Below are 56723 nucleotides of genomic sequence, written 5' to 3' on the forward strand. Positions count from 1 at the left end.
TGAACAGGGCGATCAGGGTGCCGGTGAGTACGAGCGCGAGCAGGCCGATCAGGCCGATCAGCGGCCAGGTCCACGGGCTGCGCTTCTTTTCCTCGGGTTCCGCCGTCGCGGAGGCACGCGTCGCGGGCGCTCCGGTGGGCAGCACGGTCGTGGCCTGCATTCCGCCGGCGCCGGGCATCAACATGGTCGCGGAGGTGGGCGTGACGCCGTTCATGATGGCAGGCACGGATGCCGCAGCGGCCGCGATGTCGCCGCGGCGGAGGGCTGCGGCGGCACGGGACAGGTGCGCGGCCGAGGCCGGACGGTCCGCGGGGTTCTTGGCCAGGCAGGAGATCACCAAGTTGCGCACCGGCTCCGACACCGTGTCGGGCAGGTCGGGGGCGGTCTCATTGATCTGCGCCATGGCGATCGCGACCTGGGACTCGCCCGTGAACGGCCTGCGGCCGGCGAGGCTTTCGTAAGCGACGATGCCGAGCGAGTAGATGTCGGTGGTCGGCGAGGCGGAGCGGCCGCTGGCCTGCTCGGGTGAGAGGTACTGCACGGTGCCCATGACCTGGCCAGTCGCGGTAAGCGGCACCTGGTCGGCGATGCGGGCAATGCCGAAGTCGGTGATCTTGACGCGGCCTTCGGGCGTGATCAACAGGTTGCCCGGCTTGATGTCGCGGTGCACGAGTCCGGCGGCGTGCGCGGCGTGAAGTGCGGCGGCCGTCTGGGAGACGATGTCCAGCACCTTGTCCGCGGGGAGGACATGCTCGCGCTCGAGGATGGTGGACAGTGCTTCACCGGGTACGAGTTCCATCACGAGGAAGGCGCTGCCGTCTTCTTCGCCGTAGTCGAACACGTTGGCGATGCCTTCGTGGTTGACGAGCGCGGCGTGACGGGCCTCGGCGCGGAACCGCTCGAGGAACCCAGGGTCACCGAGGTACTCGTCCTTGAGAATCTTGATGGCGACCGTGCGACCGATTACGAGGTCGATCGACTTCCAAACCTCGCCCATCCCGCCAATGGCGATCCGGGACTGCAGCTCGTATCGTCCCCCGAAGGTGAGCCCTGATGTGGGTCTCATTTGTTCAGCACCGCCTCTAGTACTTCCTTTGCAATAGGTGCGGCAAGCAGATTGCCGTACCCTGTCTGGCCAAGTCCCCCGCCATTTTCAACGAGAACGGTGATCGCATATTTCGGATCCTCCGCAGGAGCGAATCCGGTGAACCACAGGGTGTAAGGCTCGTCCTCGGCGTTCTCCGCCGTGCCCGTTTTACCTGCCACCTTGACCCCGTCTATTCTTGCATTGCTGGCGGCGCCATCCTGGACTCCGTTGACCATCATTTGGTTCAGTGTTGCCGCCGTTTCGGCGCTCATCACCCGTTTCATTGCTTCCGGCTCGAAGACCTGAATCGGACTCAGGTCCGGTGCGGTCACCTTGTCGACGAGGTTGGGCGTCATCAGCTGGCCGCCGTTGGCGATCGCGGCTGAAACCATCGCCATCTGCAGGGCCGTCGCACGGACATCCGTCTGGCCGAAGGCCGAGAGTGCGGTCTGGGCGTCGTCGAGAACCGTGGGGTACACGCTTTGAGACACGTCGAGGGGGATCGAATAGTCGCTGTTGAAGCCGAACTTCTCGGCCGTGTCGCGAATGGCCTTGTTGCCCAGCTGCAGACCTAGTTCGGCCAGTGGAATGTTGCAGGAGAGACGCAGGGCGGTGGCGAGAGTGACGGTGTCCCCTCCGCCGCAGGTGCCGCCGCCGGAGTTGATGACGACCGCCGACGAGCCGGGCAGCTGGTACGTGGGCGGGTTCGGGAAGGTGCTCTCCGGGGTGAACTTGCCCGATTCCAAGGCGGCCGTCATCACGACCAGCTTGAACACCGAGCCGGGTGGGTTGAGGGTTTTGGTGGCGCGGCTGAGCAGCGGGTTACCGTCGTCGTTCAGCAGCGACTGATAGTTGTCGGTGACCTGCTGGTTGTCGTGCACGGTGAGCAGGTTCGGGTCGTAGCTGGGCTTGGAGACCAGGGCGAGGATGCGACCGGTCGCCGGCTCGGAGACGACGACGGAGCCGGTGAGGTCGCCGAGGGCATCCCAGGCGGCCTGCTGCGCGACCGGGTCGATCGTGACCTCCACAGAAGCCCCCTTGGGGTTCTGACCGGTGATCAGGGCGTTCATCTTGTCGAAGAACTGGGCGTCGGACGTTCCGCTGAGTTCGCCGTTAAGGGAATGCTCCAGCCCGGTGGGCGCACCGTTGAGCGGAATGAACCCGGTGATCGGGGCGTAGAGCGGCCCGTTGCTGTAGGTGCGCTGAAACTTGTATTCATCGTCGGCGGGCATCGACTGGGCGATCGGCTCGCCCGCGACGAGGATCGGACCGCGTTCGACGGAGTAGCTGTCGTAGAGCGTGCGGGTGTTGCGGGCATCCGCGGACAGGCTGTCTGCCTGGAAGACCTGCACGATTGTCGTGGAGACGAGCAGGGCCACGAACATGAGCATGACCACGATGCTCACTCGTTTGAGTTCACGATTCATCAGACCACCAGCCTGGGTTGGTTGCGCACCGTGTCGGACAGGCGCAGGAGCAGGGCCACGATGATCCAGTTCGCGACGAGGGAGGACCCGCCGGCGGCGAGGAAGGGTGTGGTCAGACCGGTGAGGGGAATCACACGGGTGACGCCGCCGATCACGATGAAGCACTGCAGGGCGATGACGAAGGAGAGACCCACGCCGAGCAGCTTGCCGAAGTCGTCATTGCCGGCGAAGCCGATGCGGAAGCCGCGCGCGACGAGGAGCAGGTAGAGCGCGAGGATCGCAAAGATGCCGGCCAGGCCGAGTTCCTCGCCGAGGCTGGCGATGATGTAGTCGCTTTGGGGGACGGGGGTGATCTCTGGACGCCCCTGGCCCAGGCCCGTGCCGATGAGCCCGCCTTTGGCGAGACCGAAGAGCCCCTGCACCAGCTGGTAGCTGCCGCCGTCGGCCCCGTAGACATCCGGGTTGAGGGCGTCGAGCCAGTTCTGGAACCGGCCGTTGACGTAGTCCAGGGTCTGGCTGGCGATGAGGGCACCGCCGAGGAAGAGGGACATGCCCAGCAGCACCCAGCTGAGGCGGCCGGTGGCCAGGTAGAGCATGACCAGGAATAGACCGAAGTAGAGCAGGGCGGTTCCGAGGTCGCGCTGGAAGATGATCACGGACATGGACAGCGCCCAGACGACAAGGATCGGGCCGAGGTCGCGCAGGCGCGGGAAACGCATGCCAAGAAATTTCTTGCCCACCATGGAGAGGCTGTCGCGGTTGCGCACGAGGTAGCCGGCGAAGAAGACGGCCAGGGCGATCTTCGCGATCTCGCCCGGCTGGAAGGTGGCGAAGGATCCGACGCCGATCCAGACGCGCGCCCCGCTGACCTCGCGGCCGAGGCCGGGAACGAGCGGGAGCAGCAACAGTGCCACACCGACGAACCCGGCGATGTAGGTGTAGCGGAACAGCACCCGGTGGTTGCGGATGATCAGGATGACCGCGATCGCGCAGCCGATGGCCAGGGCGCTCCACACGGTCTGGCGTACGGAGGCGCTGGCCCAGCCGGACTCTTCGTTGGCCAGGTCGATGCGGTAGATCATGGCGATGCCGAGGCCGTTGAGCAGGGTGGCGATGGGCAGGATGAACGGGTCGGCCTCGCGGGCCACGACGCGCAGCACCACGTGCATGGCCAGAACCAGCACCGACAGGCCGGCGCCGAGCAGCACCAGTGTCGTGTCGATTCGGCCGAGCGCGCCGAGCTGCACGAGCACAACGGTGGCCGCGTTGATGCCGCAGGCGATGAGCAGCAGGACCAACTCGAGGTTGCGCAGCTTCTGGGGCAGGTGCAGTCGGCGCACGCGACCTGTGCGGGGCGGGCGCGCAGGCGCATCCGTCGTCGTGGACCGGTTACTGGACGCTGGCATCTTGGAGCCGTTCGACGATGAGCAACGCATCCGCGAGGGAGGTTGCGCTAATGGTTTTTTCGACCTGCTGCCGGTCGTAGACCCGCAGTTCGGACAGCTCCAGGTCGGTGTCCTCGAAGACGGAGGACAGGGAGAGGGGGCCGAGGTCCTGCTGCACGCCCTGGAAGATGGCGACCGTGCTGCCTTCCACCCCCACGTAGTAACGGGACTGGGTCCACCGGTAGCCGAGGAAGCCGGCGCCGACGATGGCCAGAATCAGCAGGATGATGCCGACCAGCCAGGTGATCTTGCGGCGGCGGGCCCGGCGATTGTCTTCCTCGATCAGCTCCGAGAGATAGTCCTGGGAGTCAGGCTCGAAGTGCGTTTCACGCACGGGGTGCAGGCGCAAGCTCGACATGCGCAGCGCCCGGCCGCGGGTGGGCTCCTCGCCGAAGGCGAGGGGAGCGGATGCCGACCCGACCACGGTGGGCATGTCGATGCGTTCGGCGGGTGAGCCGATGTCGACGACGACGATGGTGACGTTGTCAGGGGCTCCGCCGTCGAGGCTTTCCTTGACCAGGCGATCGGCCACGCCCTGGGCGTCAAGTGGGCTGAGCAGGGCCGCGGCGATGCCCGAATTAGAGACCACGCCGCTGAGCCCGTCGGAGCAGATCAGCCAGCGGTCACCGGGGAAGGTCGCAAGGATGGAGGTGTCGATCTCCGGCGCCGATTCGACGTCGCCCAGCACGCGCATGAGCACCGAGCGGCGCGGATGCACCATGGCTTCCGCCTCGGTGATGCGGCCACTGTCGACGAGCCGCTGTACGAAGGTGTGGTCGATGGTGATCTGGGAGAGTTCGCCCTCGCGGAGCAGGTAGATGCGCGAGTCACCGATGTGCGCGATCGCCACCTCGTCTTCCAGCACGATCAGCGCGCTGACGGTGGTGCCCATGCCGGTGAGTTCGGCGTGCTCGAACACGGTCTCGGCGAGCTGCGAATTCGCGGCGATCAGCGCCGCCTGCAGGGCGAACTCGGCGTCTTGCGGGGACTGGAAGTCCCGGTCAGCATCCATGATGCGTTTGGTGGCGATCGCCGAAGCGACGTCGCCGCCGGCGTGCCCGCCCATGCCGTCGGCAACCAGGAAGAGATGGCGCCCGGAATAGCCGGAGTCCTGGTTGTTGGACCGAATCTTTCCAACGTGGGACGCGGCCGCGCTGTGACTGACTGTCGCCATGCAGCTACCGCCGAAGCTCGAAGCTGGTTGCGCCGATCTTGACGGTGGTGTTCAGGGGGACCGGGGTCGGCACGGCCAAACGGTTGCCATCCAGGAAGGTGCCGTTGGTCGAATCGAGATCCTGGATCATCCACTTGTCATGCCAGAGCATCAGACGCGCGTGGTGGGTGGACGTGTAGTCGTCACGGATGACGAGGCTCGAGTCGCCCGACCGCCCGATCGTGATCGAGTCGCCGGTGAGCGGGAACTCAGTGCCGGACTTCGGGCCGGAGGTGATCACGAGGCGGGTCGCGTTCTGGCTGGTGGCCTTGTCGTCCACGGCGGTGAACGCCGGGCCAGGCCGAGCCGTGAACTGCTCCGTCGGCGCGGAGGCCGCGGCGGCGGGAGGCTGGGTGGCGCTCGGCACGGGCGTGGCGCTCGGGAACGCGGCGGGCGCGCCGGCCGAGCCAGCGACATCCGCCTGCATCTTGCGGGCGCGCTGGCCGAACAGGTCGCTGCGCAGGGCATAGACGATGCCGAAGATGAAGAGCCAGAGCACCAGCAGGAAGCCGAGGCGCAGCACCAGCAGGGTGAGCTCACTGACGCTCATGCGGTGGGTCCCCAGAATCCGTCCATGTCGTGACGTTCGCGGCCGCCGTCGCGGTGACGCTCGGTCACCGGCTCGGAAGAGGATGCCTGCGCGATGACCCGGAAGACGATGCGGGTGCGGCCGATGGTGACGACTGAATCGGGCTCGAGGATGGCCTGCGTGACCGGTGAACCGTTGAGCTGGGAGCCGTTTGTCGAGCCGAGGTCGCGCACCTGGGCACGGGAGCCGTCCCAGAGGATCTCGACATGCCGGCGAGAGGTGCCGGAGTCGTCGATGGTGATGTCGGCGTCGCTCCCGCGGCCGATGACGGTGTGCGACTGCGTCAGGGGATAGCGCTTGCCGTTGACCTCGACCACGGGGATCCAGGCGACGCTGCCCTTGATCGTGCTGGAGTCGATCTGGACCATGCCCTCACTGAGGCCGCGATCCGCGGACAGGGTGATCGAGACGCCGCCGGCGAACTGGTAACGCTGCTCGCGGCCGTGCAGCTGCACGAGTTCGGTGAGTTCGTCGAGGAGGGTCTGGCCAAGGGCGGACATGCGCTGGAAGTCGGCATGGCTCATTCGCACCGTGAAGCGATTGGGCGCGAGAATGCGATCGCGGGACACGACCGCTGCTTTTGTGTCGAGTTCGCGACGCAGTGCTGAGGTGATTTCAACCGGTTGCAGCCCCGACCTGAAGGTCTTGGCGAACGCACCGTTGACGGCGCGTTCGAGACCCTTTTCAAAACTATCCAGAATGCCCACAGGTCTCCCGATCCGATCCTTTCGGCTATGAGCATGTTACTTGTCTCAAGTGTTAACTCACCCGCCGGGCAATACCCGGTGAGGGTTGTCATCCTACGGGAGCCAGTCCGGGTCACCATGTCGGGCGCATATCGGGCGCGTGTTCAGGATGTTCGGCACGCCGCGCAGACCTGTGTTCGCGCGGCCTGCCTGTCTCGAATGGCGTTGTGCCCTCGGAAAGTGCTAATCTGCCTAAGTTCGCGCGAGTGGCGGAATTGGCAGACGCGCTGGCTTCAGGTGCCAGTGTTCGAAAGGACGTGGGGGTTCAAGTCCCCCCTCGCGCACAGTGGGTGTTTCAGGAAATCCAGGAATGGTTGTCATGAAATCCAAGTGGACCGGTCGGTTGAGCAGAAATGCTCGGCCGGCCTTCTTCTTTTAACGACTCAGTGCGCGTTCGGTGGCCGTTTTAACGCTCGCCGCTCGGGGGTTTGCGCTTTAAACGCCAATCAGCCTGCTGGTGGGCAAGCTGAAGCGTTCGGTGCGCGGGGTGACGTTCGGAATTGGCGTTGGTTTCCGTTACTGCGGCGGTGCCAGGGCGGGAAGTGCGCTGTGTTTGTTCAGCGGTGTTCCGGTGGCTTCTTTGCGTCGGCGTCCTCGGGAGAGACTCTCGCCGCTGTCACGTTCGGCGGTCTTCACGAAGAAGTCGAATATCTTCCGCAGGTTCGATGACACGGCGGCGATGGTCGCCGCGAGGTAATTGAAGGCGAACTTCTGGAGGTGCTTCACGGCCAACCGGGGGTCCTGATTCCGTTCGGCTGGGGCTCCGGCATCCATCGGGATGGTGACGGTCACTGGTGTGACGGGTCTGGTGACGCGCTTGCCACTGGCACGGTCGATTGCCATGTAGGTGCCGGGAGTGGGAGTGAACACTCATCGCCGGGCCGGAGGCATGGGTTCGATATCCTAGGAACATTGAGATGTCTTAAGAAAAGACGAATAGCCCCTGTCTGCGAAATGGGGTTGCCTATGGCCAGCATCAAGGAATCGAAGGTGGCGGCACTGAGAGAACTAACGAAGACCAATCTGGATAAGCAGGGATTCGGAGGCCTCGATGATGAAGCCAAGTCTTGTTACGCATGGCCCCTACGATTCACACCGGCAGTGGGCACTGTCTTGATCGTTCTCGGATTGATTTTGCAGTCGCCTATCATTCTTGGATTGGGTGCAATCGTTCCTCTCACAGGTGCACTATTTCCCCGTGGCATGATTCTCGATCTGGTCTATAACTTGGTCGTTCGCCATATGTTTCGAGCTCCGGCGCTTCCCCCCACGCCGAGTCCACGACGGTTTTCCTACCTGCTGTCCACCGTGCTACTTGCAGGTGCGGCCTTGTCCTTCTATTTCGGATTATCAGCGCTGGGAATCGTGCTGGGAGGAATGGTAGCTCTCGGCGGCACAATTCTCACCACGACCCATTGGTGTCTCGGATCGTGGTTGTACAGACTAATTCTTCCTCACGCAGCAGCAAGGTGAAAAGGTCGGGTCCACGCCGCAGAACCACAGCTCGGTCGGGTTGCCTCATCAGGAACTGTCAACGGCGTTATGGGAAGCTATCCGTTCGTGAGGCACCCGGCCGTCCCGTGACAACTCATGGTCGAACTAGCCAGCAACCGAGCTCACCGCATCAGCGGTCGCTTTCTCTTCGGCAAGAACTTGGCGATCGCGGCCGCACGGGATGTTCACGCCACGCCGACTGTCGCCCACGGCGACAATCGCCGTTAGCTCGCGCGCTCCGGAGGTTCGTGCTGATCCCAGCGCGACGAGCTCAGCGCAGGAGCCACCCGTGAAATGATAAACGTTGACGCCGACGTGGATATGTCCCGTGGCATCACAAACGGCAGCCCTGACTGTGTGTACGCCGCCTTCAACGTCCGTGTTGGCGCCAATTGCCTCTTCCGCTTTCGCAATGAGTTCCAGGTCGTCACCGGTGAGTTGGCGCACATCCATTCCAGCATACGCTGTTGGGACGCCCATCGCCGACGTATGTGCTGGATCTATATCTATCGGGTGCCCGATAGCCGGACGTTCACCGATCAAGGGTCACCGGCACGAACCGGGCGCGGCCAGGACTACGAGAAGCGCTGGCTGCATGCCGGGCCGGGGACACGCTTGTGGTCACCAAGCTCGACCGCCTCGCCCGGTCACTGCGCGACGCGAAAGACTTCGTCGATGACCAGAAACTGCACCACACCACACACGGGTGTAGGCGGTTCAGGAAGGCGTTCCAGCTTTCGTGGCGCTCGCGGGCGCTACAGCGCGGTGGAGCCAGCGGAGGCGTGTCCCTCGATTCCATGAATTTTCAGAAGATTTTCGTCGAACGCCAGAGGATCGGCAAGATCATTCAGAAGAATCGCGAGGAACTACGCAACCAGCACACGGGGTCAGGCCGAAGTTTTGAGTTTTGCAATCAACCCACAGCGAACACGATGGGTTGATTGCCGTCCACCCAGTCGAACAGAAAGGCCCCCGAGAGATTGGGGGCCTTGTGTCGTTCCGGTAGTTTCAGCCCCGGTGGTCGAGCCCGTCGAGACCCGGCGACCCGTCCCGCCCTACAGGTTCGCCCGCTTGCTCGGCAGAGCGATCAGTGTCCGCTTCGGGTCAACCTCCACCGGTGGCCGCAACCAATGCTGAGTTCCGGTGCGGCTGATCGTCCAATGCTGGTTGTGCAGCAGCAGATGGTGGGGATGACAGAGGAGTACCCCGTCGGCGAGGTCGGTGTAGCCGTTGCCTTTCAACCACTCGTTGGTGTGGTGGGCTTCGCTCCAGGCCGGTGATCTGTCGCAGTCGATCCAGAGGCATCCGCCGTCACGCACGGCCATCGCGGCGCGCTGTTTCTCGGTGAAGAGTCGTTCGTCGCGGCCGACGTTGATGATCTGGCCGTTGTCGTCGAATTTGATGCCGCGGGTGCCGGCGTCGCAGAGCAGCCGGTCGATGGTTTCCTGGGAGATGGGGAAAGGGTTGCCCTCGATCTGCCCGTGAGCGGCCGGTTCGGCCGGCCCGTGTTCGTTGACCTGCTCAGTCGAAGGTGGAGAGCACGAACTCGCCGTCTTGGGGCGCGAACAGCCCGTTCAGGCGTACGTTGCCGTTGCCCAGCCGGTAGACCCGCAGGTAGCGGTCGTCGTGGGCCTGCTTCTCGCGGGCGGCGATGCCGGCCTCATCGAGCCGGTCGCGCATCCGTCTCGCCTGCTTGAACACCTGATCGGCATTCAGTGACGAGGCCTCGGTGAGCAGCGCCGCCAGGGCCACCCGGAGCTTCTCCGCGCTAACTGCCGCGTCGATCTGGCCGAGCCCTGAGCGGATCGACTCGGCCGCGTCGACGGAGAGGGTTCCGGCGGTGACGGCCCGGGCGATCGGAGCCTGCCACGGCACCTTCGACTCGAACTCGGCGACCTCGGCGGCATCCCTGTCGGGCGAGGAGAGCGCCGCCTCGACCTGCTTCTCGGCTGCTTCGGCATCAGCCATCATGGTGCCGACGGCGACCATTTTGTAGGCGTCGCCCTTCGAGGAGCCGGTCCACTTCTGGATGAGGGCCTCCGGCGAGAGAAACCCCTGCTGCGCCGCCAACCCGGAGTGGCCCAACTCCGGCCGGGACCGCCGGGCGATGGTGCCGGCCATCCACGCGGCGCGGGTGTCGAGCAGGCGGCGAGCCGCCGCGATCTGCTTCTGACCGGACAATACTGCGGCATCAGCCAGCGCCTCATAATCGGCACTCGAGGAACCCAGCAGGGCGACGGCCTCGGCCGATTGCCTGAGGTCATCCGCGAGATTGATCATGATACGAGGATACCTCAAAGCGAACACAGAGTCGAGAGTCTGTCAGTATTTAGAGACTAGATTCAGATTTTATCTCGAAGGTTTGTTCACAAGTTCAGAGAGCAGCTCACCGGGTCTCGACCAGCCCGACCACCGTGGATTCGACTGACGGGTTGGGTGGGCGATCCGAGGGGGACATCCGTCGTCTACGCTCGGGCTATGTCCAGACCGGCGCGACCTGCTCCCCGTGACCTCGTGGTGGGGTGGCCCGACGTGCCGTCGGCGGGCGCCGTCGGCGAGGTGGCCCGTCAGTTCGCGGTGAACGTGCAGGCCGCAATCGGCAAGCGGAGCGTGCGCGCCGTGGCGCGCGATGCCGGGCTAGACCACACGACACTGCTCTCGGTGCTGCACGGACGGTCCTGGCCGGACCTGGCGACCGTGGCCCGTCTGGAGAACGGTTTGGGTGTCGACCTGTGGCCGGGGCGCGTGGGCCCGCCGTAGGGCCGCCGATTGAGACCTGCGCCGCGAGGCGGGCAGGCCGGCCTGGCAGACGTCGAAGATACGTCTATCCACAGCCTTGTGGATAACCCTGTGGACAGCAGAGTGAAATGTGGCTTTTGCCCGCATAATTACTGGAACGCCCGGTGTGGATAACTACGCGTGAAACCTGTGGACGACTGCCATAATCGCCTTTTATCGCTGTCGGGAATGGCAAGATGCCCAGCTCCGAATACCTCAAATACAGGTTCGAATTTCGGGTGCTCAGCGAATCTCGGTGAGGTAAGTCGTGTAGCCGGCGCTGCGCATCGCGGTGATGATCGGTTCGGTGCCGCCAGGTTCGGCGATAGCGATCATGGCGCCGCCGCCCCCGCCACCGGTCAGCTTCGCTCCGAGGGCGCCGGCGCGGCGGGCGATTGCCACGAGTGACTCGATCTCCGGGCTCGACACCTGTAGCGCGTTGAGCAGTCCCTGATTGATGTTCATCAGTTCGCCGAGCTCGGCGATGTCGCCACGGCGGAGCGCGTCTACCCCGGCCAACACCAGCCCGTCGATCTGGCTGAAGATCGCGTCGTAACGCGCGGGGTTGCGCTGCCAGGCGCCGCGCACGAGGCCCACGGTCTGCTTCGTCAGCGACTCCACCCCGGACAGCCCGATGACGATGGGGATCGGGTGGGGAGTGAAGATGTCGCGGATCGTGTGGCCGCCCGGGGCATCCGATCTCTGGAAAAGAACCGACCGGCCGAAGGTGGCGACGGTGTTGTCGATGCCCGACGGGGTGCCATGCACGATCTGTTCGCACTCGAAGGCTAGGCTCGAGACCTCGGCGTCGCTGATCGTGAGCTGGAAGCTGTCGGCGACGGCGCGGATCAATGCCACCGCGAACGCGGCGGAGGCACCCAGGCCGCTGGCGCGCGGCAGGTGAGAGAACACATCGACCCGAAGGCCGGCGTCGGACACGCCGAGCCGGGTGACGATCAGCGCCGCCACCCGGTGCGAGAGGTCTGCTCGGATCGGTTCGCGCACTGAGCCGTCGACGTCCCGGTCGGCGATGACCGGTTCGCGGAGCGACGCCTGGCGGGTGACCTGCGCGCGCACCGACAGACCGATCGGCGCGGCGATCGCGTGGTAGCCGTAGACGACGGAATGCTCGCCCATCAGGATGATTTTACCGTAGCCGAGGTGGGCATCCGAGCCGGGGGCGCCGGGGGTGAGGGCAGCAGCGCACGTGGCGGAAGCGCTGGGCGTAAGGGTGGCAGTGGGTGCGGGGTGAGCCGCGGGCAAGGCGACGACGGCGGCGGTGCCGTACCCGGCATCCGGCGCGGCCGGCTCAATAACCCGGTCGCCGTCACTGCTCTCTTCGAGGGCCTGCATGATCTGGCGCGCCTTCCACACCTTGATCTCGCCGTCGGCAATGAGCCTCTCGACGACCTCCTCGAACCGGGCTCCACTGGCGTCGGCGGCAGCCGCCACGGCCCGCGCGTGCAGGCGCATGTGGCCGTGCTGGATGCCATTGGTCGACAGGGCCTTGAGGGCGGCCAGATTTTGGGCCAGCCCCACGGCGGCCATCACCTCGGCCAGCTCGGGCGCTGAAGACACCCCGAGGATCGTGTGGGCGAGCCGTACGGCCGGGTTCGACTCCACCTGGCCGCCGACCGTGCCGACCTTCAACGGGATGGTCAGTTCGCCGACGAGATCGCCGGCGTCGTTCACGCTCCAGGTGGTGAGCGGGCCGTAGCCGTCGCCGCGGCCGGCGTAGGCGTGGGCCGCCGCCTCGATCGCCCGCCAGTCGTTGCCGGTGGCGAGGGCGACGGCGTCGATGCCGTTCATGATGCCCTTGTTGTGCGTGGTGGCCCGGTAGGGATCCATGGCCGCGAACTCGTTTGCGAGCACGATACCGTCGCGCACGCGTTCGCCGGGGAAGTCGGCGGTCTCGAGCAGCGCGTGCGGGATCACAGCACGGGCGCGCACCAGGGCCCGGTCGGTGAGGTTGGAGAGGATGCGCAGGAACACGCGGCCGCCGCTGATCTCCTCGACCAGTGGGGCGAGCCGTTCGCACATCGAGTTGACGAGATTGGCGCCCATCGCATCGCGGGTGTCGACCAGCAGGTGCACTACGAGCAGTTCGCCGTTCTGCGCCGTCGCACCGCGCAGGAAGACCTCGATGCCGCGGGCGCCGCCGCCGCGCGCCACCATTTTCGGATGCCCGCTGTCGGCCAACGCCACGAGCTCGTCGCCGCGCGCGAGCAGGTCAGCCTGGGCGCGCTCGGGGTCGATAAGGTCGACGACCTGGATCTGGCCGATCAGCAGCGGCTCGTCGGCGACGCTCGTGAACCCGCCGGCCTGGCGCACCAGCCGGGCCGCGGAGCTGACCGCGGCGACGATCGAGGGCTCTTCGACCACCATCGGCACCAGGTGGTCCCGGCCGTTGATCTGAAAGTTCAGGCCGAGTCCCATCGGCATTGAGAAGACGCCGATCACGTTCTCGATCAACCGGTCGGCGGCCTCCACGTCGAGGGCGGACGTTCCGTCTGCGAGGTGCGCGGCGGCATCCGTCGACAGGACACCACGTTGCCGGAGGAGCGCGATGCGTTCACTGACCGACAACTGGTAGAAGCGGGGGATGCGGGACCGGCTCATGACGCGGTGCCTCCCTGTAGGCCGGCGGCGAAGAAGCCGAGCGGGACGATGGAGGCCCCGGCCCGGGCGAGTGCCCTGGCGAGTCGCTCGGTGGGTTCTCCAGCGTAGCTAAAGGCCAGACCGACGTCTCCGCCGCCGGCCCCGCTGGTCTTGAAGATGCCGCCCTTGCGCCGGGCGAGGGCGTGTAGTTCACGGTGTCGCTCGCTCACGATGCCGGCCTGGGCATGCGCGTCGAGTTGGGTGAGCGCCGCGAAGTAGTCGGAGGCGAGGCTCAGAAAATCGGCCGGGATGGCCAGCGCCGCCTCGGCCTGTTCGGCGAGGTGTTTCAGCCGGTCGAGGTCGGCCCGGTGCCGGGCGGGGTTCTCGGCAGCGTAGTCGGCCACGCGGCCCACCAGGCGGGTGGTCAGCGCACCCTCGCCGGTGACGACGGCCGAGATGCAGAGCTCCTCCGGCCAGCGCAGAGGCACCACTGCGGCACCCGGGGCATAGCGGATCAACCCGCCGTGCACGCTCGCAGCCACGTCTCCGCCGCTGCCGGCGCCGTTCTGCGCGCTGCGGTGGGCGGCGTGGGCCAGGCGGAACAGCTCGTCCCGGTCGAGCGTCAGGCCCAGGGTGCGGGCCAGGGCGTCGGTCAGGCCGGCGGCGGTGGCGGCGCTGGAACCGAGGCCGAGCTTGTGGCCGCCCCGGGACAGCGCGCTGCTGTCGATGGTGATGGCGAGCGGGGCCTGACTCTGCGGCAGCACCCGCGCCTGCAGCGCAGCGGCCTGCACGGCGACGCGCACCTGGTCGAAGACGCGGAGGTGGTCGCGCTGCTGGTCGGTGAGCCCGGCCGGGAGGGCGCCATCCGTGCCCAACACCAGGTTCCGGATGCCCAAATTGGACGCGCTGACCTGCCAGGAGCCCGTGGGTGACTCGTCGACCGTCACCTCTACGCGTCGGTCGACGGAGGTGAGCAGGGCCGGCGCGCCCTCAAGCACGGCGTACTCGCCCAGCAGGAAGAGCTTGCCGGGCGCGGACGCCCGGATCGTCGGCTTCGGCGGAGGCGTCGGCAGAGTCGTCGCCATGGTCATTCCAGCCGGCAGGCGGCCGGGCCGAGCGCGCTGATGCGCGCCTCGAGCACCCCGGGCACGAGCACCATCGCCCGCTGAACCGCGGCGGCGTCGCCGGGCAGGCAGAGCACCTTGACTTGCGGCCCTGCGTCGATGGTGAAATAGGCCGGCACGCCCTGGGCGCGAAGACCCGCCACGGCGTGCATCGCGGCGACGGTCGCGGCGTTCCAATAGATCAGTGCGGGTCGGGTCGTGAGCATCAGGGCGTGCAGTTTGAGGCAGTTGTACTCGGAGAGCTGCCCGAGCCGGGCGAAATCGCGGTCACGGATGGCGGAGCGCATCTCGTTGAGGTCGTCGTCGGCCGAGTCAAGCCAGGCCTGGTAGAACGGCGAGGAGGCCTTGCTCTCGTTCATGCCGATAGTGGAATTTATCGATTTCTCGCCGTGCTCGGTGATCGCCACGACGACCGCCAACGGCCAGCCCGCCCGGTCGAGCAGCTCTTCCGCGTAGGCGTCCGATCCGTCGGCGGCGGTGCCGGCGTGCATCTCGGCGAAGCCGCCGAAGATCGAGCGGGCGGCCGAGCCCGAGCCGCGCCGGGCCAGGATCGACAGTTCCCGGTCGGCCAGGGTGAGGCCGGCGGCGCCGGACGCGGCAACCGCGAGGGCGGCGAAGCCGGATGCCGACGAGGCGAGGCCGGCCCCGGTCGGAAAGTTGTTCGTCGACGTCACGATGGCGTTCAGTCGGGCGGCGGACAGGCCCATGCTGGCGGCATGCCCACGCACCAGGTCGAGAACGTGACTGATGCGCGTGGCCTGGATGCGGCATCCGGCCAGCCACAGTTCATCGGCGACCAGACCGGGCGTGAAGGTGACGCGGGTGTCGGTGTAGAGCGCGTCGAGCGTGACCGAGATGGAGCCGACCGCGGGCGTGTTCAGGGCGGCGTCGCGCTTGCCCCAGTATTTGACGAGGGCGATGTTGCTGTGCGCGCGGGCCACGGCGGTGGCGCCACCATCGATGGGTTGGTCCACAGTGGTGCTCCGATCGGGTTCACTCGATTTTAGTCGCTTCCCGGGGGGCCGCACCGCCGTGATCGGGTCGGTTCCGCCTGACGATCTGATCCTGGTCACCACTTTCACCAACCGATCCGTTGATAATGGAGTGGTGCGTTTGAGACCCGGTGTGGGTGAACAACCACGCCAAACCTGAAGAGGGAACTGTTGACGCCTGGAATTAGTGGATTCTCCCTGTTCGTGCCGCCCTACCGGGTGCAGCTCGAAGCCTGGTGCGACTGGAACGACCAGCCGTGGGGGAAGGTCCGGAACGTCGTTGGACGCAGCTTCCGCATGCGCGGCCCAGGCCAAAGTGTCTACACGCTCGCGGCGAACGCGGTGTGGCGTTTGATCCGCGACTACGACATCGACCCCGGTCAGGTCGGCCTCCTGGCCCTCGGCACCGAATCCAGCAGCGACAACTCGGCCGGTGCGGTCATCGTCAAGGGCATGGTCAACGATGCCCTCACCGCCCATGGCATGCCGCTGCTCGCGCGCGACTGCGAGGTGCCCGAGTTCAAGCAGGCCTGCCTCGCCGGCGTCTACGGCATCAAGGCCGCCCTGCGCTACCTGGCGACGGATGGCGTGGGCCGCCAGGCCATCGTCGTCTCCGCCGACATCGCCGAATACGCTCGCGGCGGCAGCGGCGAGCCCACCCAAGGTGCAGGCGCCGTCGCTGTGCTCCTGGAAAGCGAGGCCCGACTGCTGGAAGTAAATCTGGCCGGGTCCGGCAGCGACTCCGACTACCGGGTGGCCGACTTCCGCAAGCCGTTCGCGCGCTTCCGCGGGCAGCCGCCCCGCGACGACGGGCAGATGCAGGACCTGCCCGTGTTCAACGGCCGGTACTCGACCAGCTGCTACATCGACGCGACCCACCACGCGATGACGGCCATGCTGGGAAAGCGCCCCGGCAATTCCCTCGATTACTTCAACGAGGTCGACCGGGTGTTCATGCACCGCCCGTACCACCAGATGCCGGCGACCGGCTGGGTGATGGCCTACCTGTTCACGCTCGCGGCCGACGAGGAATCGGGCCGCGACCAGCTGCGCGCGCACTGCGCGGATGCCGGGATCGACGCCGACCTCCTGCTCGCCGAGATGTGCGCACCCTCGCCGTTCCACGGAAACGGGGCCGACATCGGCGAGATCATCGGTGACGTCTTCCCGCTGTCCCGCCGCCTGCGCCAGCACCTGCGCAGCACCGAAGTCTGGAACACCCTGGTCAGCGAGAAGCTCGGCCTCGGCTCGGACGCCATGCGCGACCTGGGCAACCTCTACACGGCCGCCCTGCCGGCGTGGCTCGCATCCGGTCTGCAGCACGCACTGACGGAGGGCCTCGAGCTCGCCGGCCAGGAGTGGCTGGCGCTCGGCTACGGCAGCGGCGACGCCGCCGAGGCTCTCCCGATGCGGGTCGCCGAGGGTTGGCAGGCCGCCGCCGCACGCATCAACTTCGAGACCGCCCTGCACGGCCCGGTCGACCTGACCGAGGCGCAGTACATCGCGCTGCACGAGGGGCGCCCCGGTGACCTCGTGCCGGCCCCGGCCGAGGACCAGTTCGTCGTCGACCACCTCGGCACCGCGAACGGCCCCGACTTCTACGACCAGGGCATCGAGTATTACCGCTACGTGCCCCTTACCGCCTGACGTTCTTGCCGCCTGACGCGCGATTCAATCCCCTGAGCGCGCGAACCAATTCGACGGAGATTTTGCTCCGGAACCCGGTTTTTCGCACCGATCGGGGTGATCCCGGCAAAATCTCCGTCGAATTGGTGAGGTCGGCACCGTGAGCACGGGCGGCCCAGAAAGCCGAGCTGGCTGAGCGCCAGGCCGCTTTGCCGGAGTCGCTGAGGTCGTGCCGAAATCAACCCTGCACCTAGAGCGCAGATCCGAGTAAAGTCGGGCCATGAAACCCCGAATCCGACTCCTGTCCAGCGTCCTCGCCGCCATCCTCGCCGCCTCGGGCGTGCTTGCCGCTGGTGCTCTACCGGCATCCGCCGCACCCACGGCCCCGGCCAACAAGTACGTCGCCTTGGGCGACTCCTACGCGGCCGGGCAAGGCGGCGGTGACTACGTGGACAGCTGCCTGCAGAGCCCGAACGGCTACCCCGCCCTTCTGGACGCGGTGAAGGGCACGAACCTGCTGCGCAACGTCAGTTGCAGCCTGGCCACCACCGGGACTGTGACCACCACGCAGCTGTCGTCCCTGAACCGGGGGACCACCCTGGTGACACTTACCGTGGGCGGCAACGATCTGAATGTGGCCGGCGTGGCGGCGGCGTGCGCGTCCGCGGATCCGGTCGCGTGCGGGAACGCCATCTCCACCGCCGGCGCCCTGATCTATTCCGGCGAGCTTACAGCCCGTCTGGCCGACACCTACGCGCGCGTCGCGGCGGCCGCCCCGAATGCCCACGTGGTCGTCACCGGTTACCCGCTGCTCTTTGCCCCCTCGGCTAACCCGCTGATCGCCCAGCTCAACGGGGCAACCATGCTGCTAAACCAGACCATCCAGGGCGTCGTAGCCCAGGCCCAGGCAATCCGACCGAACTCCAGCATCGAATACGTCGACGTGTCCGCGGCTTTCGCGGGCCACGGCATCGGAGACGTCGACTCGTGGGTCTACTTCGCTGGTCCGGATGCCTTCCACCCGACCCCCGCCGGCTACCAGGCCTACGCGGCGGCCATCCAGGCGGCGCTGTAACTCGGTAGCAGTCCCGGTTCCCGGCTCCCCGGGCACTGGCCTGCCGACGCCGCGAACGAATTCGACGGAGATTTTGACGAAAATCGACCTACTTCATGTGAAATGCGGTCACTATCGCGAAATCTCCGTCGAATTGGTTATTGCCAGAGCGACGGACGAGGGGCCGGGGCCAGGGCTAGAAACGAGGGAGGGCCCCCGACGATGTGCCGTGGCCCTCCCCGCGGAAGCGAACTAGTCGTTCGGCTCCAGGAACTCGGTGGTGTGCGCGATCGTCGGGATCGAGGACGTGATGACGGTGCCGTCGGCCCGTCGCCCGCCCTCGACCAAGGTCCGAGAGGGTGCTCCCGGGTCGCGCGGGCCCTGGTGGGTCAGCGCGACCGTGATGGGCAGGCCCATCCGCACGATGACGGAAACACCGCGCACGGACAGCATAACGTCGACGCCCTCCTCGATCGTGAGGTTGACCTCGCTCTGCCGCACGTCCACGCGCAGCCGGGTTCCCCGGAGCGTGACGCGGAAGGTCAGCGCCTCCCAGGTCTCAGGCAGTCGCGGGTCGAGGGTGATCTTGCCGCCGTGGTCGCGCATGCCGCCGAAGCCGTAGACGAGCGCGCTCCAGACACCGCCGGCGGATGCCACGTGAACGCCGTCCGCCGCGTTGTGGTGCAGATCGGCGAGGTCGACGAACAGGCCCGAGGTGAAGTATTTGAGCGCCAGCTCGTGGTAGCCGACCTCGGCCGCGATGATCGACTGCACGACGTCGGACAGCGTCGAGTCACCCGTGGTGATCGGGTCGTAGTAGTCGAAGTCGGCACGTTTCTGCTCCGGCGTGAACTGGTCACCCTGCAGCAGGAGGGCGAGCACGACATCCGCCTGCTTGAGCACCTGGAAGCGGTAGATCACGAGGGGGTGGTAGTGCAGCAGCAGCGGGCGGTTGGCGGGCGGCGTCTGCGAGAGGTCCCAACGTTCCTTCTCCAGGAACTGCGCGTCCTGCGGGTGGATGCCCAGGGTCTTGTCAAAGGGGATGTGCATTGCTTCCGCGGCGAACGACCACTCGATGATCTCGGCCTCACCGAGTCCGAGGCGGGCGACCATGAAGTCGTAGGAGGCGATGTCGACCTCGCGCAGTCTGCGCACACTGGTGACCGCGTCCCGCAGGTTCGAGCGGGCCATGATGTTCGTGTAGAGGTTGTCGTTGACGACGGTCGTGTACTCGTCGGGCCCGGTAACGCCGTGAATGTGGAAGACGTCGTTGCCGTTGCCGCGCCAGAAGCCGAGGTCGGCCCACATGCGCGCCGTCTCCACCAGGATGTCGATGGCCTCGCGGGAGAGGAAGTCCTCATCGCCGGTGGCCGACACGTACTGGGTCAGCGCATAGGAGATGTCAGCGTCGATGTGATACTGCGCGGTGCCGGCGGCGTAGTACGCGGACGACTCCAGGCCGTTGATCGTGCGCCACGGGAACAGCGCGCCCAGCTGGTTCAGTTCGGTGGCGCGCATCCTGGCGTGCTCGAGCATCGCGTGCCGGAACCGCAGCGCGTTGCGCGCGGCGTTCGGTGACGTGTAGGTCAGGAAGGGGAGCACGTACACTTCCGTGTCCCAGAAATAGTGACCGCCGTAGCCGGATCCGGACACGCCCTTCGCGGACACGCCCTGGCCGTCGGCTCGCATGGACGCCTGCGCGAGCTGGAAGAAGTTCCAGCGGGTGGCCTGCTGGAGGGCAGGCTGGCCGGCGAGTTCGACATCCGTGCGCGCCCAGAAAGCGGTGAGCCAGTCGCGCTGCTCGGCGACGTACTGCTCGGTTCCGGCTGCGACGGCGCGGTCGAGCGTGCGGTCGCACCGGTCGGCGAGCTCGTGCGTGGGCACGCCGGTGGAGGTGTGGTAGCTGAGGGTCTTGGTCAGTCGGATGGACTGGCCCTGCTTGGCCTTGATGCGGTAGACGTGCTTGGCGAGGTCGTCGCCGATGTGCGAGGCCTCGTCGTACTCATTGAGCGTCTCAAGCTGGTGGTCGGCGGCGCAGGCGATGGTCATGCCCGAGTTCGTGCAGCGGAAGCCGAGGATGTAGCGGCCCTCGGATGCCCGTTTGAAGCGGGGGCGCAGCACCCGGTCGGTGAACGACTCGGCCCTACGCGGGTCGAAGTCCTTGCCGTTGGTGGGCTTCGGGGCGTCGTACTCGCCGATGCCGTCCTGGCGGTTGAGGATCTGGCTGGAGATCACGACCGACGCGTCGGCGTCCAGCATGGTGACCTCGTACTCGAGGATTGCGAGGTGGCGTTCCGTGAACGACACCAGGCGTCGCGACTGGATCAGCACGCGCTTGCCCGAGGGCGTGCGCCATTCGAGGGATCGGGAGAGGATGCCGCCGGCGAAGTCGAGGCGGCGCTCATAGCTGAGCAGATCCGCGAGGGTCAGGACGAGCGGCTCGTCGTCGACGTAAATGCGAATGATCTTGGCATCCGGCGCGTTGACGATCGTCTGCCCGACGCGTGCGAAGCCGAAGGCCTCTTCCGCGTGCCGGATCTGCCAGGTCTCGTGGAACCCGTTGATGAACGTGCCGTGGGCGTGGCCGTCCCGGCCCTCGTCCACGTTGCCGCGCAGGCCGAGGTACCCGTTGCCGATGGCGAACAGCGTCTCGGTGCGTCCCATGTCGTCACCCGAGAAGTCCTTCTCGACCAGGGCCCACTCGTCGATCGGAAATCGGTTGCGGTCGAGCGGGTCGTTCGTGTCGGTGATCCGGTTCATTCTCCGGCCTCCGTTTCGACGTTGGGGAGCAGCTCGTGCAGGTCGGTAACGACGACGTCGGCCCCGGCGTCGAGCAGGGTCTGCGTGCCCACGCCGCGGTCCACTCCGAGCACGAGGCCGAAGTTGCCGGCGCGGCCGGCCTGGATGCCCGAGTGCGCGTCTTCGACGACGACGCACTGGGCCGCATCGAGGCCGAGCAGTGCCGCGCCGAGCTCATAGGTGTCGGGGGCCGGCTTGCCGGCCAGGCCACGCTCGGCCGAGAGCAGGCCGTCGACGACGATTTCGAAGCGTCCGCGAATGCCGGCTGCCGCGAGGGTCTTCTCCCCGTTGCGCGAGCTGGTGACGACGGCCACGGCGAGGCCGGCGGCCACGACGTAGTCGAGGAACTCGATCGATCCCGGGTAGGGCGTGACGCCGCTTTCGGCGAGGGTCTCGTTGAAGGCCTCGTTCTTGCGGTTGCCGAGGCCGCAGACGGTGTTGCGCTCCGGGGCGTCCGTCGGGTCGCCGTCGGGCAGCTGGATGCCCCGGGAGGCGAGCAGCGACCGCACGCCGTCATAGCGGGGCTTGCCATCGATGTACTGGAAGTAGTCGGCCTCGCTGTAGGCGGGGCTCACTCCCTGGTCCTCGAGAAAGCGGGTGAACAGGCGCGACCAGGCGGCCATGTGAACATCGGCGGTGGGCGTGAGCACCCCGTCGAGGTCGAAGAGTACACCGCGCATGGACAGGAGCCGGGCGCGCGTTTCCGCGCGCGACAGGGGGAATCGCGTAGAAGTCATAACTGATGCCTTGCTTGGTAGGTCCTGAGACAGTGGGAGGTCTGATCGAAGCGGTCAAATGATCACGATCTCGATCGGGGGATCGACGTGATGTGCGCCAACGCGGCGAGGAATGCGATTGACGACGCTGCGGACCAGGGCTAGGACTGCATACGCCTGAATACTCCCCCCGATCCTATGCCCCCGAAGGCGTTGCGCCGATTTCTCCGGTTGCGCGGCCCTGATCCCCCGGTCTCCGGCGCGCCCGGAAAATCGGCCGATACTATTGGCAGGATGAACCAAGAACGGAGCGCGCTCTCGGCCGCACCCGCGTCCGCGAATCGATCGCGCTCCGCGCGGCTGGCGGGCCGGCGTTTCCGACAGCTCTTCTCGGTCACGGTCGCGGTTCTCGTCCTGCTGGTGGCGGGCCTCGCGATGGCCAACTTCAGCCAGGGTCCCCGCCTGGCCTCCGCCGAGATCAACCTCGACGCCGCCGTCACGCGTGGCAACGCGCGCCTGCTGCTCACCGCGAACCAGCCGCTGGCCGAGGTCCAAGCCGGCCAAGTGGCGGTATCCCCGGCTACAGAGGTCTCCGCCCGTGTCGCCGACCGCGCCCTGACGGTGGAGTTCGCCGGCATCCTGCGCTACAACACCGTCTATACGGTGACGGTGACGGATGTCGCGAGCATCACCCAGGACGCCACCGCCACCCTGGAATACGAGTTCACGACCCCGGACGTCGACATCTATGCGCTGCAGCGCGACAGCCGGGTGGATGACGCCGGCGCGAAGCGGCCCGACACCGTGCGCCGAACGACCCTGCAGGGCCGGGGCGACGGAGACATCGTGTTCAGCGCCCCGCGCATCCAGCAGTATGTCGCCCTGGAGAACCACCTCGCCGCCGTCACGCTCGCCGAAGACGACACGGCCACCCTCGAGGTGGTCTCGTTCGGGGGCGGGGACAACGTGCAGGTGCCCGTGCCGGGCGCGGGCGTGATCGAGAACCTGGCGGCCTCCCCGTCGAAAACCCTGATCGCGTACACCTTCACCAGCGCCCCGGAGACGGCGGGGCGCCGCTACGACCGCACCCCCTTCGTCTACGACCTGACCGAGTCCTCGGGCCTCCCGGCCGAGGTCACCGGGGTGGACGGCCTGCCGATGACGGTGATGGACCTGCGCTTCGTGCCGGACAGCACCTCTCTCGTCGTGCAGAACGCCGGGCAGACTCTGTTCCTGATCGACATGCTCGGCGACGCCGTGCTGACCCCGTTGGGCGAGCACGACGAGATGCGCGGATTCGTTCCCGGCACCCGCGCGCTCGTCGTCGCCGACCCCGACCAAGGCTCGACGATCGACCTCGCCGACGGTGCCGTGACCACACTCCACCTCGCGCCCAGCCTGCTCGAAGCGAGCGCCTACCCCGGCAAGCTCGTACTCCTCACCGAGCAGGGGCGCTACGCCCGCCTGTTTCTGCAGGAGACCGGCGACAGCAACCAGCTGACTTACCTGATCGCCGTCACCGACGCCGCCGACTCGAGCGTCGCGTTCACTCCCGCGTCGGACGCGTCGCGCGTGCGGGACTTCTGCGTCTCGCCGAACGGCCAGTACCTCGCGGTGGAGACGATCCCGGCGGCCGGCCTCGGCGACGACTACCCGACCCTGCCCGCGTTCTCGGGCATGACGACCACCCTGGTAGACCTCGACCGCGGCACCAGCAGCCGTAGCGTGTCCGGTTTTCTCCCTGATTGGTGCGGCTAACCGAGGGATACCCCCGCCAACCTCCTGCCGATGGCTTCCTGTCCCGAGCGCAACCGAGTCGAAACAGGACAAGATATACCCATGAGTCAGACCATCGACGCGCGGCCCTTCACCGCGCGCCGGAGGCCCGGCCGCGGCCTCTCCGTCGGCCTCGTCATCATCGGGCTGGTGATCCTGCTGCGCGTGTTTGCGCCGTCGGCCCCTGCCGACACCCTGGCGGACACCTTCCGCGACTTCGTCACCCTGTCGATCAGCGTGGTGATCGAGTCGCTGCCGTTCGTCTTCCTCGGCATCGTGCTGTCGATCGTGGTGCAGACCTGGCTGCCGGAGGGGTTCCTGCTGCGGCGCCTGCCGAAGAACCCGGTCGCCCGGCGGGTCGTACTCTCGCTGCTGGGCATGCTGCTGCCGGTTTGCGAGTGCGGCAATGTGCCTCTGGCGCGCGGCCTGATCGCCAAGGGGCTGACGGTCGGCGAATCGATGACGTTCCTCTTCGCGGCCCCGATCCTCAACCCGGTGACCATCATCACCACCCAGCAGGCCTTCGGTTGGGACAGTGGCATCCTGGTCTGGCGCATCGCCGGCGGATTCCTGATCGCCAACCTGATCGGCTACATCTACAGCCGGCACCCGAAACCCGAGTCCCTGCTCGCTCCCCGGTTTCAGGATGCCTGTGCACTCGGCGACCACCATGACGCGGCCGACGGGAAGATCAAGCGCAGCGCCGGCCTGTTCACGAAGGAGACCAGCGCGATGTTGCCGGCGCTCTTTATCGGCGCCGGACTGGCCGGGCTGATCCAGACCGCCGTCTCTCGCGAGGTGCTCGTGACGCTCGGCAGCCACCCGGTCTGGTCCGTGCTGGCGCTGATGGCCCTGGCCTTCGTGGTTTCGATCTGCTCCAACGTCGACGCCTTCTTCGTCCTCTCGTTCGGTGCGACGTTCATGCCCGGTGCCATCGTGGCCTTCCTGGTCTTCGGCCCGATGATCGACATCAAGATGCTGGCCCTGCTGCGCACGACCTTCACGGCCAAGACCCTGATGCAGCTCACCCTGATTGTGGCTCTCTGCTCCGCGGTTCTCGGATTGGCGATCAACTATGTCGTTTAGACGGCTCCTGCGGCGCTGGCGGGCGCGCTTCTCAGCATCGTGGGCATTGTGGCCACGGTCTACCTGGGGGTCAGCGGGCAGCTCGGGCTCTACATCCACCCCCGGTACTTCGTGTTCACCATGGTGATGGCCGTGATCGCCGCCGCGCTGGTCGTGGCCGCATTCGCTCTCCTGCCCGCAGCCGAAGACGAGCACGAGCACGAGCTGCCTGAGGACGACGGAGGACGCTGGGCGTGGCTCTGGCCGGCCGGCAGCATCCTGATCATCGTCGCGGCCACCGTGGGCCTCCTGGTGTTGCCGCCGGCGACCCTGACCACGGCCACGGTCGCCAAGCGCGACCTGAACGGCTCGACCTCGCTCATCACGCAGAAAGAGGCGAGCGACCTCGTCGGCGGCGACTACTCGACCTTCACCGTGCGGGACTGGTCCTCGCTGCTGCGCCAAGGCGCCGGCGAGGACTTCTTCGCCGACAAGACCGCGACCGTGACCGGGTTCGTCACGCCCGACACGAGCGACCCCGAGAACGTGTTCTTCGTGGCCCGCTTCGTCGTGTCCTGCTGCGCGGTCGACGCGCAGCCGGTCGGCATCCCCGTCTACTACCCCGGCTGGCAGGACGAATTCCCGACCGACAGCTGGGTTGCCATCGAGAGCGGTTTCAACACCAACCCGAGCATCCGCAGCGATGAGACCATCGCCCTTGTTCCGAGCGAGATCACGCCCACGGACCAGCCCGCCCAGCCGTACGTCTACTGACGCCGGCAAGCTGATCGGGCCGCTCTGACGCCCGGTGCCCGCTGCATCCGTCGCTACGCAAACTCGGAGAAATTGCCGAAACGCCGGCTGGGAGGCCCGGAGTGCGCCGAGCTGCGTGGCACGTTCCCGGGTGATTAGGGTGCCGCCCGCGGGGCTCGGCGAGCTCGACCCCCGATCAGGCGGCCGAGGCATCCTTGGGGTCGGTGGCGGCGTCATCCGTGCCGAAGTGGTTGCTGCCCGCGGTCACGCCGGCGAGCCGCAGCCAGGTGTCGACCACGGTGTCGGGGTTCAGCGACACGGAGTCGATGCCCTCGGCGACGAGCCACTCGGCAAAGTCCGGGTGGTCGCTGGGGCCTTGACCGCAAATGCCCACATACTTGCCGCGGGCCTTGCAGGCCGCGATCGCCATGCTGAGCAGTTTCTTCACGGCCGGGTCGCGCTCGTCGAAGCCGCCGGCGACGATCGCCGAGTCGCGGTCGAGGCCGAGCGCCAGCTGCGTCATGTCGTTGGAGCCGATGGAGAACCCGTCGAAGTAGTCCAGGAACTCGTCGGCGAGCAGCGCATTGGCCGGCAGCTCGCACATCATGACGATCTCAAGGCCGTTCTCCCCACGGCGCAGCCCGTTCTCGGCGAGCAGTTCAATAACGCCCGCGGCCTCGTCCAGGGTGCGCACGAAGGGGATCATCAGTTTGACGTTGGTCAGCCCCATCTCGTTTCGCACGAATGAGAGCGCCTCGCATTCGAGGTCGAAGCAGTCCCGGAACGAGGGCTCGAGGTAGCGGGACGCCCCGCGGAACCCGAGCATCGGGTTCTCTTCGTGCGGCTCGTAGGCCGGTCCGCCGATGAGGTTGGCGTACTCGTTGGACTTGAAATCGCTCATCCGCACGATCACGGTCTCCGGCGCGAAGGCGGCCGCGATCGTGGACACGCCCTCGGCCAGGCGCTTGATGTAGTAGTCGCGCGGATTGCCGTAGGCGGCGATGCGGGTGTTGATCTCGCGGGCCACGTCGGCGGGCTGGTCGGCCAGGTTGAGCAAGGCCTTGGGGTGGATGCCGATCTGACGGTTGATGATGAATTCGAGCCGGGCGAGACCCACGCCGTGGTTGGGCAGCTGGGCGAACGTGAACGCCTGCTCCGGGGTGCCGACATTCATCATGACCTTCACCGGGGCCGGCGGCAGGGTGGTGAGCGCGGTCTCCTCGATGCCGAAGTCGAGCAGCCCTTCGTAGATCAGGCCCGCCTCACCCTCGGCGCAGGACACCGTGACTTCGAGGCCGTCGGAGAGGATGTCGGTGGCGGTCCCGGTGCCGACGACCGCGGGAATGCCGAGTTCGCGGGCGATGATCGCGGCATGGCAGGTGCGGCCGCCGCGGTTGGTCACGATGGCGCTGGCGCGCTTCATGATCGGTTCCCAGTCGGGGTCGGTCATGTCCGCGACGAGCACGTCGCCGGTGGCAAAGCTCGCCATCTGGTCGATGGACGAGAGGATGCGCACGCTTCCGGCGCCGATCCGCTGGCCGATGGCGCGGCCCTCGACCAGGATCTTACCGGTCTCGTTCATCTTGAACCGGCTCTGGGACACCGCGGTCGCTCGCGACTGAACCGTCTCCGGGCGGGCCTGCAGGATGTAGATGCCGCCGTCGATGCCGTCTTTGCCCCACTCGATGTCCATCGGGCGCCCGTAGTGCGCCTCGATCGAGAGGGCGTAGCGGGCCAGCTCCTCCACGTCGGCATCGGTGATGCTGAACAGGTTGCGCAGGTCGACGTCCACGGGAACAAAGTCGATCGTGCGGCCGATTTCACGGTTCTTCGTGAAGGTCATCTGCAGCGCCTTCTCGCCGAGGGTGCGCTTGAGGATGGCGGGACGGCCGGCCTCGAGTGCCGGCTTGTAGACGTAGAACTCGTCGGGGTTGACGGCGCCCTGCACGACGGCCTCGCCCAGACCGTAGGAGGAGGTGATGAAGACCGCGTCGCGGAAGCCGGATTCGGTGTCCATCGTGAACATGACCCCGGAGGAGCCGATGTCCGAGCGCACCATGCGCTGGATCCCGGCGGACAGCGCCACCTCGGCGTGCTCGAAATCGTGGTGCACCCGGTAGGCGATCGCCCGGTCGTTGTAAAGGGAGGCGAAGACATCTTTGATGGCCGGCAGGATGTTCTCGATTCCGCGCACATTCAGGAACGTCTCCTGCTGACCGGCGAAGGACGCATCCGGAAGGTCCTCGGCGGTGGCGCTGGAACGCACCGCCCAGGAAATGTCGTCGGAGCCGCCGTGCTTCAGGACCAGGGCCGCGTAGGCGGCCCGGATCTGGGACTCGAACTCGGGCAGGAAGGGCGTGTCACGCATCAGGCCGCGGATTTCCTTGCCGGCCGCTGCCAGCGCGGTGACGTCGTCGATGTCGAGGCCCCGCAGGCGCTCGATGATCCGCTGGTCCAAACCGGAATCGGACAGAAACCGGCGGTAGGAGTCCGCGGTGGTGGCGAATCCGTCGGGCACCTTGACGCCGGCCGACGTCAGATTCTGCACCATTTCGCCCAGGGAAGCGTTCTTGCCGCCCACCCGGTCCAGGTCCGTGAGTCCGATTTCGGAAAACCAGAGGATGTCTGTCGTCATGTGTTCTGCTCCCTTGCAGTGTGCGACCAGAGGTGAGGCCACGAGGTGAGGAGGCTCACCTCATGGATAAGCGCCCTGTTCCCATAGTGACAGGTCTATCCGGCCTGAGCGCAATTTGTTTACTTGATTGACATGTTCACTTGTCTGCGTTTTGAATGTGAGTCAGCGCTTGAGGTTCATTTGCTGCAGAATCATGGCCGACATCTCCTCCACGGACATGCTCGCCGAGTTGAGGAACGGAATTCCGTGGGAGGCATAGAGTCGCTCCGCACTGCGCAGCTCGAACCCGCACTGCCGCAGGGACGCGTAGGGCGAACCTTCCCGGCGCTGGGTGCGCACCTGGCTCAGGCGCAGGGGATTGGTGGTGAGCCCGAAGCACTTGTCCACGAACGGTCGCAGTGGCTTGGGGAGACCCTCCCGCTCGAAGTCCTCGTCGACGAGAGGAAAGTTCGCCGCGAAGATGCCGTGCTGCAGCGCCAGGTACATCGTGGTGGGGGTCTTGCCGCAGCGCGACGGGGCCACCAGGATCAGCTGCGCCTTCTCGAGCGCTCGCAGGCTCTGGCCGTCATCGTGCTCCATCGCGTATTCGACGGCCGTCATGCGGGACTGATAGCGGGCGGCGTTGCCGAGGCCGTGGGCGCGCCCTGGTTCGTTGCTGGCCTGCGTCGCCAGGGTCTCCTCGAGCTCGCCGAGATAGGTTCCGAGCAGGTCGATCAGGGTGGCCGTGCAGGTGCCGAGGGTGCGGCGGATGTCGCTGGTCACGGCCGTGGAGAATACGATCGGCTTCTGGCCGCGCTCCACCAGAGCGTCGATCAGGTCGACCACGGCCTGGGCCTGGTCCACATTCAGGATGAACGGGATCGTCGTGCGGTCGAACTCCACGGTGGGGAACTGGGACAGGAGGGTGCTCCCGAGCGTTTCCGCCGTGATTCCGGTGCTATCCGAGAGAAAGAAAACCGGGCATGGATCGTCAGTGGCCATACCTCATTGTGTACCTCCCGGCAGGCTCGGCGCGGATCGGTGCGCGCGTACTGAGCGCCGCAGTCGATTCCGCGAGTTGCCGTCGTCGCATCGTGCGCAGCAGACTTGAGTCTGGGGTTGCGACTGATTCGTCCGCCCGGTAGCTAAGGAACCCACCATGACTGAACCGAATGATGCACGCGTCGGCCTCTACATCGACTTCGACAACATCGTCGTCTCTCGTTATCAGCAACTACACGGACGAAATGCCTTCCAGCGCGATGGCATCCGTAATTTCGACAGATCGAGCGCGGATGCCGAGCCCGAGGTTGCCGCGAAGCTGAACGCCGCGACGGTCGACTTCAACGCGATCATTGATTTCGCCGCGTCGTTCGGCACGCTGGTTGTCAATCGCGCGTACGCCGACTGGTCCGTGCCCGTGAATGCGAGCTACCAACGCCAGCTCATGTCCCGAGCGGTTGACCTCACCCAGCTATTCACCACGACCACGCGAGGAACGAAGAACGGGGCGGACATCCGTCTTGCCGTCGACGTGGTCGAAGACCTCTTCCGGCTGCCCGACCTCACCCACGTCATCATCGTCGCCGGTGACTCGGATTACATCGCCCTCGCCCAGAAGTCGAAACGTCTCGGTCGCTTCGTGGTGGGCATTGGAGTGGCCGGGTCGACCAGCACCTCCCTCGCGGCTGCGTGCGACGAATTCGAAGACTATGACTCTCTCCCCGGCATAGCGAAGGTCGCCGCCACCGCGCCCGCCCCCGTGGCGCTCGTGCAGAAGCCCCCGTCGGGCAGGAAGGCCGCAGAACCCGCGACCGTGCCGCCCAAGACGGTGCCCGTCAAAGCCCGCACTCTGACGACGATCCCGATGTTCTCGCACACCACAAGTTCGCAATTCGACGAGCCGGAGCCGGAACCGGCCGAGGACATCGACCCTCAGACAATCGCGTCGGAGCTCCTCGTGCGTGCCCTGCAGATCGGGCACGCAAAGGGCGACGATGACGAGTGGCTGAACACCGGCACGGTAAAGAACCAGATGCGCCGGATGGACCCCTCGTTCAACGAAAAACCGCTCGGCTTCCGTTCCTTCACCGACTTCCTCTCCTCGCGCAGCGAGGTGGCCGAGCTGCAGGAAGATGGCCCGCATCGGCTCATCCGTCTGCGCCCGGAGGCCAACGCCGGACGCTGAGTCGGTCCGTGCGGTCCGGCGCCGAGCAGGAGCAACGCGTGGTGTGTCAGAACCAGGTTCCGTCGAACACTGACAGCGGTGTGATCTGAGCCCGTGAGCGTTTCGACCGAGACGAAGGCTGCTTTCAAGACAACCGAATTCATCGCCTGAATGCTGATTCTCGTCGTGCGTTCATCGCTTCCGCCATGGTCGATAACGGGGACGACGGGCAGGGTTTCGGGGCCAGCTCCGCCTGGCTGTCCGCCACGCTCCTCACCATCGGTTACATGATTAGCCGCGGCCTGGCCAAATCGGGAAGCCGTGAGAACCACGACCGTGACGAGCGCGACAACCGCCGCTAACTGACTCGGTGCACGGACCGGATCTGCCCTTGACGCGGCGTCCGTACAGGAGGCCCCCTACGCTTCGCGCAATGGGCCTTCTGCTCCGTGCAGGGCGCTGGAGCGTCCCGAACAACACCCGCCGTGGCTTCGGGGCCAGGGATATCGCCGATGTCGGCGACGGTGAAGAAGAGGAGGCACGTCGTTTTCCCGTTCCGCAGCTGCCGGAAGTGGGCAGCAAGGGAACTGTGGAAAAAAACGGGGACGCAGAGGCAACAGCGAAGGACTTCGATGCCATGATGGGCGACATCGACGTGGGACTCGGACAATAATCATGGGCGAATTTGTCTACGGAAATCCCGCTGTCATCGTCGAGTTCGATGATCGGGGTCTCGCAGCTCAAGATCGTCATCCTCGCCAAGGTGCGTCGAGGGGAGAGCTTCTCTTTCTCCTGGGAGTACACGGCGGCGGCTGGCAGCGGCCACAGCTCCATCTGGATCCACCCCACCATCCCGTTGCAGTTCAACTTTCAAGGCAGCAAAGAACCTCTCCTGAACCGGGCAAGGGTGGAGTAACTCGTCCGCATCTCGAACACACCCGCCGGTCTGCGCGTCACCCCAGAGCCGCCCCAACCGGGGGAAGTGCGACTCTGATTCTCAGAGCGGTCGCGAGAGCCGATCGGCCGTGATTTGTTCAAGGAAGTTCGCAGACCGCCACGAAAAAGCCCCGGCTTCACCGCGCCTGGGGGGAGGCGAGGAATCTGCCGGGGCCGATTCGTTTGGAGTGGGGGAACTCCATTGACCACGGTACGGCGGACGGGCTGAATTTCGGCTGGACGAGCCCCCATGTCGGAACAAAACCGGCCGGTCGCCGCGGAACCGGGCATCGACCGCGTGTTCGCCGACGCAGGCCGACGGGGGCATCGCCGTCGGAGCCGGGACGGGGGTCGCGATCGCCTCCGATGGGTCATCCTCGCCAGCGACGACCCGCGCCCGGAAAACAGCGCTCTTTCGGTGGTCTCCCGGCGGGCATAAAATCTCGGCATGTCTGCTGACCCGGATGACTATCGTCAGGCCCTGGAGCGAGCGAAAGCCCATGCCCTGGACTGGCTCTCCTCCCTGCCCACCCGGCCCGTGGGGCCACGCGTCGACGCCGACACCCTCGCCGCGGGCTTCGCAGCGCCGCTGCCGCTGCAGCCGACGGACCCGGCGGAGGTGATCGACGAGCTGGCCCGGCTGGCCGAACCGGGGTTGATGGCGATGACGTCCGGCCGCTTTTTCGGCTGGGTGATCGGCGGCACGTTGCCGGCAGCCCTGGCAGCCGACTGGCTGGTCAGCGCGTGGGACCAGAACGCCGGCATGCGCTTCGCGACCCCGGCCACGGCCGCCGCCGAGGAGGCCGCCGGCGGCTGGATCCTCGATCTGCTGGGTCTGCCGGACGGCGCCGACGTGGGCTTCACCACCGGGGCCACCATGGCGAACTTCGTAGGTTTGGCGGCCGGACGCGATCGTGTGCTCGGCGGCGCCGGCTGGGACGTCGCGATCGCCGGTCTGGCCGGGGCGCCCCGCGTCGCCGTCTACGTGGGCGATGAGCGCCACGCGGTGATTGACCTGGCCCTGCGCTACCTGGGACTCGGCGCCCCCATTGTCGTCCCGGCCGACGACCAGGGCCGCATGCTCCCCGAGGCCCTGGCGGCCGCGCTCAACCAGGGCACTGGCCCCGCGATCGTCTGCCTTCAGGCCGGCAATGTGCACTCCGGCGCCTTCGACCCGGTCGGTGAACTCACCGACCTCGCCCACCAGCATGGTGCCTGGGTGCACGTCGACGGCGCCTTCGGCCTCTGGGCCGCAGTGAGCCCGCGCTACCGCGAGCAGCTGGCAGGCCTCGACACCGCCGATTCCTGGGCCACCGACGCGCACAAGACACTCCAAGTGCCCTACGACTGTGGCATGGCCATCGTGGCCAGGCCCGCCGAGCTGCGGTCCACCTTCGGGGTGCACACGAGCTACCTGTTCGCCGACGAGACCGGTCCGGGTGACCCCTACGAAAAGGTGCCCGAGCTGTCGCGCCGGGCGCGCGGTGTTCCGGTCTGGGCGGCTCTGCGCTCCCTGGGCCGATCGGGCACCGTGATGCTGGTGGAGCGGCTGGCCGATCACGCCCGGGCCATCGCCGACGGACTGGGTCGCATCACCGGCGCCGAGGTGCTCAACGACGTGGTCTTCACCCAGGTCTGCGTCAGCTTCGGCGACGACGAGCGCACCCGACGGGTGACGGAAGAACTACTCAAGGAGGGAACCGCCTGGATGTCGGGTTCGCGTTGGCAGGACCGGGATGTGCTGCGGGTCTCCGTGAGCAACTGGTCGACGGATGCGGACGACGTCGCCGCATCCGTGGCCGCCGTCGAACGGGCCTGCGCGGCGGTCGCGCGCAACCGTCCGACGGAATATGAGAAGGCGTGAATACGGCCGTGGTCCGGGCCGATTCCAGGGCTGGCCCGGGCCCGGTCCGGGCGGCGATTCGTGCTCCGATCGGCGGCCGCCACCGACGGCCCGCGAGAGGCCGCTGGAAACGACGGTCGTAGGATCGAAGTAACAAGGATTGCCACAGGTTGCCGGTTGCCCCGGATTCACCGGCAACTGGAGGTATGTCGAATGCTCGCTCAACCACGGGTCGTCATCGTCGGCGGCGGAATCAGCGGATTGGCGACAGCACACTACCTGCACCGCCGGCTTGGCGACGGGGTGCGTCTCACTCTGGTTGAGGGTGGGGCGCGGTTGGGAGGCAAGATCTCCACTGAGCAATTCGGCGGGCACCTCGTTGACGTCGGACCTGACGCGCTGATGGTGCGGGCACCCGTGGTGGCAGCCCTCATCGAGGATCTCGGGGTCAGCGACCTCGTCGTGGCCCCCGCCGGGTCCGGCGCACGCATCTGGTCGCGCGGTAAGCTGCGACGGCTCCCGGCCGGCACCCTCTTCGGCATCCCCGATCGGCTGCTGCCCCTGATGAAATCCCGACTGCTGTCGCCGCTCGGTCTTGCCCGTGCTGCCCTGGACCTCGTGAAGGCGGCCCCGGCGGGATTGCCAGACGACCCCACAATCGCCGAAATCGTTCGCCCGAGGATGGGCGGGCAGGTGTTCGATCGCCTCGTCGATCCGCTGCTCGGCGGTGTGCATGCCGGCAGGGCCGACGAGCTCAGTGCTCGGAGCACCGCGCCTGACATCGACGCTCTCGCCCGCGGCAATCGCAGCCTCTACCTCGGACTGCGGCGCCGACGCCGGAATGCCCCACCCAAGCCCGCCGGAGCAGGAGGCGCGGTCCTCGTCACCCTCCGTGGGGGACTCGCCCGGTTGATCGACGCACTGGCCGTCCACGTCGTGGGCGACGATGTGCGCCTCGGTACGGCGGTCGTCTCCGTGTCGCGCGGCACCGCCGGCTATGAGGTGAAACTGAGCGATGGCACGGTGCTCGAGGCCGACGCGGTGGTGCTCGCCACTCCCTCGTTCGCTGCGGCGGACATGGTGCGCAAGGAAGCCCCCGACCTGGCCGCCGCGCTGGCGGGTATTCCCTACGTCGATGTTGCCACGATCTGCCTGGCCTATCCGCGCTCCGCCGCCGCCCACAACCTCGTCGGCACGGGCTTCCTGGTGCCGCCGGAGGAAGGCAAACTCATTGTCGGCTGCACCTGGTCCAGCGCCAAGTGGCCGCACCTCGCCGATGACACAACCATGATCATCCGCTGCATGGTGGGCAGGCGCCGCGACCAGCGCTGGATGGACCTCGATGAGGACACCCTGGTCAGCCAGGTGCACGCCGAACTCGTCGAGGCCATGGGTCTGACCGGGCGCCCGACCGAGCAGCACATCGAGCGCTGGCTGCAGGCGATGCCGCAGTACATCGTCGGCCATCAGGGCCGGCTCGCCGCCGCGGAGGTGGCTCTGGGTCGGCTGCCGGGGCTCTACCTGACCGGTTCCGCCTACCGGGGGGTCGGGCTGGCCAGCTGCGTGGCCGATGCCGAGCGCACCGCCGACAAGCTCGCGCAGCTTCTGACCGATGCGCGTCCCGCGAGCGAGGTGCCCGCATGAGCGGGCTCAGCATCCCCCTCGGCGAGACCGCCGTGTTGCCGACCCTGCCGACCGCCCGCCGTGGAAAGGGCCCGGACTACGCGCAGCGCCCGATGCTGGTGTTCTGGGAAACCACCCGCGCCTGCCCGCTTGCCTGCAAACACTGCCGGGCCAGCGCCACGATGCAAGCCCTACCGGGCGAGCTGACCACGGCAGCGGGCAAAGACCTGATTGACCAGGTGGCCGGGTTCGGCCGGCCGTACCCGATCCTGGTGCTCACCGGCGGCGACTGCCTGATGCGCCCTGACCTGTTCGAACTCGTCGACTACGCCACCGGCCTTGGACTGCCGACGGCGCTGTCCCCGTCGGTCACGCCGAGTCTCACTCCGCAGATGATCGAACGGATCGTGGCGAGCGGGGTCAAGGCGGTGTCGATCAGCCTTGACGGCGCCGTCGCCGCGACCCATGAGGGCGTGCGCGGGATCCCGGGCCACTTCGACGACACCATGGCGGCGATCCGGGCTCTCGCCACGGCGGGGTTGACCGTCCAGGTCAACACGACCGTCATGCGCGCCAATGTCGACGAGCTCGCAGATGTCGCGGCCCTGATCAAGAACGCCGGCGCCGCTATCTGGGAGGTCTTCTTCCTCGTCCAGGTCGGCCGCGGCGTCTCGACCGAGGCCGTCAGCCCAGCGGAGCACGAAGACATCTGCCACTTCCTCTTCGACGCCTCCCAGCACGGCTTCATCGTGCGCACGGTCGAGGCACCCTTTTTCCGGCGAATCGTCGCCCGCCGACGCGCCGGTGACCCTGCACCGATGAGCGCACCGTACAACACCCTGTCCGCGAGGCTGGAAGCCCTGATGGGGCCGCCCGCGGGCCTGCCGCGGGCGCAGACCGCGTCGACCCGCGACGGCAAGGGCATCGTCTTCGTGGCCTACGACGGCGAGGTCTACCCGGCCGGGTTCCTGCCACTCGGCCTCGGGAACGTGTGCACGACCCCGCTGGCCGAGATCTATCGGGACAACCCGCTACTCAAACAGATCCGGGCCACGGAGTTCACCGGCCGCTGCGGCAGCTGTGAGTACGCGGACCTGTGCGGGGGCTCCCGAGCCCGCGCGTTCGCGTCGAGCGGCGATCCGCTGGGGGAAGACCCGGCCTGCCCGTTCCAGCCCGGCGCGGCCGGCGCCCACGTCGGTGCCTGAGTCCCAGCCAGTGGATGGCCTCGTGCCCGCGCCTTCCGCGGAGCCAGCCGGGTACGACGCCGTGGTCCTCCTCGGCTTCGGAGGCCCCGAGGGCCAGGACGACGTCATCCCGTTCCTACGGAACGTCACCCGGGGCCGCGGAGTTCCGGAGGCACGCCTCGAAACCGTGGCCGCCCACTACCGCTCCTCGGGTGGTGTGAGCCCGGTCAACGCCCAAAACCGGGCGCTCCGTGACGCGCTCCAAACCGAACTGGCCGCCCGAGACACCTTCGTGCCGGTGTACTGGGGGAACCGCAATTGGGCTCCGTACCTGCGAGACGCCGTGACTGCGGCCGTCGACGCCGGCCACACCCGATTGCTCGCGCTCACGACGAGCGCGTACAGCTCCTACTCGAGCTGCCGGCAGTACCGGGAAGACCTGGCCGAGGCGCGGTGCGCCACCGGGCTCGGCGACGCCGTGCGCATCGACGCGGTTCGCCCCTACTTCGACCATCCCGGCTTCGTCGCCCCGTTCGTGCTCGGCGTCTGCTCCGCCCTCGCCGACTTCGCGCGGCAGGGCCTGGCCCCGGACGACGTTCACGTGCTCTTCACAACCCACTCCATCCCGATGGCGGATGCCGAGCAGAGTGGCCCACGCGAGCGATCCTTCGGTGCCGGCGGGGCCTACGAGGCGCAGCACCGGGCCGTCGCGGAGGTGGTGATGGCCGCCGTTTCAGCGGCGGCGGACGACGACACAGTGGCCGACGCCACCCCGGCCTGGTCTCTGGCATTCCAGTCGCGGTCGGGTCCGCCCGAAATGCCTTGGCTCGAACCTGACGTCAACGACGTCATCGTCGTGCTCGCCGCGGCCGGCACGCGGGCCGTCGTCGTGGTGCCGATCGGATTCATCTCCGACCACATGGAGGTCTCCTGGGACCTCGACACGGAGGCGGCGGCCACTGCCGCCGCGCACGACTTGGGGTTTACCCGGGTGTCGACCCCCGGCCTGCACCCGGCGTTCGTGGCGGGGCTCGTCGACCTGTTGCTTGAGCGACTGACGCCGGCAACGACCCCGGAACGCTGCGCGCTCACCGCGCTCGGACCATGGACGGATGCGTGCCCGGTGGGATGCTGCGAAAAGGGGCCGGCCCGGAGGCCGGGGGTGGAACCCTCATCCCCAGCAGGAAATCCCGCGGCCAGGGAGGTCCTTTATCGGGGGAGGCGCACCGCTGACGCCCGCGCAACTGGCCGAACGGATGGCCGCCATCCGCGGGTGACCCCGGCCTCCCACCGATTGGGTACGCTCGGCGATAGGGCTCAAGAAGGCTAACGAAGGACCAACCGTGACCCACCCGTATCCGTTGTATGTGGCCATCCGGGCGCAGTGCTTCTGCTGCCAGTCGCTGCAGCCGTTCACGTTCACCTCGGCGACCGACCAGGTGGTCTGCGCATCCTGCCTGCACCACCTGGGGGCGGAAAAGGCCACCCGCCGGGACGCGGAGCACATCAAGCTGTGGGTCGGGCAATACGCCGACCAGCAGGAGAACCACCGGCAGTTCGCCGAGAAGTCGGCGGGGGCGGATGCCGAGCAGCAGGCGGTGATCGACGGGCTCACGGCCCAGGTGGTGGAGCTGCGCGGCGTCGTGGCCGGCGAGTCCGACCGCACGAAGAGCGCCGGGGTGCGCGCGCTCCTCGAGAGTGACCTGGTGCGGCGCGCCGAGCGGAAGACCGAGCTCGCGCACCGTCAGCTCGACTGGGCTATGGCCGTGCTCTGGCGGATCGGGCAGCTGCACCACGCCGTGGAGGGCATGCCGCTGGCCTGCGTCTGCGGGCGCGCCGCCGCGGCTTGCGCGGAAGGTCGGGCGATCGATCCGCAGCGGCAGGCCGTGCTCGACTGGGAGCGGAAGAACCTCGTGCTGCTGCGCGCCGGCTCCCGGCACGCCCTGCCCGACGACCACCCCGAGGTGCGGGCCTCGAGACGACAGCCGTGAGCGGTGCGGGCCGCCAACCCCTCAAACGTGTCGGTGCACCGGCGAGCGGACGGCGGGGGCCTACGCTGGAAAAATGGAACCCCTCAACACCCTGCACATTGTCTCCGGCGTCTTCATCGTCGGGCCCATGGCCATCCTCCCCATGACCGCCATGCGCTCCATGCGTGCCGGGGAAGCCGGCCAGGTGGCCTCACTGGCGAAGTCCACCAATCTCTTCACTCTGCTGTCGCTGCTGGTGGTGTTCCTCGGTTTCGGCGCGGTGGGCTTCAGGGACAACGCCTCCCTTGCGTCGACCTGGATCTGGCTGTCGATCGTGCTCTACGCGGTGGCCCTCGTACTCAGCCTGTTCCTGGTGGTTCCGGCCATGAAGTCGGTCTCAGAGCTCCTCGCCGAGCAGTCCGCCAGCGGTACCCGGGTCGCCGGCGCCAAGGTCGCCGGTTACTCGCGCGTGGCCATGGGCTCGGGCATCGTCTCGCTGCTCCTGGTGGTCGTGGTCGTGCTAATGGTGGTCAAGCCGGTCTAGCCGTTCACAGTCTCGCCGGGCTAGTCCAGGTCGCCCACCGAGACCAGGCCGTCGTGACGGCGGCCATCGAAGATGATCGTCGGGATCTTCACGGTGTGGATGCTCTCCTCGACCAGCCGCGTGTTCGCGGCGATGATGTCCGCGACCTCGTCGGAGGCGGCGACGGATGCCACGTCGGCGACCTGTTCCTGGCTCAGGCCGAATTCGGCCGACCAGTCCTGCAGCAGCGCGGTGGCGACAGCCGGCTCGGCGCCGTTGATCACGCTCTGCCAGGAAACGCCCTTGTCATCGACTTCCGTGTAGATCCGGCGCAGGATCTCCCAGTCGACCGGTGTGGCGGCGTCGGCGAGAGGGTTCAGCCGCAGCGCCTCGAGGTACTGGGTGACGAGCAGCGAGTTCTGGAACTTGTAGCCGTCGGCGGCGGCGATCGGGTAGGCGATGTAGGTGAGGTTCATCCGGTCGTCGAACCCGGCCTCCTCGATGTTGTTGAACAGCTGCAGGCAGTAGGTGCAGCCGGGGTCGATGACCTCGAGCGCGGTTTCCTTCTTCGCGTCGTAGACGCCCAGGTAGCTGGCGTTGGCGGGCAGGTATTCCTCGGCCTCCCAGTTCTGCATGCGGGAGGGGATCGCCGAGAACGTCTCGCCAAGGCTGGCGAAGTCGTTGCCGAAGGCGCCGATCACGTCGCCGGAGAGCAGGGACTCGCCGAAGGTGGGCGTCTGGTCGGGGATCGAGCAGGCCTCGGCGCCCAGGCTGCAGGATGCGGAATCCTGCTTGTTGCAGGTGCCGTAGACGTACAGGTTCACACCGCTCTTGACGACGACGTATGCGCTCCAGACGGTGGTGAGCACCACGAGCAGCGCGACCGCCTCGAGGGCGACAGATGCCGGGCCGACGAGCTTCGGACGGCGCACCGCCAGCGGCGCGAGCAGGTGGTCCTTGATGTCCTGCTTGAAGGTGGTGTCGCAGGGGCGGAACGTGACACGGCGGAGGGTGCAGTTCCACGCCCTGCCTAGGTAGCGGCGGTATCGTGCCGACACGGCCCCCATGAGAACGAGAACGATGAATGCGGCAATGCAGAACACTTAGGAGAGGCCTTTCATCAGGCGCGCGAGGGCCTGTGCGGCCTGATCGACATCGGCCGTGGTTGAGTGCAGTCCGAGCGAGAAGCGCAGCAGCGGCGGCAGCCCGAGCTGGTCTTTCAGGTAGTGGTGGGCGCAGAAGTAGCCGCTGCGCACCATGATGTGGGACTGGGAGAGGAACACTGCGAGCCGGTGCGAATCCTGTTTCGGGGCGTAGACGCTGATCACCGGGCTGGCCGCGGTGTTGACCAGAGTGAGGCCGGGGATGTCGCCGAGACCCTCGAAGAGACGCTGCGAGAGACCCTGAAGGTGCTCGGCCGCGGGCCGGCCGCCGGGGCGCACCTGTCCCAGCCACTCGATCGCACGGCGCAGGGCGATGATCTCGCCCCAGGCCTGCAGCCCGGGTTCGAGCAGGGCGCCCGGGTCGTTGGCGAGAAGGTCGTAGGAGTCTTCGCGGACATCCGCCACCATGCCGCCGCCCACGAAGGTGAGCTCGAGGGAACTGAGCAGCTCGTGGGTTGCGACGACCACGCCGAGGCTGGCGCCGTACATCTTGTGGGCGGAGAAGCAGAGCGCGTCGGCCTCGGTTTTGGCCAGCAGGGTGCGTTCGTGCGCCATGGCCTGGGCGGCGTCGAGAATGACGATGCCGCCGCGGGCGTGGGTGTCGCGCACCAGGTCGGTGAGGTTGGTAAGCAGACGTCCGTCGATGTTGGAGGCCACGTTGACGACCACGATCGCGCGTTCGAGCTGGGCCGGCCGGTAGACCAGGGCGCCGTCGGGGGTGCGGTCGAGCACCAGGCGGGGCACCCCCAGTCGGGTCGCCGCCGTCATGGTGGGCAGGAAGACCGAATTGTGCTCGATGTGGCTCGTGACCATCTGCCCGAACCGGCCCTGCGGCAGCTGTTGCAGCAGCAGGTTCAGCCCGAAGGTCGTGTTGAGGGTGAAGGAGACCGCGTGACCCCGGCCGGAGAGGCCGAGCAGCTCGAGCACGGCCCGGCGGGCGTCCTGCACCTCCCGGTCGACGCGGGTGCCCCAGGCGTACTTCACGCGCCCGCCGCAGGCGTTGTACTCCGTGTAGTACTCGGTCAGGGCGTCGAGGACCGGCTGCGGCCGGAGGCTCTGACAGGCGGAGTCGAGGTAGACCGCGCCGGGTTCGAGGTAAGCGAAATCGGCGAGACGGCCGGTTTCGACCGCAACCGGTGGCGTGCGCCGGAACAACCCAGTGTGCTTCATGGCCTTCAATTCTTTCCGGCTCATTCTAGGCGAGCAGCGGGTTCTGCCCGGCGCGGCTGGGAACCGGCTGGGAGCGTGGTGGTCATAGCTTCATCCGTCGCACCGGGCTAGGCCTGGGCCGCAACGAGCACGGTCCAGGTGAGACCGAAGTCGTCGCTCGCGACGACCCCGCGTCGGTCGGCGGCGAGGAGCCAGGGCACGCTCCCGCCGACGAAGCCGAAGGCCTCCGGGCTGCCGTCGGTCTGTCCTCCGCGGGTCCAGGTTCCGCTTCCGGCCTCCTCGTGCCAGAGCACGCCCTCCGGGTCGATGCCGACGACACCCCCGCCGGCCGCGGCATCCTGAACGTCGATCAGGTACAGCATCGGTGCGCCGGGGACCAGCGCGAACGTGCGCCCGGCATCCTTGCTCACGGCGAGGCCGTTCTCGGTGGTCGCGAAGACCCGGTTGGGGGTCGCCGGGTCGGCGGCGAGGTCGCGCAGCGCCACCGCGGCTCCGGGCGACCAGGTGGCCCCATCGTCGTCGCTGATGCTGACCCTGCCGGCGGCGGCGTCGTAGCCGTAGACGCGCAAGGCTCCCGGCGGCAGGGTCACCGCGTCGAGGTCGTGGAAGTCGGTCTTGCCGGCGAGAGAGACGTTCGACCACGTGGCTGCCGCATCCACGCTGCTGATCAGTCCCACGTTGGGGCCCACCAACGTGGACTCGTCGGAGCCCGGATGCCCGGAGGCCAGCAGCAGGCCCGGCGCGGCCACCGTGAAGCCCATGGCGTCGAAGGCCGGGCCATCGCTCGGGGTGGGCTGGGTGAGCCCGGCCTCCGGCGCGCCGGCCAGGTAGCTGTCGGGCAGCAGGTCGGTCGGGATCTGCCACACGCCCTGGTGCGTGCCGGCGTAGGTCTTGCCGGTGGACGGGTCGGCGCCGAGGCCGTGAATGTGTTCAAAAGCCGCCGTGGTGGGGGCAGACGTGCCGGTTGGCGGAGCAGCCGGAGTGGGCGCGCAACCGGCCAGCGCGGCCGCGAGGCCGACGGTGATCAGGGCGGCGCCGCCGAAGCGGAGGGTTCTGCTGGACGTCGTCATGGGTCAGTACGCGGCGAGGAGGTCGGTCATGACGGCGATTTCGGCGGATTGCGACGCGACGATGGTGGCCGAGAGGGTCTGGGCGTCGGCGTTGCTGCCCTCGTCGATGTGCGTCTGCGCCATGGCGATTGCGCCCTCGTGGTGCGCGATCATCAGCTTGAGGAACACCCGGTCGGCGTCTGCGCCCGAGGCGTTGCCGAGCGTCATCATGTCGGCCTCGCTCATCATGCCGTCGGTGCCGTGGTTCATGTCGGACATGCCGCCCGTTTCGGCGCCCCAATCGGTCAGCTGGGTGATCTCGGGCTCCTGCGCGGCCTTGATCTTGGTCGCCAGGGCGACGACGCGCGGGTCGGTGCCGTGCTTGGCGAGGAAGTCGTCGCTCATCGCGACGGCCTGCTCGTGGTGGGGGATCATCATCTGGGCGAAGTCGACATCCGCGGCGTTGGCGTTGGCGGACGCGGTGGCGGTGGGTCCGTCGGCGGCCGGGGCGTCGGCGGCCGGGGTCGGGTCGCCGCAGGCGGTAAGGGTGAGCGCCGTGGTGAGCGCGGCGGCGGCGATCAGCGAGGTGCGGATGGTGCGGAGCATTGGTGTTCCATTCGTTGACAAAAGGGCGAGAAACCGGGGGCCGGGGTGCGGCCGGGCCGCGCAGGCCGGTGGGGTGCGCTGGCGAGGGTTTCGGCCTAAATGCGGCTGATGGAGAGCAGGGTGAGGCGGGGCCGATGCAGGTGCAGCGGAATCTCCCAAAAGGAGCCGACGATGAAGCTGCCGGCCTCGAGCAGGCGACGGCAGGCCGACGGGCGCCGTGCCAGCAGAATCAGGCCGACCAGCACAAGCAGCAGGGAACACGTCATCGAGAGGGTGGCCAGACCGGACATCGCGTGGGTGTCGGCGCTGCCGAGTGCGCCGGCGGACAGGGCGACCACGGTCGCGGTCGCGGGCGCGATGCGCTCGAGCAGCGGGCCGGTGAGGGATGCGGTGAGGGATGCCGGGAGGGATGCAGCGAGGGATGCAGCGAGAGGCGCGGCGGATGATGCGGTGTGCCCGGCCGCGGAGTGTGCGTCGGCGGTCATCGCAGTGGTCATGGTTGTTGACGCTGTTGTTGATGAGGGAGCGGGAGCGGTCGGGGCCGAGGACAGGCCGCCCGGTCCGTGCGCCGGCCCGTGTCCGGTTCCGGCCGTGTGCGCCGCGAGCAGGCAGAGCAGCAGCGCGGCCATCATGAGCAGGGCGGAGTGGAAGACCCGGCGTCCACCACGGAGCGAGATCGCAGCGCGTGTGTGCAGCTTGCCGCCTCCGTCCGAACTGTGGTCTGGGCTTCCGTCGGCCTGTCGCTCACCGTGGATGCCCCCTCAGGGTATACCGGGCGGATCGGCGTCAGCTGGGAGCAGCCTCGGTCCGGGGCGACACCCGGGCCGGGGCTCACCCCCAGTCGAGCGCGAGCACCCACGACCCGTCGGTGTCGCGGCGCAGGTCGTAGCGGTGTTGTTCCTCGTCGCCGCGCGAGGCATCGAGGCGCCAGAGCTCGGTGTCGATGCGGGACGGCACGCCGCCGGCATTCTCCCACCAGCGGGTGCGGGTGAAGATCGCCTGCGGCTGGCCGATGACGGTGTGTTCGAACCGGTTCCAGATGAACGCCCGCGGGTCGCCGTCGACGGACAGCTCCACGTCGACGACTGCGTCAATGATCTGAGGCATGCGTGGCTCCCTTGATTTTCTCGAACATCTATTCGATTCTGTGAGTGTAGTTCATGCCGCCGACACTCGCCAGACCCGATCAGGAAATCGCTCGCGACCCCGGCACCGAGGACTTGCCCGGTTCTCGCGCGCCCAGGCTCGACGAGCCGGACCGGGGCGTGAGCCCGAGCCGCCGCACGATCTCGGCGGCCTCCTCGGCCGGAGCGCGGCCGGCGTCGATGGAGATCGCGCGCTCGTCGGCGTCAGGCGCCTCGAGTGTGGCCACCTGCGAATCGAGCAGGGAGGTCGGCATGTAGTGGTCGAGGCGCGTCGCAAGCCGGCGCCCGATCAGGTCCGTCGACCCGGTCAGGTGCACAAAGATCACGTTGTGCTCGCGCAGCACGTCGCGGTAACGGCGCTTGAGCGCCGAGCAGGTGATGATTCCCGGCGCCCCCGCCATGGTGTGCTCGATGATCCACGAGGAGACCGTGTCGAGCCAGGGCGCGCGGTCCTCGTCGTTCAAAGGCCGACCGGCAGACATCTTGTCGATGTTCGCCTGGGGATGCAGGTCGTCGCCCTCCTCGAGATCCCAGCCCAGCTGGCCGGCGAGGAGCCCCGCCACGGTGGACTTACCGGATCCGGAGATGCCCATGATCACGAGCACGGGCTGCTGAGTCTCGAACATGCTAGATCACGATATTCAGCAGGAGGACGCCGGCAAGGCCGACCACGGAGATCAGACATTCCATCACGGTCCAGGTCTTCAGATTCTGCCCGACGGTCGTGCCGAGATACTCCTTGACGAGCCAGAATCCGGCATCGTTGACGTGGGAGAGGAAGAGCGAACCGGCGCCGATGGCGAGAACCATCAGCGAGACATCCGTGCTGCCCAGGCTGGCCGCGACGGGGGCGAGGATGCCGGCGGCCGTCACGGTGGCGACGGTGGCCGACCCGGTAGCGACGCGGATCAGGGCGGCGACGAACCACGCCAGCACGAGCACCGAGACGCTGCTGCCGGCCACGGCGTCGGCGATGACGGTGCCGATGCCGGTGTCGATGAGCACCTGCTTGAACCCGCCGCCCGCACCCACGATGAGCAGGATGCCCGCGATCGGCGGGAGGGAGTCGGAGAGGGACCTGGCGACCCCGGCGCGGTCCATGCCGCCACCGCGACCGAAGACGATCATCGCGTAGATCACAGCGATGCCGAGGGCGATCATCGGCGTGCCGAGGAAGTCGAGCGTGGCGTTGAGAGGCGAGGTGGATCCCGGGTCGATCGCGTCGGCGATCGATCGGGCGAGCATCAGCACGACGGGGAGCAGGATGCCCGAGATGGTGATCAGGAAGCTCGGGCGCCGCATGTTCTCGCCCAGACCCTGATCCTCGTTGGTGAGGAACAGGGCCGGCACAGGCACGGAGACCCAGCGGCTCGCGAACCGGCTGAAGATCGGGCCGGCGATGATGACGGTCGGAATGGCGATGAGCACGCCGATCGCGAGAGTGAGCCCGAGGTTCGCATCGAGAGTGGTCACGGCCACGAGCGGACCGGGGTGCGGCGGCACCAGGCCGTGCATGACGGACAGGCCGGCGAGGGCCGGGATGGCGATGCGGATGAGCGAGAGCCCGCTGCGGCGGGCCACCAGGATGATCACCGGGATGAGCAGCACGAGGCCGACTTCGAAGAACATCGGCAGGCCGATCAGCCCGCCGATCAGGGCCATCGTCCACGGCAGGGTGCGGGCGCTCGAGCGCGTCACCAGCGAGTCGACGATGCGGTCGGCTCCGCCGGAGTCGGCCAGCAGCTTGCCGAACATGGCGCCGAAGCCGACCAGGATGCCGACGCCGGCCATGGTGGCGCCGAAGCCGGCGCTGAAGCTCGTGACGGCGGCGGCGGGAGCGAGGCCGGCCCCGACGCCGACGCCCACGGCGCCGATCGAGAGGGCGAGGAACGGATGCACCTTGAGCCAGGTGATGAGCAGGATGATCACCGCGACGCCGACGAGGGCGGCGAGGATGAGCTGGAGGTCGCTGCCGGCCGGTTCAATCGGAACCACCGGAGCCGCGTAGGGAAGAATCATCTGAATTTCCATTCCGAGGCTGCTTCACTGCGACCTCATCGTCTAATAATCTGATTAATCAGATATTTGAGTGTGGCACACGAATCGCGACTCCGGGACCAACGCCGGTACGATCACGATGGGCGACGTAGCGACGACGCGCGCGGCCAGTCCGCAGGGAGAAGCTGAGATGAACCGTGGGGCGGGCGCAGGAGTGTGGCGTGAGCGAGGGCTTCATGCGCGGGTGGTGAACTCGCTGGGCCAACAGATCGTCGACGGCGGATACCTGACCGGCGACATCCTGAACCTGGACGTGATCAGCGAGGAATTCGCGGTTTCTCGCTCCGTGCTGCGCGAGGCACTGCGGGTGCTGCAGTCGCTGGGTATGGTCGAGCCGCGGCAGCGGGTGGGCACCCAGGTGCTGCCTCGCACCTCCTGGGACCTGATGCACCCGCAGATCATCTACTGGCGCGGACGCGGCACCGACTATCTCACCCAGATGCGCGAGATGCTCGAACTGCGCCTCGGCATCGAGCCTGTGGCCGCCCGACTGAGCGCGCGCCTGATGACCGCCGAGCAGCTGGACGCGGTGCGGGCGGCAGCCGAGGGCATGGTCGCGGCTGACCTTGCCGGCGACGGTCGCGGGTTCCTCGAGGCCGACATCGAGTTCCACTCCCTGATCCTGATCGCCTCCGGCAACAGCGTGATGGGGCACTTCGCCGGCACGGTCGCGGCGCTCCTCCGCACGCGCGAGGAGGAGAAGCGCTTCACCATCACCGAGTACACGCCGCCGTCGGCCCACCGGCACAACCAGCTGGCCGAGGCGCTGTTCGCGCGCGACGAGGATGCCGCGTACCGCTGGTCGTATGCCACGATCGAAGCCACCCTGACCGAGTTCATCCAGGAATCGGGCCGCGCCGAACGGGGCCTCGGGGCCTGAGGTTGCCGGCCTGGCGCGGTGTCCGTTGCCCGGCACCTCGTGCTCAGAGCCGGGCGAGCCGCTCGATGTCCTCCAGGAATTCGCTGGCGACCTGGGCCGACACGGTCGTGCGGGTCGACCGGATCGCGACCAGGTAGTCCTCGGTGCCCGGGCCGCCGGGCGTCGACTCGTCCTCCCCCTCGAACAGTGCGCGTTCCAGCGCCTGCTGAGAGGCGCGCCGGGCGGCGTACTCGATGTCGGCTGGTGAGAACCCGTCGCTTGCGGTGACGAGCGCGCTCAGGTCGACCGTGCTTTTCCTGCCCTCGGGGATGTAGCGCTCCCAGATGGCCTGGCGGGCGGCGACATCCGGAAGCCCGATCGGGATGACGTAGTCGAAGCGTCCGTGCCGGAGAAAGGCGGAATCGAGGGCGCGGATGAAGTTCGTGGCGCAGACCAGGAGCCGGCCGGGCTGCTCGCGGAAGGCGGGAATGATCTTCAGCAGCTCATTGGTGACGCCCTGCAGCGCCGAGGGTGGCTCGCCGCCGCGTTGCGCCGCGATCTCCTCGACCTCGTCGATGAACACGACCGCGTGCTCCAGCTCGGAGATCTTCAGGAAGGTCTCCCGAAGCGCACCGGCAAGGCCCTTGGGGTCAGCCGCGAGCCGCGAGGGGAAGACCTCGACAAAGGGCCATTCCAGCCGCGACGCGATGGCCTTTGCGAAGGTGGTCTTGCCCGTTCCGGGAGGCCCGAAGAGCACGACCGCCTTCGGTGGCACGACGCCGTACTGTTCGGCCATGTCGGGTTTGGCCAGCGGCATAACGAGCCTTCGTTCGAGCAGCTCCTTTTCGGCGCGCATGCCGCCGACGCCCTCCCAGAGATCGCGCGGCAGGATGCGCCCGCCCAGTTCGCTGAGCGATCGCAGCTCCTCGCGCTGCACCGGGATGTGGCGCTCGAAGTAGCGCAGGTGCTGCTTGACCTCGAAGCCCCGCTTCACGAAGGCGTCGACGCGCGTGGCCGATTCGGGCATCAGCGCGGACAGCTTGGTCAACGCGTGCCGGGACATCTTCTTCTCGAGGGCGGCCAGCAGGGCCGTGCCGATGCCGCGGCCCTGGTAACGCTGCGCGGTGGCGAGGAAGACGACCCAGCCCTGGGCGTGGGCGGCGCGGCCCACGGCGGCCCCGACGACCTCGTCGCCGGCAAGGGCGACCACGGCGTCATCCTTCTGGCAGGAGGCCAGCACCTCGGACAGGCCGTAGACGGGCTCCGTCTTGGCGGCCGTGATCTCTTCCCAGAGGCGAAGGATGCCGTCGAGGTCGTCCGAGTGAAAGTCGCGGATCCGCCAACCAGTCATGAGTGCTCCTTCGCGCCGACACGTACGCCTCCCAATCTATGGCACTTGCGTCGCCGAACTAGCGATCAGCCAAGCGGCGGGCAAGGTAAGGCGCGGTGCGGCTGTGCGGGTGCCGCGCGACGGCATCCGGGGTTCCGGTCGCCACGATCTGGCCGCCCGCATCTCCGCCGGCCGGTCCCAGGTCGATCACCCAGTCGGCGGCGGCCACCACATCGAGGTTGTGCTCGACGACGATCACCGTATTGCCGGCGTCGACGAGGCGGCCCAGCTGGGCCAGGAGAAGGCGGACATCCGCGGGGTGCAGTCCGGTGGTCGGCTCGTCGAGGAGGTACATCGTGTGGCCGCGGCGGGCGCGCTGCAGTTCGGTGGCGAGCTTGATGCGTTGGGCCTCGCCGCCGGAGAGCTCGGTGGCCGGCTGGCCGAGACGCAGGTAGCCGAGCCCGACCTCCCGCAGGGTGGCGAGGCTGCGGGCAGCGGCCGGCACGTCGGCGAGGAAGCCGGCGGCCTCCTCGACGCTCAGGCCGAGCACGTCGGCGATGGACTTGCCCTGATAGGTCACCTGAAGGGTCTCCGGGTTGTAGCGCGAGCCAAGGCAGGTCGGGCAGGGCGTGTAGCTGCCGGGCAAGAAGAGCAGCCCGACGCTCACCGAGCCCTCTCCGAGACAGGTCTCGCAGCGGCCGCCGGGCACGTTGAAGGAAAACCGCCCGGCGCCGTAGCCGCGCTTCCGGGCCTCGTCCGTGGCCGCGAAGGTCGCGCGCACCGCGTCGAAGAGCCCGGTGTAGGTGGCCAGGTTGGAGCGCGGAGTGCGCCCGATCGGCTTCTGGTCCACGCGCACCAGGCGGTCCACGGCCTCCAGGCCGGTGATCCGGTCGACCCGCGCCCGCGGCTCGGGGTCGCCGCGTTCGCCGTCGTTGCCGTCGTCGTCGACGGCGCCTGCGGCTGCCGTCGGATCAGAGGCGACGGCGACGTCGGACTCCGGATGCAGCGCGAGCCGCACGGCATCCGCCAGAACCTGGCTGACCAGGGTGGATTTGCCCGAACCGGACACGCCGGTCACCGCGGTCAGCACACCGAGCGGGAAGCCGGCGTCGACGCCTCGGAGGTTGTGCCGGGTGACACCGTGCAGGCCCAGCCAGCGTTCTGGTGTGCGCAGCGCCGCGGGCTGGGGCGCGTCGGGCTGGAGCGTGGCTGGCGCGGCCGGCTCCGGCGCGGCCGGGAACAGGAACTGCCGGGTAACCGACTCCGACACATCGGCCAAACCTGCGATGGGTCCGCTGTAAAGCACGACGCCGCCGCCGGCCCCGGCCAGCGGGCCCACGTCGACGACCCAGTCGGCGCGGCGCACGATGTCCATGTTGTGCTCGACGACGAAGACCGAGTTGCCGGATGCCTTCAGCTGCTCCAGCACGAGCAGCAGCGGTTCGGCGTCGGCCGGGTGCAGCCCGGCCGACGGTTCGTCGAGCACGTAGATCACGCCGAACAGGCCCGAGCGCAGCTGGGTGGCGATGCGCAGGCGCTGCATCTCGCCGGGGGAGAGGGTGGGCGTCGCGCGCCCGAGGCTCAGGTAGCCGAGGCCCAGTTCGAGCAGCACCTCGATGCGGGCGAGCAGGTCCCGGGTGAGGGTCACGGCGGCCTCCGTGGGCTCCGCGGCGTGCGGCCTCGCGGTGTGCGGCTCCGCGGAACCAGGCGCGGCGGTGCGCTCGGCGCCGCTCGCCCGGAGCGTCGGGCGAAGCAGCTCGGCGAGCACGGTCAGCGGCAGCAGGTTGAGCTGGGCGATCGACCGGCCGGCCACCGTGACCGCCAGGGCCGCGGGCGTGAGACCGCTGCCGTCGCACAGCGGACACGGGCCGGATTCGACGAACCGCAGCGCGCGCTCCCGCTGACTCTGGCTCTTGGAGTCGGCCAGGGTGTGCAGCACGTAACTCTTCGCGCTCCAGAATCGGCCCTGGTACGGCTTGGCGATGCGGTCGCGCTGCGGTGTGACCTCCACCACGGGCTGTTCCTCAGTGAACAGGATCCAGTCCCGCGCAGAGCGCGGCAGGTCCTGCCAGGCGGTGTCCACGTCGTAGCCAAGGGTGATCAGGATGTCCCGCAGGTTCTTGCCCTGCCAGGCGCCCGGCCAGGCCGCGATGGCGCCGTCACGGATGCTCAGGGCAGGGTCGGGCACGAGGGTTGCCTCGGTCACGGTGTGCGCCGTGCCGAGGCCGTGGCACTGCGGGCAGGCGCCGGCCACGGTGTTGGGGGAGAAGGAGTCGGACTCGAGGCGTGGGGCAGCCGCCGGGTACATGCCGGCCCGGGAATACAGCATGCGCAGCGAGTTGGACAGGGTGGTCAGGGTGCCCACGCTCGAGCGGGAGCTGGGCGCACCTCGGCGCTGCTGCAGGGCCACGGCCGGCGGCAGCCCCATGATTTCGTCAACCTGCGGGGTGTGGCCCTGCTGGATCAGCCGACGCGCGTAGGGCGCGACGGACTCCAGAAACCGGCGCTGGGCCTCCGCGAAGATGGTGCCGAACGCCAGCGACGACTTTCCGGAGCCGGAGACCCCGGTGAAGGCGACGATGGCGTCCCGGGGAACGTCGACATCAACGTTCCGGAGGTTGTTCTCCCGAGCCCCGCGCACCTGCACGAAGCCCGCGAATGGCGCGTTCCCTAGTGCGGTCGACGGAGCGTTCCGGGTCGAGGCGGCGGTGTCGGCGTCAGGGCGAGGCGGTTGCATCCGCCGACTCTAGCCCGAACGTCTGGGCGGATGCCGGGCTAGAGACAGTGGACCTGAGAGGCGACGCGGTATACTGGTGAATTGCGATCCCGTCCGCTGATGGTGGTGGGCCGGTCTTCATCTCGATGCTCAACCGTGACAGATCCCGATGTTCTACCGTGACAATCTCGATCGCTCTTCTATTGAACCAGGCTCAGCGGCGTGCCGTTCAAACCACGTTTGAGACTGAGAGAACCATTGGCTGATACATCCGGATCCACCGCTACCCACTACGTTTCCCTGCTGCGTTGGGCGTCCCTGAAGAGAGCGTTCCTGTCCCGCCAGTCCCCGCCGAGCGCCGCCCCAATCGGCGAGCGTCGCTGAGTACCCCATGGCCGACCGCTCCACTCCCACCGGTTCCGACCAGCAGGTACCTGCCAACCAGGTCTCGATGCCCCGCTGGGCCGAACTCAAGCGCGCTTACGTCGCGCGGCTCTCGAAAAGCGAGCGCGCCGCACTGGCCGCAGCCGCCGAGCATGCGAACGACCCCCCGGAGTGACCCGTCGGTTCCCCTGAGCCGGTGTAGAACCAATTCGACGGAGATTTTGGCGTGAAAGCGCTCTTTCGCAGGATTTAGGTCCGATTCGCGCAAAATCTCCGTCGAATTCGTTCGGGCCGTAAGGGCGCGCCGGTCACGGCAGGCGCAGGTGGTCAACGGGCATCATGACCAGCGGCGCGCGCAATTCCATCAGGTCCCGGGCGTGCTGGTCGAGCCGCTTGTCCTCCGGGGTGATCAGCGTCAGTGGTTCTACCGGCTCGGCGTGCCCGTTCGCGCCGAGTGCGACGAAAATGCTCATGCACTGCGTCGTGAGGTGCAAATCGTGGGGCGTGCGTGGACTGCCCGAGCGCACCCGGATGCTGATGTGCATGCTGCGCTTGCCTGTGTGGATGAGCCGGGCATCCACTTCGACGATGTGCCCGATGTGGATCGGCCGGTAGAAGTGGATGCCGCCCGAGTAGACGGCAACGGCCGCTACGGAGCTCCAGGCCGCCGCCGTAGCGAAGGCGGCCTCATCGATCCAGCGCATCACGGTTCCGCCGTGGGCGTTGCCGCCCCAGTTCGCGTCGGCGGGGTCGGCCAAAAACCGGAACACCGTGCCTGGCGTGGTGCTGTCATCGGTATATTCCTGTGAGCGCATGACAGTCTGGATGCGCTTGCGCGGCTCGAGCCGGGCCGTCGCGTTCTCTTGCAGCTCCCGGTCGACGTCGGAGTGGGGCACCCACAAGGGAACTTCCTGCGGCTTCCCGGCATCGTCGACGGCGACGAAGACGAGGATGCAGTGGGTCGCCGGACTGTATTCGCGGGCGCGGACATCCGTGGTCTCGACCGTGACAAGCACGTGCATGCTCGTGCGTCCGGTGTGGATGATGCGGGCGTGCACCTCGACCAGGTTGCCGGGCTTTATCGGCCGGGTGAAGTGCACATTGCCGACGTAGGCGGTGACCGTGTCGGATGCGCTCCAGCCCACCGCACAGGCGTAAGCGGCCTTGTCAATCCACTCGAGCACGCTGCCAGCGGCCACGGTCGCGCCCGAAGCGGCGACGTCGGCGGGAACGGCCATGAACCGCAGGGTGATGCGATCGTCGGGCATGCCCGCGTCGAATTGCGACATCGAACGGACAGGTGCGGCGGTCACGGATACTCCAACGAAAGCAGGTCAGGGGCTTCGGTCCAGACTTTCACATCCGGGCAGGCTGCGGGACAGGGCTGCGGGACAGGGCCGCGGGACGGGGCAGCCGGGGCAGGGGAGTCGGGTGCGGGCCAGACCGTTGCCGGTCAGCCGTGGGTGCGGCGGTATTCCTCGAGCGCCTCGACGACAAGGTCGTGGTCATCGCGCTGGGCCAGCCCGGAGACGCCGACGACGCCGATGAGCGAGCCCCGTACGCGCAGGGGGAAGGCGCCGCCGTGCGCGGCGTGTGTGTTCGGGTCGAGGTTCGAGTCGGTGCTGAAGTCGCGGGAGTTCGCTCGGAAGCGCATGCCCACGGCGTAGGAGGAGTTGGCGAAGCGCCGCACCACCCGGAACTTGTTCTCGAGCCAGGCGTCATTGTCGGCGCAGGCACCGGGCAGGGCGGCATGGAAGACGCGCTGGTCGCCGAACATGATCGACACCGCGATCGGATGCCGCCGGGCGTTTCCGAGTTCCACGAGCCGCGACCCGACGGCCCAGGCGTCGCCCACGTCGAAGGAGTCGAACTGAATGACACGTTCCTGCTCGAAGAGCAGCGGGAGAAGGTCTGCGGCGTCGTGCGCGTCGGTCATCGCATGCCTTTCGGGTTGAATGATGAACAGGGCAGAGGCGCCCGCAGTCAGTCTTCCACTCCCGCGCTCGCAACGGGAGCCAGTGCTAACGCAAACGAGTCGCCAAATATCGATAAGCGTCGATATACTGGGAGGACCGTCATCACGGACAAGTCGTCCCCTCTGGATGCCGGTCTAGGAGATGGTCACCCATGGCACACATCGAGATTTTCGAACCGGGACTGTGCTGCGGCACAGGCATCTGCGGAGTCGACGTCGACCAGGCGCTGGTCACCTTCTCCGCGGACCTCGATTTCACCCGCGCGAACGGCGGCGACATTGCCCGATTCAACCTGGCCCAGGAGCCCCTCGCCTTCGTGCAGAACGAGGTGGCCCGCCAGTTCCTGCACACCGTCGGCCAGGAGGGCCTGCCCGTCACGCTCGTAGGGGGAGCCACCGTGCTCACCGGCCGCTACCCGACCCGCGCCGAGCTCGCGAGCTGGACCGACGTGGCGGCTGTCGACACCGGCGCGGCCAGTCACCGTGCGGCCGTGCAGCCGGAGGGAACGGTGCGGCTGCTAGCCATGGCCGGGTCCGGTAGCGCCACAGCCACCGAGATCACTGAAAATACCGCGGGCGCCGATGCCGGCTGCTGCGGCAACGGCGGCTGCTGCTAGGGCCGATCATGACGACCCTGCGCTTCCTCGACGACGCCCCACGTTTCCTCTTCTTCACCGGCAAGGGCGGGGTCGGCAAGACCTCCATCGCGTGCGCGAGCGCGGTGCGTCTGGCCGAGTCCGGGGCATCCGTGCTGCTGGTCAGCACCGATCCGGCCTCCAATGTGGGCCAGGTCTTCGGGGTGACCATCGGCAACACGGTCACGCCGATCGCGGCGGTGCCCGGCCTGTCGGCCCTCGAGATCGACCCCGAGCAGGCGGCCGCGCAGTACCGCGAACGCATCGTCGGCCCGGTGCGCGGCCTGCTGCCGCCCGCCGAGATGGCCTCGATCGAGGAGCAGCTCTCGGGTGCCTGCACCACCGAGATCGCCTCGTTCAACGAGTTCACCGACCTGCTGACGGATGCCGCGTGGACGGCCGCGTACGACCACATTCTCTTCGACACGGCCCCCACCGGGCACACCATCCGTCTGCTGCAGCTGCCCGGGTCGTGGACCGACTTCCTCACCGAGGGCACGGGCGACGCGTCCTGCCTCGGGCCGCTCTCCGGCCTCGAGAAGCAGCGCGCCGTCTACGCCGACGCCGTGGCCGCCCTCGCCGACCCTGCCCGCACCCGGCTGGTGCTCGTGGCGCGCGCCCAGGGCGGCGCCCTGCGGGAGGCCGCCCGCACCCAGGCAGAACTCGACGCCATCGGCATGCAGCGTCAGCACCTGGTGGTCAACGGCATCCTGCCGGCCGGACCGGCAACGGATTCTGATGCCGATGCGGGCACGCCCGCCGAGGCCGACCCGCTCTTCGACGCCATCCGGGAGCGCGAACAGCAGGCGCTCGCGGCGATGCCCGCGGGGCTGCGCACCGCGCCCACCGACTACGTGGGGCTGAAGAGCACCAACATGGTCGGCTTGGCCGCGCTCCGCAGCCTGTTCGAGCCTGAAGTCGTCCCGACACCGGGCACCGGAATCGCCACGGTCGCTCCGGGGGCCCCGCTCTCGGCTCTCGTCGACGAGATCGAGGCCGGCGGCCACGGCCTGGTGATGCTGATGGGCAAGGGCGGTGTGGGCAAGACCACGCTCGCGGCGGCGATCGCCGTCAGCCTCGCCGAACGCGGGCTGCCCGTGCACCTCACCACGACCGACCCGGCCGCGCACCTCGATGACACCCTGGCTGGCGGGCTGGCGAACCTGACCGTGTCCCGGATCGACCCGGCCGTCGAAATCGCCAACTACTCCGAGCGGGTCATGCGCACGAAGGGCGCTCACCTCGATGCGCAGGGCCAAGCCATGCTCCGCGAGGACCTGCGTTCGCCGTGCACGGAGGAGATCGCCGTGTTCCAGGCCTTCTCCCGCGTGAGCCGGGAGGCGAAGGGCACCTTCGTCGTGATGGATACCGCGCCCACGGGCCACACTCTGCTGCTGCTGGATGCGACCGGGTCGTACCACCGCGAGGTCAGCCGGCAGCTGGGCGACGGCATCCGTCTGACGACGCCGATGATGCGGCTGCAGGACCCGGAGCAGACGAAAGTGATCCTGGTCACCCTCGCCGAGACCACGCCCGTGCTCGAGGCCGCGGAGCTGCAGGCCGACCTGGAGCGGGCCGGCATCACCCCGTGGGCGTGGATCGTGAACAACTCGATCGCCGCGGCGGCGCCGACCAACCCGCTGCTGCTCGCGCGGGCCCGGAACGAGCTCCCCGAGCTCGAGCACGTGCACGAGAAGCGCGCCCCGCGGCTCGCGGTGGTGCCGCTGCTGGCGGAGGAGCCGGTGGGCATTCCGGCGCTGCTCGCGCTCGCCGCGGGGCGGCAGCCCGCGCCGGCATCCGTTCGCTAGCTGGCCGGTCGGCCAGCGAGGGGGTCGGCCAGCGTTCCAGCCCCTACGTCTGTCGAGTCTGAGGCCCCGCAGTACCTGCGTCCCGAACGAATTCGACGGAGATTCTGGCCAAATCGGGTTCAAACAGTTGGAAAGAGCGCTCTCAGCACAAAATCTCCGTCGAATTGGTTCGACACCGAGGGCGGGATGCCAGCTGTGCGGAAAGCGTCCACGCGGTGCGGTCGACTCGCACCTGCCGCAGTGAAATAACCAATCGTCAGGACTGACCCGGTTAGCGCACGACCGGCCGGGCCGTGGTGCCGCGAACGGCAGACCAGACGACGATGACGCCCGCGAGCACCATGGTGACCAGCCCGAGCCCGGAGTAGCCGATCGCGCTCAGGATCAGGCCGGCCAGGGCTCCGCCGAGGGCACCGGCCCCGTTCATCGATAGGTCGGAGAAACCCTGCAGGGCGGCGCGGTCGTGCACGCCCACCACCTCGGCGATCAGCGCCGAGCCGGCGACGACGGATGCCGACCAGCCCAGTCCGAGCAGGATCAGCCCCACCGTCATGGCAGTTTGTGACTCCCCGGCCAGCCAAAAGATCGCCAGCGAGACCAGCAACAGGCTCTGGCCGATGAGGATGACGGGCATCCGTCCCAGCCGGTCGGCCAGCCAACCGAAGACGGGCGAGAGCGCGTACATGCCGGCGACGTGGAAACTGATGGTCAGCCCCACCAGCGTCAGGGTGGCGCCGTGGTCGCGCAGGTGCACCGGGGCCATCGACATCAGGGCGACCATGGTGGCGTGGCTGCAAGCGATCACGACTACTGCGAAGCGGGCCTGCGGGTTGACGCGCACGATGGCCAGGCCGCCGCGCCGCGTGCCGCCGACGGGGTCGACCTCGCGTGCGGCGAGGGCGGTGAGCAGCGGGTCGAGGCGGAGTCCGACCGTGTAGACAACGGCCGCGCCGACCGTGGCGATCAGGGAGAAGGCGAAGGCACCGGTCAGAGGGGGCAGGCCGAGGGCCTTCCCCACGGTCTCGCCGGGGCCGAACAGGTTCGGGCCGAGCACGGCGCCGATGGTCGTCGACCAGACCACGATGGACAGGTCGCGCGCCCGGAATTGTGTGCTCGCGAGGTCGGTGGCGGCGAAGCGGGCCTGCAGATTCGTGGCCGATCCGGCGCCGAGGAGCATCAGGGCCAGCAGGAGCAGCGGGAAGATGTCGACCGCGACCGAGGTGATGGCGAGAACAGCGCCGGAGCCGGCGATTAGCGAGCCGGTCGCGAGGGAGCGGCGGCGCCCGCGGCGCTGGGCCAGGCGGGCCAGCGGTACGGCCACGAGGGCGGCGCCGAGGGTGCTCATGGTGGCGGCCATGCCCGACCAGGCGCTGGAGCCGGAGAGCTGCGCGGCCAGCAGGGCGCCGAGGGAGAGCGTCGCGCCCATGCCGATGCCGCCGAGGATCTGGCCTGCGATGAGCACCCGCACGACCGTGCGCTGCAGCGGCGTGTGGTCGGCGGGCGCGGGCGCGGGGCGGGCGTCCGGGGTCACGGGCGCGGGCGCATCCGGATTGGTGGACATCGGACTCCCTTGTGGCATGTGCGCTGGGGTTTCAGCATACCCCAGGGGGTAATTAGACTTCGACGACGAGCAGGGTGTCGAGGGCGAACGTGACGCCGCCGCCGTCGCCGGGGGCCTCCGGG

At 67.8% G+C, this 56723-nt stretch carries 53 protein-coding genes and 1 tRNA gene (2 of these 54 only partly in view); 23 read left to right on the forward strand and 31 right to left on the reverse strand.

Annotation, left to right across the window (positions count from 1 at the left end; all coding sequences use genetic code 11):
• The 6 genes in view from E3N86_RS16285 to E3N86_RS16310 are tightly spaced (at most 4 nt apart) and all read right to left on the reverse strand, a layout consistent with a single transcriptional unit that may run on beyond the window.
• A protein-coding gene (locus E3N86_RS16285; RefSeq protein WP_104100626.1) for a protein kinase crosses the window boundary here: on the reverse strand, window positions 1-1066 show its 5' portion. It extends 638 nt beyond the left edge of the window; only the first 1066 of its 1704 coding nucleotides appear in the window; it begins with the start codon at window positions 1064-1066; the stop codon falls past the left edge of the window.
• Window positions 1063-2514: a penicillin-binding protein 2 gene (locus E3N86_RS16290; protein WP_104100625.1), complete on the reverse strand. Its 1452-nt coding sequence runs from the start codon at window positions 2512-2514 to the stop codon at window positions 1063-1065. Before E3N86_RS16290 ends, E3N86_RS16285 begins: the two co-directional genes overlap by 4 nt.
• A complete protein-coding gene (locus tag E3N86_RS16295) occupies window positions 2514-3920 on the reverse strand; it encodes an FtsW/RodA/SpoVE family cell cycle protein (protein ID WP_104100624.1) in 1407 nt (468 codons plus the stop codon). The genes E3N86_RS16290 and E3N86_RS16295 overlap by 1 nt, the downstream gene beginning before the upstream one ends.
• Window positions 3904-5133 carry a PP2C family serine/threonine-protein phosphatase gene (locus E3N86_RS16300; RefSeq protein WP_104100623.1) on the reverse strand — a complete coding sequence of 410 codons (1230 nt, stop codon included), beginning with the start codon at window positions 5131-5133 and terminating at the stop codon, window positions 3904-3906. Before E3N86_RS16300 ends, E3N86_RS16295 begins: the two co-directional genes overlap by 17 nt.
• Before the next feature lie 4 nt (window positions 5134-5137).
• Window positions 5138-5722 carry an FHA domain-containing protein gene (locus tag E3N86_RS16305; RefSeq protein ID WP_104100622.1) on the reverse strand — a complete coding sequence of 195 codons (585 nt, stop codon included), beginning with the start codon at window positions 5720-5722 and terminating at the stop codon, window positions 5138-5140.
• On the reverse strand, window positions 5719-6468 hold the full coding sequence (locus tag E3N86_RS16310; RefSeq protein WP_104100621.1) for a DUF3662 and FHA domain-containing protein: 750 nt from the start codon (window positions 6466-6468) through the stop codon (window positions 5719-5721). The genes E3N86_RS16305 and E3N86_RS16310 overlap by 4 nt, the downstream gene beginning before the upstream one ends.
• Before the next feature lie 239 nt (window positions 6469-6707).
• Here E3N86_RS16310 and E3N86_RS16315 point away from each other — a divergent pair.
• A tRNA-Leu gene (locus E3N86_RS16315) sits at window positions 6708-6791 on the forward strand.
• A 232-nt stretch (window positions 6792-7023) separates the two neighbouring features.
• Here the strand turns inward: E3N86_RS16315 and E3N86_RS16320 are convergent.
• Window positions 7024-7377, reverse strand: coding sequence for a hypothetical protein (locus tag E3N86_RS16320; protein WP_104100620.1), 354 nt, complete (start codon window positions 7375-7377; stop codon window positions 7024-7026).
• Window positions 7378-7473: 96 nt separating this feature from the next.
• On the opposite strand from E3N86_RS16320, the gene E3N86_RS16325 reads away from it, so the two are divergent.
• Window positions 7474-7980, forward strand: a complete 507-nt coding sequence (locus E3N86_RS16325; RefSeq protein ID WP_166784794.1) for a DUF4395 domain-containing protein — start codon at window positions 7474-7476, stop codon at window positions 7978-7980.
• Window positions 7981-8106: 126 nt separating this feature from the next.
• Here E3N86_RS16325 and E3N86_RS16330 read toward each other — a convergent pair whose 3' ends face one another.
• Complete coding sequence (locus E3N86_RS16330; RefSeq protein ID WP_206751015.1) at window positions 8107-8454, reverse strand: cytidine deaminase; 348 nt, start codon at window positions 8452-8454, stop codon at window positions 8107-8109.
• A 134-nt stretch (window positions 8455-8588) separates the two neighbouring features.
• Between E3N86_RS16330 and E3N86_RS17935 the strand changes: the two genes are divergently transcribed.
• Complete coding sequence (locus E3N86_RS17935; RefSeq protein ID WP_370295561.1) at window positions 8589-8942, forward strand: recombinase family protein; 354 nt, start codon at window positions 8589-8591, stop codon at window positions 8940-8942.
• A 114-nt stretch (window positions 8943-9056) separates the two neighbouring features.
• Here E3N86_RS17935 and E3N86_RS16340 read toward each other — a convergent pair whose 3' ends face one another.
• Both E3N86_RS16340 and E3N86_RS16345 read right to left on the reverse strand, forming a co-directional pair.
• Window positions 9057-9326: a hypothetical protein gene (locus E3N86_RS16340; RefSeq protein WP_134512300.1), complete on the reverse strand. Its 270-nt coding sequence runs from the start codon at window positions 9324-9326 to the stop codon at window positions 9057-9059.
• Between the two features lie 196 nt (window positions 9327-9522).
• On the reverse strand, window positions 9523-10281 hold the full coding sequence (locus E3N86_RS16345) for a DUF222 domain-containing protein (RefSeq protein ID WP_134512301.1): 759 nt from the start codon (window positions 10279-10281) through the stop codon (window positions 9523-9525).
• Window positions 10282-10479: 198 nt separating this feature from the next.
• On the opposite strand from E3N86_RS16345, the gene E3N86_RS16350 reads away from it, so the two are divergent.
• Window positions 10480-10761, forward strand: a complete 282-nt coding sequence (locus E3N86_RS16350) for a helix-turn-helix transcriptional regulator (protein ID WP_134401976.1) — start codon at window positions 10480-10482, stop codon at window positions 10759-10761.
• 261 nt (window positions 10762-11022) lie between these two features.
• Here E3N86_RS16350 and E3N86_RS16355 read toward each other — a convergent pair whose 3' ends face one another.
• Genes E3N86_RS16355 through mvaD form a run of 3 tightly spaced genes read right to left on the reverse strand, consistent with a single transcriptional unit; the run spans window position 11023 to window position 15475 of the window.
• Window positions 11023-13398: a hydroxymethylglutaryl-CoA reductase, degradative gene (locus E3N86_RS16355; RefSeq protein WP_134512302.1), complete on the reverse strand. Its 2376-nt coding sequence runs from the start codon at window positions 13396-13398 to the stop codon at window positions 11023-11025.
• Window positions 13395-14462: a mevalonate kinase gene (locus E3N86_RS16360; RefSeq protein WP_134512303.1), complete on the reverse strand. Its 1068-nt coding sequence runs from the start codon at window positions 14460-14462 to the stop codon at window positions 13395-13397. The genes E3N86_RS16355 and E3N86_RS16360 overlap by 4 nt, the downstream gene beginning before the upstream one ends.
• A gap of 2 nt (window positions 14463-14464) precedes the next feature.
• The gene (mvaD, locus tag E3N86_RS16365) at window positions 14465-15475 is read right to left on the reverse strand and encodes a diphosphomevalonate decarboxylase (protein ID WP_241986192.1); all 1011 of its coding nucleotides are present in this window, start codon (window positions 15473-15475) and stop codon (window positions 14465-14467) included.
• A 189-nt stretch (window positions 15476-15664) separates the two neighbouring features.
• Between mvaD and E3N86_RS16370 the strand changes: the two genes are divergently transcribed.
• Window positions 15665-17140 carry a hydroxymethylglutaryl-CoA synthase family protein gene (locus E3N86_RS16370; protein WP_104100612.1) on the forward strand — a complete coding sequence of 492 codons (1476 nt, stop codon included), beginning with the start codon at window positions 15665-15667 and terminating at the stop codon, window positions 17138-17140.
• A gap of 259 nt (window positions 17141-17399) precedes the next feature.
• The gene (locus tag E3N86_RS16375; RefSeq protein ID WP_134375245.1) at window positions 17400-18194 is read left to right on the forward strand and encodes an SGNH/GDSL hydrolase family protein; all 795 of its coding nucleotides are present in this window, start codon (window positions 17400-17402) and stop codon (window positions 18192-18194) included.
• A 231-nt stretch (window positions 18195-18425) separates the two neighbouring features.
• Here the strand turns inward: E3N86_RS16375 and E3N86_RS16380 are convergent, their stop codons facing one another.
• The gene (locus E3N86_RS16380; RefSeq protein ID WP_104100610.1) at window positions 18426-20933 is read right to left on the reverse strand and encodes a glycoside hydrolase family 65 protein; all 2508 of its coding nucleotides are present in this window, start codon (window positions 20931-20933) and stop codon (window positions 18426-18428) included.
• Window positions 20930-21709: an HAD-IA family hydrolase gene (locus E3N86_RS16385; protein ID WP_166785114.1), complete on the reverse strand. Its 780-nt coding sequence runs from the start codon at window positions 21707-21709 to the stop codon at window positions 20930-20932. The genes E3N86_RS16380 and E3N86_RS16385 overlap by 4 nt, the downstream gene beginning before the upstream one ends.
• 273 nt (window positions 21710-21982) lie before the next feature.
• On the opposite strand from E3N86_RS16385, the gene E3N86_RS16390 reads away from it, so the two are divergent.
• From E3N86_RS16390 to E3N86_RS16400, 3 genes are all read left to right on the forward strand, one after another.
• Window positions 21983-23446, forward strand: coding sequence for a hypothetical protein (locus E3N86_RS16390; RefSeq protein WP_134512304.1), 1464 nt, complete (start codon window positions 21983-21985; stop codon window positions 23444-23446).
• Between the two features lie 81 nt (window positions 23447-23527).
• Window positions 23528-24550 carry a permease gene (locus E3N86_RS16395; protein ID WP_134375241.1) on the forward strand — a complete coding sequence of 341 codons (1023 nt, stop codon included), beginning with the start codon at window positions 23528-23530 and terminating at the stop codon, window positions 24548-24550.
• A 39-nt stretch (window positions 24551-24589) separates the two neighbouring features.
• Window positions 24590-25303 carry a TIGR03943 family protein gene (locus E3N86_RS16400; RefSeq protein WP_241980916.1) on the forward strand — a complete coding sequence of 238 codons (714 nt, stop codon included), beginning with the start codon at window positions 24590-24592 and terminating at the stop codon, window positions 25301-25303.
• Between the two features lie 175 nt (window positions 25304-25478).
• Here E3N86_RS16400 and ppsA read toward each other — a convergent pair whose 3' ends face one another.
• A complete protein-coding gene (gene ppsA, locus E3N86_RS16405; protein WP_134375237.1) occupies window positions 25479-27917 on the reverse strand; it encodes a phosphoenolpyruvate synthase in 2439 nt (812 codons plus the stop codon).
• Window positions 27918-28079: 162 nt separating this feature from the next.
• A complete protein-coding gene (locus E3N86_RS16410) occupies window positions 28080-28898 on the reverse strand; it encodes a pyruvate, water dikinase regulatory protein (RefSeq protein ID WP_104194700.1) in 819 nt (272 codons plus the stop codon).
• A 157-nt stretch (window positions 28899-29055) separates the two neighbouring features.
• Here E3N86_RS16410 and E3N86_RS16415 point away from each other — a divergent pair, with 157 nt between their 5' ends.
• The 10 genes from E3N86_RS16415 to E3N86_RS16455 all read left to right on the forward strand — a co-directional run bounded on the left by E3N86_RS16415 (window position 29056) and on the right by E3N86_RS16455 (window position 38163).
• A complete protein-coding gene (locus E3N86_RS16415; RefSeq protein WP_134419633.1) occupies window positions 29056-30084 on the forward strand; it encodes an NYN domain-containing protein in 1029 nt (342 codons plus the stop codon).
• Between the two features lie 185 nt (window positions 30085-30269).
• A complete protein-coding gene (locus E3N86_RS16960; protein ID WP_166785115.1) occupies window positions 30270-30425 on the forward strand; it encodes a hypothetical protein in 156 nt (51 codons plus the stop codon).
• 71 nt (window positions 30426-30496) lie between these two features.
• Window positions 30497-30736: a hypothetical protein gene (locus E3N86_RS16420; RefSeq protein ID WP_134375233.1), complete on the forward strand. Its 240-nt coding sequence runs from the start codon at window positions 30497-30499 to the stop codon at window positions 30734-30736.
• Window positions 30737-30748: 12 nt separating this feature from the next.
• Window positions 30749-30979 (forward strand): hypothetical protein, encoded by a 231-nt coding sequence (locus E3N86_RS16425; protein WP_134375231.1) that lies wholly within the window; start codon window positions 30749-30751, stop codon window positions 30977-30979.
• A gap of 468 nt (window positions 30980-31447) precedes the next feature.
• Window positions 31448-32863 carry an aminotransferase class V-fold PLP-dependent enzyme gene (locus tag E3N86_RS16430; RefSeq protein WP_134512305.1) on the forward strand — a complete coding sequence of 472 codons (1416 nt, stop codon included), beginning with the start codon at window positions 31448-31450 and terminating at the stop codon, window positions 32861-32863.
• A 192-nt stretch (window positions 32864-33055) separates the two neighbouring features.
• Window positions 33056-34486: a protoporphyrinogen oxidase gene (gene hemG / locus E3N86_RS16435; protein ID WP_134512306.1), complete on the forward strand. Its 1431-nt coding sequence runs from the start codon at window positions 33056-33058 to the stop codon at window positions 34484-34486.
• Complete coding sequence (locus tag E3N86_RS16440; RefSeq protein ID WP_134375225.1) at window positions 34483-35670, forward strand: TIGR04053 family radical SAM/SPASM domain-containing protein; 1188 nt, start codon at window positions 34483-34485, stop codon at window positions 35668-35670. The genes hemG and E3N86_RS16440 overlap by 4 nt, the downstream gene beginning before the upstream one ends.
• A 22-nt stretch (window positions 35671-35692) precedes the next feature.
• Window positions 35693-36979 carry a ferrochelatase gene (locus tag E3N86_RS16445; protein ID WP_241980915.1) on the forward strand — a complete coding sequence of 429 codons (1287 nt, stop codon included), beginning with the start codon at window positions 35693-35695 and terminating at the stop codon, window positions 36977-36979.
• A gap of 13 nt (window positions 36980-36992) precedes the next feature.
• Window positions 36993-37640, forward strand: a complete 648-nt coding sequence (locus E3N86_RS16450; protein WP_134342761.1) for a hypothetical protein — start codon at window positions 36993-36995, stop codon at window positions 37638-37640.
• A 73-nt stretch (window positions 37641-37713) separates the two neighbouring features.
• Window positions 37714-38163, forward strand: coding sequence for a DUF2269 family protein (locus E3N86_RS16455; RefSeq protein WP_104194695.1), 450 nt, complete (start codon window positions 37714-37716; stop codon window positions 38161-38163).
• Window positions 38164-38183: 20 nt separating this feature from the next.
• On the opposite strand, the gene E3N86_RS16460 is transcribed toward E3N86_RS16455, so the two are convergent.
• From E3N86_RS16460 to E3N86_RS16495, 8 genes are all read right to left on the reverse strand, one after another.
• A complete protein-coding gene (locus E3N86_RS16460) occupies window positions 38184-39245 on the reverse strand; it encodes a hypothetical protein (protein WP_134512307.1) in 1062 nt (353 codons plus the stop codon).
• Window positions 39246-40475, reverse strand: coding sequence for an aminotransferase class V-fold PLP-dependent enzyme (locus E3N86_RS16465; RefSeq protein ID WP_166785116.1), 1230 nt, complete (start codon window positions 40473-40475; stop codon window positions 39246-39248). It abuts the gene before it with no gap.
• 107 nt (window positions 40476-40582) lie between these two features.
• On the reverse strand, window positions 40583-41545 hold the full coding sequence (locus tag E3N86_RS16470; protein ID WP_134375217.1) for a F510_1955 family glycosylhydrolase: 963 nt from the start codon (window positions 41543-41545) through the stop codon (window positions 40583-40585).
• Window positions 41546-41548: 3 nt separating this feature from the next.
• On the reverse strand, window positions 41549-42130 hold the full coding sequence (locus tag E3N86_RS16475; protein WP_134512309.1) for a DUF305 domain-containing protein: 582 nt from the start codon (window positions 42128-42130) through the stop codon (window positions 41549-41551).
• A 95-nt stretch (window positions 42131-42225) separates the two neighbouring features.
• Window positions 42226-42762 carry a hypothetical protein gene (locus E3N86_RS16480; RefSeq protein ID WP_134512310.1) on the reverse strand — a complete coding sequence of 179 codons (537 nt, stop codon included), beginning with the start codon at window positions 42760-42762 and terminating at the stop codon, window positions 42226-42228.
• 199 nt (window positions 42763-42961) lie between these two features.
• Complete coding sequence (locus E3N86_RS16485; RefSeq protein WP_104100589.1) at window positions 42962-43237, reverse strand: hypothetical protein; 276 nt, start codon at window positions 43235-43237, stop codon at window positions 42962-42964.
• Between the two features lie 79 nt (window positions 43238-43316).
• A complete protein-coding gene (locus tag E3N86_RS16490; protein ID WP_104100588.1) occupies window positions 43317-43901 on the reverse strand; it encodes a gluconokinase in 585 nt (194 codons plus the stop codon).
• Window position 43902: 1 nt separating this feature from the next.
• Window positions 43903-45306 (reverse strand): GntP family permease, encoded by a 1404-nt coding sequence (locus E3N86_RS16495; RefSeq protein ID WP_241973082.1) that lies wholly within the window; start codon window positions 45304-45306, stop codon window positions 43903-43905.
• Window positions 45307-45517: 211 nt separating this feature from the next.
• Between E3N86_RS16495 and E3N86_RS16500 the strand changes: the two genes are divergently transcribed.
• A complete protein-coding gene (locus tag E3N86_RS16500) occupies window positions 45518-46213 on the forward strand; it encodes a FadR/GntR family transcriptional regulator (protein ID WP_158250247.1) in 696 nt (231 codons plus the stop codon).
• Between the two features lie 43 nt (window positions 46214-46256).
• Here the strand turns inward: E3N86_RS16500 and E3N86_RS16505 are convergent, their stop codons facing one another.
• Window positions 46257-47543 carry an ATP-binding protein gene (locus E3N86_RS16505; protein WP_104100586.1) on the reverse strand — a complete coding sequence of 429 codons (1287 nt, stop codon included), beginning with the start codon at window positions 47541-47543 and terminating at the stop codon, window positions 46257-46259.
• A gap of 58 nt (window positions 47544-47601) precedes the next feature.
• Window positions 47602-50259 carry an excinuclease ABC subunit UvrA gene (locus tag E3N86_RS16510; RefSeq protein ID WP_166785117.1) on the reverse strand — a complete coding sequence of 886 codons (2658 nt, stop codon included), beginning with the start codon at window positions 50257-50259 and terminating at the stop codon, window positions 47602-47604.
• A 370-nt stretch (window positions 50260-50629) separates the two neighbouring features.
• Between E3N86_RS16510 and E3N86_RS16965 the strand changes: the two genes are divergently transcribed.
• Window positions 50630-50797 carry a hypothetical protein gene (locus tag E3N86_RS16965; RefSeq protein ID WP_166785118.1) on the forward strand — a complete coding sequence of 56 codons (168 nt, stop codon included), beginning with the start codon at window positions 50630-50632 and terminating at the stop codon, window positions 50795-50797.
• Window positions 50798-50930: 133 nt separating this feature from the next.
• Here the strand turns inward: E3N86_RS16965 and E3N86_RS16515 are convergent, their stop codons facing one another.
• Both E3N86_RS16515 and E3N86_RS16520 read right to left on the reverse strand, forming a co-directional pair.
• Window positions 50931-51935, reverse strand: a complete 1005-nt coding sequence (locus E3N86_RS16515) for an acyl-CoA thioesterase (RefSeq protein ID WP_241976708.1) — start codon at window positions 51933-51935, stop codon at window positions 50931-50933.
• 140 nt (window positions 51936-52075) lie between these two features.
• Complete coding sequence (locus E3N86_RS16520) at window positions 52076-52558, reverse strand: heme-degrading domain-containing protein (protein ID WP_134512311.1); 483 nt, start codon at window positions 52556-52558, stop codon at window positions 52076-52078.
• A 191-nt stretch (window positions 52559-52749) separates the two neighbouring features.
• On the opposite strand from E3N86_RS16520, the gene arsD reads away from it, so the two are divergent.
• Window positions 52750-53214, forward strand: a complete 465-nt coding sequence (gene arsD, locus E3N86_RS16525) for an arsenite efflux transporter metallochaperone ArsD (protein WP_134512312.1) — start codon at window positions 52750-52752, stop codon at window positions 53212-53214.
• Between the two features lie 17 nt (window positions 53215-53231).
• Window positions 53232-55040: an arsenical pump-driving ATPase gene (arsA, locus tag E3N86_RS16530; protein ID WP_134512321.1), complete on the forward strand. Its 1809-nt coding sequence runs from the start codon at window positions 53232-53234 to the stop codon at window positions 55038-55040.
• A 271-nt stretch (window positions 55041-55311) separates the two neighbouring features.
• Here arsA and E3N86_RS16535 read toward each other — a convergent pair whose 3' ends face one another.
• Together E3N86_RS16535 and E3N86_RS16540 are read right to left on the reverse strand one after the other, a co-directional pair.
• Window positions 55312-56601, reverse strand: coding sequence for an MFS transporter (locus E3N86_RS16535; RefSeq protein WP_134512313.1), 1290 nt, complete (start codon window positions 56599-56601; stop codon window positions 55312-55314).
• 52 nt (window positions 56602-56653) lie between these two features.
• Window positions 56654-56723: the 3' end of a bifunctional 2-polyprenyl-6-hydroxyphenol methylase/3-demethylubiquinol 3-O-methyltransferase UbiG gene (locus E3N86_RS16540; RefSeq protein ID WP_134512314.1), read on the reverse strand. Its footprint extends 584 nt past the window's final position; the window shows 70 of its 654 coding nt (coding positions 585-654); its start codon lies off the right edge, out of view — the gene reads right to left on this strand; it ends in the stop codon at window positions 56654-56656.

Source organism: Cryobacterium sp. Hz7 (assembly GCF_004402815.1).
GTDB lineage: Bacteria > Actinomycetota > Actinomycetes > Actinomycetales > Microbacteriaceae > Cryobacterium > Cryobacterium sandaracinum.

Coding starts and splice junctions, on each gene's coding strand:
- E3N86_RS16290 (WP_104100625.1), bottom strand. CDS start 2,514: ATGAATCGTGAACTCAAACGAGTGAGCATCGTGGTCATGCTCATGTTC.
- E3N86_RS16295 (WP_104100624.1), bottom strand. CDS start 3,920: ATGCCAGCGTCCAGTAACCGGTCCACGACGACGGATGCGCCTGCGCGC.
- E3N86_RS16300 (WP_104100623.1), bottom strand. CDS start 5,133: ATGGCGACAGTCAGTCACAGCGCGGCCGCGTCCCACGTTGGAAAGATT.
- E3N86_RS16305 (WP_104100622.1), bottom strand. CDS start 5,722: ATGAGCGTCAGTGAGCTCACCCTGCTGGTGCTGCGCCTCGGCTTCCTG.
- E3N86_RS16325 (WP_166784794.1), top strand. CDS start 7,474: ATGGCCAGCATCAAGGAATCGAAGGTGGCGGCACTGAGAGAACTAACG.
- E3N86_RS16330 (WP_206751015.1), bottom strand. CDS start 8,454: ATGGATGTGCGCCAACTCACCGGTGACGACCTGGAACTCATTGCGAAA.
- E3N86_RS16340 (WP_134512300.1), bottom strand. CDS start 9,326: ATGGCCGTGCGTGACGGCGGATGCCTCTGGATCGACTGCGACAGATCA.
- E3N86_RS16345 (WP_134512301.1), bottom strand. CDS start 10,281: ATGATCAATCTCGCGGATGACCTCAGGCAATCGGCCGAGGCCGTCGCC.
- E3N86_RS16350 (WP_134401976.1), top strand. CDS start 10,480: ATGTCCAGACCGGCGCGACCTGCTCCCCGTGACCTCGTGGTGGGGTGG.
- E3N86_RS16355 (WP_134512302.1), bottom strand. CDS start 13,398: ATGAGCCGGTCCCGCATCCCCCGCTTCTACCAGTTGTCGGTCAGTGAA.
- E3N86_RS16360 (WP_134512303.1), bottom strand. CDS start 14,462: ATGGCGACGACTCTGCCGACGCCTCCGCCGAAGCCGACGATCCGGGCG.
- E3N86_RS16375 (WP_134375245.1), top strand. CDS start 17,400: ATGAAACCCCGAATCCGACTCCTGTCCAGCGTCCTCGCCGCCATCCTC.
- E3N86_RS16380 (WP_104100610.1), bottom strand. CDS start 20,933: ATGAACCGGATCACCGACACGAACGACCCGCTCGACCGCAACCGATTT.
- E3N86_RS16385 (WP_166785114.1), bottom strand. CDS start 21,709: ATGACTTCTACGCGATTCCCCCTGTCGCGCGCGGAAACGCGCGCCCGG.
- E3N86_RS16390 (WP_134512304.1), top strand. CDS start 21,983: ATGAACCAAGAACGGAGCGCGCTCTCGGCCGCACCCGCGTCCGCGAAT.
- E3N86_RS16395 (WP_134375241.1), top strand. CDS start 23,528: ATGAGTCAGACCATCGACGCGCGGCCCTTCACCGCGCGCCGGAGGCCC.
- ppsA (WP_134375237.1), bottom strand. CDS start 27,917: ATGACGACAGACATCCTCTGGTTTTCCGAAATCGGACTCACGGACCTG.
- E3N86_RS16410 (WP_104194700.1), bottom strand. CDS start 28,898: ATGGCCACTGACGATCCATGCCCGGTTTTCTTTCTCTCGGATAGCACC.
- E3N86_RS16415 (WP_134419633.1), top strand. CDS start 29,056: ATGACTGAACCGAATGATGCACGCGTCGGCCTCTACATCGACTTCGAC.
- E3N86_RS16960 (WP_166785115.1), top strand. CDS start 30,270: ATGGTCGATAACGGGGACGACGGGCAGGGTTTCGGGGCCAGCTCCGCC.
- E3N86_RS16420 (WP_134375233.1), top strand. CDS start 30,497: ATGGGCCTTCTGCTCCGTGCAGGGCGCTGGAGCGTCCCGAACAACACC.
- E3N86_RS16430 (WP_134512305.1), top strand. CDS start 31,448: ATGTCTGCTGACCCGGATGACTATCGTCAGGCCCTGGAGCGAGCGAAA.
- hemG (WP_134512306.1), top strand. CDS start 33,056: ATGCTCGCTCAACCACGGGTCGTCATCGTCGGCGGCGGAATCAGCGGA.
- E3N86_RS16440 (WP_134375225.1), top strand. CDS start 34,483: ATGAGCGGGCTCAGCATCCCCCTCGGCGAGACCGCCGTGTTGCCGACC.
- E3N86_RS16455 (WP_104194695.1), top strand. CDS start 37,714: ATGGAACCCCTCAACACCCTGCACATTGTCTCCGGCGTCTTCATCGTC.
- E3N86_RS16465 (WP_166785116.1), bottom strand. CDS start 40,475: ATGAAGCACACTGGGTTGTTCCGGCGCACGCCACCGGTTGCGGTCGAA.
- E3N86_RS16470 (WP_134375217.1), bottom strand. CDS start 41,545: ATGACGACGTCCAGCAGAACCCTCCGCTTCGGCGGCGCCGCCCTGATC.
- E3N86_RS16475 (WP_134512309.1), bottom strand. CDS start 42,130: ATGCTCCGCACCATCCGCACCTCGCTGATCGCCGCCGCCGCGCTCACC.
- E3N86_RS16480 (WP_134512310.1), bottom strand. CDS start 42,762: ATGATGGCCGCGCTGCTGCTCTGCCTGCTCGCGGCGCACACGGCCGGA.
- E3N86_RS16485 (WP_104100589.1), bottom strand. CDS start 43,237: ATGCCTCAGATCATTGACGCAGTCGTCGACGTGGAGCTGTCCGTCGAC.
- E3N86_RS16490 (WP_104100588.1), bottom strand. CDS start 43,901: ATGTTCGAGACTCAGCAGCCCGTGCTCGTGATCATGGGCATCTCCGGA.
- E3N86_RS16495 (WP_241973082.1), bottom strand. CDS start 45,306: ATGGAAATTCAGATGATTCTTCCCTACGCGGCTCCGGTGGTTCCGATT.
- E3N86_RS16505 (WP_104100586.1), bottom strand. CDS start 47,543: ATGACTGGTTGGCGGATCCGCGACTTTCACTCGGACGACCTCGACGGC.
- E3N86_RS16510 (WP_166785117.1), bottom strand. CDS start 50,259: ATGCAACCGCCTCGCCCTGACGCCGACACCGCCGCCTCGACCCGGAAC.
- E3N86_RS16965 (WP_166785118.1), top strand. CDS start 50,630: ATGGCCGACCGCTCCACTCCCACCGGTTCCGACCAGCAGGTACCTGCC.
- E3N86_RS16520 (WP_134512311.1), bottom strand. CDS start 52,558: ATGACCGACGCGCACGACGCCGCAGACCTTCTCCCGCTGCTCTTCGAG.
- arsD (WP_134512312.1), top strand. CDS start 52,750: ATGGCACACATCGAGATTTTCGAACCGGGACTGTGCTGCGGCACAGGC.
- E3N86_RS16535 (WP_134512313.1), bottom strand. CDS start 56,601: ATGTCCACCAATCCGGATGCGCCCGCGCCCGTGACCCCGGACGCCCGC.